Origin of the sequence: Streptomyces sp. NPDC058308, assembly GCF_042880275.1 — a bacterium.
Lineage (GTDB): Bacteria > Actinomycetota > Actinomycetes > Streptomycetales > Streptomycetaceae > Streptomyces.
This window is the reverse complement of record NZ_JBHVZA010000004.1, coordinates 248,789-298,561: the sequence shown is the minus strand read 5'-3', so window position 1 is coordinate 298,561 and position 49,773 is coordinate 248,789. Positions and strand designations below refer to the sequence as shown.

Genomic DNA, 49,773 nt, shown 5'->3' with positions numbered 1-49,773 from the left:
CGCGCGAGCGCGGGGTGGGGCTCGGCGTCAGGGGTCGCCCCGAGCTCCTCTCCTTCCACCCCCCCGCCCGGGGGCCGCCGCCCCACCCCTGGGGGGGCCCGCTGCCCTGGATGCTGTTCGGCGCCCTCGCGCTGCTGCTCTTCTCCCGGCTGCTCAAGGCGGTCCTTGAGCAGGGGCCCTTCACGGACGCCGTGGCTCAACGGCTCACCGGGCTCGGCTGGTTCGTCACGCTCGGGGCGCCGCTGGCCGGTCTCGTCGTCGGCTGGTCCCACTCCTGGCTCGTCAGCAGCATGGCGCCGATCGTGGGTGCCGGGCCTACGGTCTCCGGGTCGCTGGAGCTCGTATTCGCCGGCCTCGCCGCGGTGATCATGGGTAAGGTCATGCGCGAGGGTGTTCGTATGCGAGAGGACCTCGAAGGGACCATCTGATGCCCGAAGAGGAAGCCCACTCGATCCGGATCCACCTGGACCGGGTGCTCGCCGAACGCGGCATGACCCTGACCGAACTCTCCGCGCAGGTGGGCATCACCGTCGTCAACCTCTCCGTGCTCAAGAACGGGCGGGCCAAAGCCATCCGCTTCTCGACCCTTTCGAGGATCTGCGACGTCCTGCGGTGCCAGCCGGGAGACCTGATCACCCATGACCCCGCTGATCCGACCTGAGCAGGACGGTGTCCGTGTCCCAGTGACGGTCCCACTGGGCCGTTTCGGGACCTGAGGCCGGGGCCCGGAACGGCTCCCGCGGCTCGTGGCCTCGGTCCGGTGTCCGCCGCTCGGGCCTGCGCGGCCACCACAGCCCGCGGCCGAGGATCGCGGCCAGCGCGGGCACAAGGACGAGGGAGAGCACCAGCGAGGACAGCAGGATGCCCAGGCCGGTGGCGAAGCCGATCTCCTGGGTGGCGGGGCTCGCGGCCAGACTGGCGAAGGAACCGGCGAGCACGATGCCGGCCGTGGCGATGGCGGGCGCGGTGTGCCGCACCGCCTCGGCCACCGCGCGCCGGGCCGTCACCGGCTTCGCCATCTCCTCCCTGATCCGGTCGGTGATCAGGATGTTGTAGTCGGTACCGAGGGCGACGACGAAGAGGAAGAGCACCAGGGGCAGCGTGAAGGAGACGCCGGGGCGGTCGAGGCCGTGCTGGAAGACCAGGGTGCTCGCGCCGAGGGTGCCGAGGAATCCGAGCCCCACGGCGATCATCAGGACGACCGGTGCGAGCAGGGAGCGCAGCAGCAGGAAGAGGATCACCGCGATCAGCAGCGCCGCGACCGGGAAGACCAGGCGCAGATCCTTCTCCACGGCCGTCGAGATGTCGGCGAAGACCGCCGCCGTTCCCGTGACATGGGCCTCGGTACCCCGCGGGGCGGTCCGCGCCGCCGTCTCCCTGACGGGTCCCGAGACCAGGTCGCGCGCCTTCTGCGAGGCGGACTCGACGCTCAGGAACAGATCGACCCGCGCGGCGGTGCGGTCCTTGCTGAGCACCGGCCTGCCCACCTCTCCGACCCCTTCCGTCCTGCCGAGGGACCGGGTCATCCCGGTGAGCGAACTCGCCCTGATCTCACCGCCGTCGGTGCTGCGTACGTACACGGTGTGCGGGTCGGAGACGCCCGCCGGCAGGCTGCGGGAGATCTGCTCGGCCGTCCTGACCGCCGCGGTCTCGTGCAGGCCCTGCTGGTCGTAGCTCATCTTCAGGCCGAGCGCCCCCGCGCCCAGCGCACCGAGCAGCACCAGACTGCCGAGCGCGTACCGCAGCGGCCTGCTGCTCACCGCGTGGCCCAGGCGCGCGGCGAGCCCGCCGGTGCGCTCCTTCTTCCACGCGCGGGCCGGCCAGAACATGCCGCGGCCGAGCACGGCGAGGAGGGCGGGCATCAGCGTGAGGCTGGCCAGGAGCATCACGAGCACCGAGACCGCGATGGCGGGTCCGAGCACCCGGAACTGCCCGAAGCTCGCGAGGCCCAGGGTCGCGAAGGCGGCGACGATCGTCAGCGCGGCGGACGTGATCGCGCCGCCCACCCGCCCGGTCGTCTCGGCCGCCGCCGTCCTCGCGTCCTGCCCGGGGTGGTTCCGCAGCTGCTCGCGGAACCGGAACATCAGGAAGAGGAAGTAGTCGATGCCTATGCCGAGGAGTACGACGCCGATCAGTGAGGGAGTGGACGGGTCGAGGTCGACGCCGGAGAGCTTCGCCGCGCCGACCACGGCTCCCGAGGCGACACCGCCGATCAGCGCCACCGCGATCAGCGGTACGAGAGCGGCCGCCAGGCTGCGGAACACCAGCACGTTCAGGAGGACGATGAGGCCCATCGTCAGGCTGGAGACGACCTTCCCCGTGCTCGCCTCGGCGTCCGTGTCGTCCACGGTGGAGGCGATGCCGCCGGTGAACCCGACGCGCAGCCCGTCGTCCGCGAACTTCTCCTGCGCGGAGTGGCGGAACTTCTTGTAGACGTCCTGGAGACCGGTGTCCTGGGGATTTCCGGTGAGCGACACCGTCAGGAGCCGGAAGCTCCTGTCCGGGGCCACCGCCCCGGGCGACACCCGCGGGGTCTGGGAGTGGTCCTTCCGCAGCGGCTCGGGCTTCGGCGCGACGATCCGGTCCCGGCCGAGACCGGCCGCGGTGCCGGTGATCCGCCGCTGGTCGCCCGCGGTGAGTTTGCCGCCGTCGTCCCTGGCGACGAGCACGGTCAGGGCGTTGGGGTCGGGCTTGGTGCCGAACTTCTCCTCCGCCGTGCGCAGCGCCACCGCGGAGTCGTACTTCTTGGGCAGGAAGTCCCCGGCCTGGGAGTCGGTGACGTCGAACATCATCGCCTGCCCCACGAAGGACAGCGCCGCCCCGAGGACGGTCCAGACGAGGACCGTCAGCCATCGATGTCGGGTGGAGAACGAGGTCAGCTTGCGGATCATGATGTCTTTTCCCTGCGTTTCCCGGGCGGTGGCACGGCCCGCGAGGGGTTCCCGGGGCTCCCAACAGGCCATCACGCCGGGCCCCTTGCGGACGTCGGCCGCCGGAAGGGGACGCGGCCGGGACCCGGGTCCGGTACGGCGCCCCGGCCAGTACTCCGGTACTGGGTGCGACAACCGCCCCCGCGCCGATCCGGGCGCCCGGCGGCCGGGATCTAATGGTGCTCAGAGATCGGGACGCCAGGGCCCGGCCGACCGGCTCGACTTGGAGGCGCGCGGATGCGCCGCGACTTCTTCCCGCCCGCGCCGCCCACCGGCGGGCCGCGGCCGACGTGGGGCGACGCACTGCTCGCCGTCGTCGTGACGGGGCTCGACATCCTCGCCTACCTCGCCCCCGGCGAGGAGGGCATGCCAGGAACGCGCTTCACTGTGCTCGGTGTGCTGCTCGTCGTCGCCGCCGCGCCCCCGTTGCTCTTCCGGCGCCACCGCCCCCTGCCGGTGCTCTTCGCGGTCCTTGCCGTGCAGACGGCCGTCAACACCGGGCTCGCCGTCGACCCGGGCACCCCCATGTCGAACAGCTACGGCGGCGCCGTCACCGTGGCGCTCTACACCGTGGCCAGGTACAGCGGGCCGCGCACCGTGGCGCTCGCCGTCCTGGCCGCCCTGCCCGTCCAGCTCGTACGGGGCGTGCTGGGCGACCTGCCGGTGGCGAACATCGCCATCGACGTACTGGTCACCCCGGCCCTCGTCGTCGGCGCGGGGCTCGGGGTGCGGCAGTGGAAACGGCAGCTCGACATCAACCGCAGGCTCCTCGCCGACCGTGCGGTGGGCGAGGAGCGGCGCCGCATCGCGCGCGAGCTCCACGACATCGTGGCCCACCACATCACCACCATGTACCTGATGTCCGGCGGGGCCAGATCGACGCTGGAGCGCGACCCCGAGACCGCCCGCGAGGCGCTGGTGACCCTGGAGGAGTCCGGCCGTACGGCGCTGCGCGAGATGCGGCAGCTCCTCGGGGTGCTGCGCAGCACCGACTCCCCCGAGGAGACGCCGTCGGAGCCGCAGCCCGGCGTGGACGGCATCGAGCGGCTCGTCGCCGAGACGACCGCCGCGGGTCTGCCGGCCGAACTGCACGTCACCGGCCGGCCCCGCCCGCTGCCGGAGTCGGTCGGCCTCACCCTCTACCGCATCGTCCAGGAGGCGTTGACCAACGCCCGCAAGCACGCGGGTCCGGCCCGCGCCACGGTGCGGCTCGGCTACCTCCCGGACCGGGTCACCGTCACGGTGGCCGACGACGGGGCCGGTGACGGCAGGGCTCACGGCGGGGCCGTCCGGGGCGGCGGATACGGTCTGCTGGGCATGCGGGAACGGATCGCGCTGCACGACGGTTCGCTGCGCGTCGGCAGCCGTACGGAAGGCGGGTTCGAGGTGGCCGCGAGTGTGCCGCTGCCCGACGACGCGTACGAGAAGGAAGGCACCGCACGATGACCTCACCCACCGAACCCGATCCCGGGGCCGAGCCCGGGACCGATCCCGGGGCCGAGAACGCGTCCGGGGACGGGAGCGAGCCCGGACCCGGCGCCGGGTCCGGCCGGATCACCGTGCTCATCGCCGACGACCAGCCGCTGGTGCGCCGGGGGCTGTCCCTGATCCTGCTCTCGGACCCCGCCATCGAGGTCGTCGGCGAGGTGGGCGACGGCGAGCAGGCCGTCGCGGCCGCCCGCGAACTTCGCCCCGACGTGGTCCTGATGGACATCCGCATGCCGGTGCTCGACGGCGTCGGGGCCACCGGGCGTCTGACGGCCGAGCTGCCCGGGTGCCGGGTCCTCGCGCTGAGCACCTTCGACATGGACGAGCACGTGGTCGGCGCGCTGCGGGCGGGCGCGGCCGGTTTCCTGCCCAAGGACGTCTCCCCGGAGGAGCTGGTGGCGGCGCTGCGCACCGTGCACCGCGGCGAGGCCGTCGTGGCCCCGCGCCTCCTCACCCGCCTGCTCGCCACGTTCGTGACACCGGCCCCCGCCGCGCACCCGCCGGGCGAGGACCTTTCCGGCCTCACCCCGCGCGAGGTCGAGGTCCTGCGGCTGATCGCCGCCGGGCTCGACAACACCGAGATCGCGCAGAGGATGCGGATCGGCGTCCAGACCGTGAAGAACCACGCCACCGGCATCTTCGCCAAGCTCGGTGTGCGCGACCGCGCGCAGGCGGTGATCGTCGCGTACGAGTCGGGCCTTGTGCGGGCGGGCCGGGGCAACGGCGCCAGGAGCTGAGAGCCGGTCCGGCCCTCGGGGCGCAGGACCCGCTGGACCGCGTGCGGTGAGCCGCGTCGCCGGTCAGACGGCCGGGCTCGTCCGGGGCTCTCCCATGGGGGCGCTGGTGCGGCCGTGTTCGGAGTCGGCGAAGGCCTTGCGGACGAGCGGACGCGCGGCCTTCGACTGGAGTGCGCGCATCGCCAGCGCGTTGACCCGGATTCCCAGCGCGGACTTGGGGGCCATGGAGGCGACCCGGCCGGGCAGGAGTTGCTGCGCCGATGCGGCCCTGGGCCGCATGGCCCGCTCGAAGGCGGTCAGCGCGGCGGGCGTCCGCGAGGTGTCGCCGGGCGCGCCCGCGGCGCGCAGCGCGGCCGCCAACTCGGCGGCGCCGCGCAGGGCGAGGGCGGTGCCGAGGCCGCTGAGCGGGCTCGCGCACCAGGCGCTGTCGCCGAGCAGGACGATCCGGCCGACGCTCCAACACGGCACGTGCACCTGGTCGAAGGTGTCCAGAGCGAAGTCGTCGGCCTGCCGGGCCGCGGCCAGGAATTCGGCGGTGCGCCAGCCGACACCGGCGAACGTCCGCTCAAGCAGAGCGAGCTGGGCCTCGCGGGCGTGCCGCGGGGGCAGCGTGTCGGCGGCGAAGGTCAGGCCCACCTCCTGCTGCCCGGGGTGGCCGGGGCGGGCCTCGACGGCGCGGCGGCCAGGTGCGTTGTGGGTCAGGAACCAGCCGTCGACGGACGGCGTCCCGGGCCGCTCGGTGAGGGTGAACCAGGCGTGGGCCAGGCCGAGGGGCTTGCGATAGTTCTCCTCCGGTCCGAACCGCAGCGCGCGGACCCGTGAGTGCGCGCCGTCGGCGCCGACCACCAGGTCGAACGTCTCCTCCGCGCCGCTGCGGAAGCGGGCGAGCACTCCTGCCCCGGTGTCCTCCAGCGCCTCCACGGTCTCACCGAACCGGTGCGTCACGCCCGGCCCGGTCGCCTCGTGAATGATCCGGGCGAGGTCCGTGCGCAGCAACTCCTCACGGGACACGTAACCGCGCCCGTCGAACGCCTCCACCGGCATCTCGGCGAGACGCCGCTCCCGCGCGTCGACCCAGGCCGCGCCCCGCTGCGGCACCAGGCAGTCCAGCGCCTCCTTGAGCAGTCCGGCGCGCTCAAGGACCTCCCGGCTGTCGCCGCGCAGGTCGACGGTCTGGCCGCCGGTGCGCAGGGCCGGCGCGATCTCCGCGACGGTGACCGTCCAGCCGTCCCTCTCCATGAGCAGCGCGAGTGTGTCCCCCGCGATTCCAGCGCCGACGACGAGTACGTGAGCCACGGCATCCTCCGATTCCGACCCCTCATGCGAATCTTTCGCATTTAGAGTAGCCACACCGGTCGCCCTAATGCAAGAGTTTCGCGATAGAGTGAAGCGGTGACGCAAGCATCAGGGACAGCCCGCCCCGGCGGCCGTACCGCCCGGACCCGCGAGGCCGTGCGCGCGGCCACCCGTGAACTCCTTGCCGAATCGGCCGACGGCACCGTCGACATCACGGAGGTGTCGGCCCGCTCGGGCGTCCACCTCGCCACCGTCTACCGCCGCTGGCGCAGCGCCGACGGCCTGATCATCGACGCGGTGGTGGACGAGCTCGGCAGTCGTTCGCCGCTGCCCGCCACCGGCGACCTGCGGGCCGATCTGCACGCCTGGATCACCAACCTGCTCAGCGACCTGACCAGGCCGGGCCATCTGGCCTTCTTCCGGGCCCTGCTCCGGGCCGGCGGCGAGGGGCAGGACACGCGGAGCTTCGCCGAGCCTCGTATCCAGCAGATCCAGGCCACCCTGGACGCTGCCGGTGCCACCGTGCTGACCTGGGTGGACATCTTCGAACTGGTGCTGGCACCGGCCTATGTGCGTGCGCTGCTCACCCTGCCGATGGACCCGGCGACCGAGGCCGTGCGGCTGGTCGACAACGTGCTGGCGGTCCGGGCGGCGCGCGAGCGCGGAGCGGCGGAGTAGGTTGAGGGACAGGTCCTCAGCCGGGACAGGTTCTCAGCCTGGCGCCTGCTACCGCTGGTAGCGCGCCAGGACCAGATTGCCGTCCTTCACCAGCCGTTTCCGCAGCTCGTCGAGTCCGATCGCCCCGCTGTAGTACTCCTGGAGCGCGGGCGTCGCGACCTTGTCCTTCCACTCCGGATAGCCCCGCACCGACTGGGCGGGCGCCGGGCGCAGGCCCTCGGCGAGGGCGGTGCCCGTGGCCCAGTCGTCCTTCTTCGTGTGCAGGGCGGGGTCCTTGAGCGCCTCCTTGCCGGTCGGCAGCATCCAGTCGCCGCGCGCCAGCTTCACCATGTTCGGCGGCCGCAGGAAGAAGTCGATGAACGCGACGGCCTCCTTCTTGTGCGGGCTGTCCTCGGCGACGGAGAGCGTCTGCGGGCTGACGCCCTGCGCGCTGCCCTCCTTCCCCGCCGGCGCGGGCAGCACCTGCCAGTCGAAGCCTTCGGGGGCCTGCTGGACGATCTGCTGACGGTAGGAGAAGCCGAGCGGGACCATCGCGTACTTGCCGCCGAAGAAGCCGGGCAGCGTGTCGGATCCGCCCATGCCGAGCGTGGTGTCCGAGGCGCTCTTGTCGGTGTTGACCTGGTCGTGGACCGTACGCGGCATGATCTCGTCGGCCGCGTCGAAGCGGACGTCGACCCTGCCGTCGGCCCCGCGGTGGAACATCCGGCCCCCGGTCGACAGCGACAGGTTGAGCGTCGCGGAGACCGGCTCCTTGAGCGGCCAGGCGACGCCGTACTTGCCGTCGCTGCCGTCGCCGAGCTCCTTGGTGATCTTCCGGAACTCCGGCCAGCTCCACGGCTTCCGGGGGGTCGGGACGCGGACGCCCGACTCCTTCAGCCACCGGGAGTTGGCGATCAGGACGCGCGGCTCCTGCAGGAACGGCACTCCGTAGATCCCGTCGTCGAACGTCGTCGTCTGCCAGCTCCGCCGCGGGATGTCGGACCTCAGCCGCTCGGGGAGCAGCTCGCGCAGATCCGCGAGATACCCGCCGTACGCGAAGTCGGCGAGGTCGTCCGACGCGTCGTGGATGATGTCCGGCGCCTCGCCGCCCTCGAAGGAGGTGAGCAGCTGGTCGTGGACGCTGTCCCAACTGCCCTGGACGAGCTCGACCTTGACGTCGGGGTGGGTGGCGTTCCACTGTGCGACGAGCGCCTTGTTGGCGTCGACGGACTCCTTCTGCCAGGCGAGTGACTGGAACTGGAGGGTGATCTTCCCGTCGTCGTCGCCGGAGTCGCCGCCGCAGCCGGTGAGCAGCAGTGCGAGGGTCGCGGCCGCCGCGGTCAGGAGTCGTGGGGCGGTCCGCATCAGGCCTTCACCGCCCCGGCCAGCATGCCGCCGGCGATCCGCTTCTGGATGATCGCGAAGATGACCAGCGAGGGGATGGTGGCGAGGAACGCGGCCGCGGCGAGCGGCCCGAGGTCGGCGACGCCCTCCGTGCCGATGAAGCGGTTCAGGATGACCGGCAAGGTCTGCTTCTCCGGGGTCTTGAGCAGGACGAGGGCGAAGAAGAACTCGTTCCACGCGGTGATGAAGGCGAACATCGCCGTGGCGACGATGCCGGGCGCCAGCAGCGGGGCGACGACCGAGACGAACGTGCGCACCCGGCTCGCGCCATCCACCGCCGCGGCCTCCTCCAGCTCGGCGGGGACCGCGCGGACGTACCCGACGAGCATCCACAGCGCGAACGGCAGGGACCACACCACGTACACCAGGATCAGGCCGGGCAGGGAGTTGATCAGGTGCAGGTTCTTCAGGATCAGGAACAGCGGAATGATGATGAGCACGAACGGGAACGCCTGACTGATCACCACCCAGCCCGTCGCCGCCTTCGCAAGGCGGTTGCGGTGCCTGGCCATGACGTACGCCATGGGGGTCGCGATGACGACCGCGATCAGGGCCGCGCTCAGCGCCGCGATCAGGGAGTTGCCCGCGGCCCGCAGGAGCGGCTGTTCGTCGAAGGCCTGCCGGAAGTTCTCCAGCGTCGGGTCCTTGGGGATCCACGTGGGGTGCAGGCTGCCCAGTTCGCGGGTGGGCTTGAATGCCGTGGAGATCAGCCAGAGGAACGGGAAGGCGAGGAAGACGAGATAGGCGGCGAGCGCGGCGTACTGCGCGGCGCGCGTCGACTTCTTCGTACGCGTCATGTCTCGTCGTCTCCCTTCAGGCGGCCCACGAGGTAGACGGCGAGGATCACCGAGATCACCGCGACCATGATGCAGCCCATGGCCGCCGCGTATCCGAACTGGCCGTAGCGGAAGGCCTCTTCGTAGGCGAAGAGCATGGGCAGCCGGGTGCGGCCGCCGGGGCCGCCCTGGGTGAGGACATAGACCAGGGCGAACGAGTTGAAGTTCCAGATGAAGTTGAGCGCCGTGACGGCCAGGGCGACCGGTCTGATCGCGGGCCAGGTGACGGTGCGAAAGCGGCGCCAGGCACCGGCGCCGTCCATCGCGGCGGCCTCGTGCAGTTCGCGCGGGGTGTTCTGCAGCCCGGCGAGGAGCGCGACGGTGGTCTGCGGCATGCCGGCCCAGACCCCGACGACGATCACGGCGAAGAGGGCGGTGCCGGTGCCGGTCAGCCAGTCCTTGCCGTCCCCGAGGCCGAGGTCGGAGAGCGTCTCGTTGAGGACGCCCGCGTCCGGGTGGTAGACGAGCCGCCACATGATGCCGACGACCACCTCGGGCATCGCCCACGGGATGATCGCCAGCGCCCGTGCCAGCCAGCGCAGGCGCAGGTCCTGGTTGAGGAGCAGCGCGAGGCCGAGCGCGAGCAGGAACTGCGGCACGGTGACGCCGAACGCCCAGAGCAGGCCGATCCGGAAGGAGTCCCAGAAGAGCGTGTCGTGCCACAGGTCCTGGAAGTTGAGGGTGCCGATCCACTGCGTGGCCCGGGTACGGCCCGACTGGGAGTCGGTGAAGGCCAGCGCGATGCCGTAGAGGAGCGGGCCGACGCTGAGGACGAGGATCGGGATCAGCGCGGGCAGCACGAGGAACCACGCGCCGTGGTCGGCGGCCCCGCGTCCCTGCGTGCCTCTCGCTGACCGCTTCGTCGCGGTCGCCACTGTCACGGAATGGGCTCCTTCGGGCGGCTCGGCCGGTGTTCGGCCGCCCGCGCGGCCTGGCGTCATCGTGCTGACGCGACCCGCATCCGTCAACCGCCGGGTGGTCGATGCGAGACTGTCCGGCGAACAGGGCACGACGCAGGGGAGGCACGGGATGGACGAGGCACGGGCGCGGGCCGTACTGGACGCGGCGGAGCTGCCGGTTCCGGTGGGTGGGGCCCGGCTGCTCGCCCTCGGCGAGAACGCGGTGTTCGCCGTCGGCGAGCTGGTCGTCAAGGTCGGCCGTGCCGCGCCCGAACTCCTGGCCCGGGCGCGGCGGGAGCTGGCGGTCGCCGGGTGGCTGGAGAAGGTGGGCGTGCCCGCCGTGCGGCCTGCCGAAGCCGAGGCGCGTCTGGTGGACGGGCATCCGGTGACGCTCTGGCACCGGCTCCCCGAGGCCGTCCGGCCGACCGAGCCGCGCGACCTCGCCGCACTCCTGCGGCGCGTGCACGCCCTGGACTCCCCCTCCTTCGCGCTCCCGCGTCGCGAACTGCTCGGCGGCGTGGAGCGGTGGCTCCGGCTCGCGGGGGATGCGATCGATCCGGCCGACGCGGATTATCTGCGGACGCGCAGGGACGGTTTCGCGGCGGCCTCGGCCGTGCTGACCCCGCACCTCGCGCCGGGCCCCGTGCACGGCGACGCGCTGCCCCGCAACGTCCTGGTCGGTCCCGAAGGACCGGTCCTTGTGGACCTGGAGACGTTCTCCGCCGACCTGCGCGAGCACGATCTGGTCGTGATGGCGCTCTCCCGCGACCGGTACGGGCTCGCCCCGGAGGCGTACGACGGGTTCGTGTCTGTCTACGGGTGGGACGTGCGGGAATGGGAGGGGTGCTCGGTGCTGCGGGGCGCCCGTGAGACCGCCAGCTGTGCGTGGGTCGCGCAGCACGCGCCCGCCAACCCGAAGGCGCTGGCCGAGTTCCGGCGCCGGGTGTCGTCCTTGCGGGACGGCGACGCGGCCGTCCGCTGGTACCCCTTCTGAGCGCCTGACGCGCGGTCGGTCCTGACGCGCGGTCGGTCCTGACGCCGTGGCACTACCCCCGCAGCGGCCAGACCCCGTCCACCACGGCCTCCGCGTTCCCCTTCTTCCGCAGGAAATTCTGGAAGTCCGCCGCCCAGGCCGCGTACCACTCGATCTGGCGGCGGTGCAGTTCCGCCGGGCCGAGGGAGGCGACCTTCGGGTGGCGGTCGGCTATCGCGCCGGCGAGGCGGGCCGCCGCCTGGGCGTCGGCCGCGGCGTCGTGGGCGGACTCCAGGACCACGCCGTACTCCGTGCAGACCGCCTCCAGGTTCCGCTTGCCCCTGCGGTAGCGGTCCACGGAGCGGTCGATCGTGTACGGGTCGATCACCGGGCCCGGCTCGCTGCCGCCGAGCCGGCTCCGCAGGGACGGCAGGCCGTGCCTGCGGAGCTCCGCGGCGAGCAGGCTGAGGTCGAAGACCGCGTTGTACGCGACGACCGGGACGCCCGCCTGCCAGTACGAGGTGAGGACGTCCGCGAGGGCATCGGCCACCTCGGCGGCGGGCCTGCCCTCGGCCGCCGCCCGTTCGTTCGTGACGCCGTGCACGGCGACCGCCTCGGCCGGGATCGGGACGCCCGGGTCCGCCAGCCAGGTGCGGTGGCCCAGCGTCTCGCCGGCCTTGACCTCGATCACCGCGCCGGTGACGATGCGTGCCTCGCTCGGGTCCGTCCCCGTGGTCTCCAGGTCGAAACCGATCAGCAGCTCCCGGTGCCAGCCCATGGCCGCCCCCTTCTTCGTGGTGCTTTCCCCCAGTGACCACCACGATCGCATGCGCCACTGACAATCCGAGGATCGCATTCCGCTTCACCCGCCGACGAGGCCGTCCCACCCGCCCGGCCGTTCACGAGACCGGCCGCGAGTCGGCCCACGCCACCTCGAACTCCTCGCGATATGTCACGAAAAGCCCGCCCTCGCCCGGATCGCCCGACTTCACTACCCGGCCGCCGCCGCGCAGCACGAGGACCGGCGCCTCCATCCCGCGGGTCCTGCGCAGATACGACTGGACGATGGCGATGCCGTCCGCGCCGTCCCCGTCGACCAGGTACGCGGTGAAGCGCGGGGTCTCGTCGAAGACCTGGATCTCGAAGGCGCCCGGGTCGCGAAGGCGCGCCCTGACCCGGCGCATGTGCAAGATGTTCATCTCGACGGAACGGCTCAACTCGCCCTTCTTCAGGCCCAGTTCACGCTCCCGCCGCTTGACCGCACTGCTCGCCGGGTTGATGAAGAGCAGCCGCACCCGGCAGCCGGACTCCGCGAGCCGGACGAGACGGCGCCCGGAGAAGTTCTGCACGAGGAGGTTGAGGCCTATGCCGATGGCGTCGAGGCGGCGGGCACCGCCGAAGATGTCCTCGGCGGGGAACTGCCGCAGGAGCCGGACCCGGTCCGGGTGGACGCCGACGACGTCCGCGTACCGGTCACCGACCAGGTCCTCGACGGTGTCGACGGGCAGGCGCCGCGCGGAGGGCGTGTCGGTGCCCGCGCCGAGCATGTCAAGGAGCCTGGCCGAGGCCCGCTCGGCCTGGGCGAGGACCGCCTCCGAAAGGGCGCGGTTGCGGGAGACGACGTTCCGGGTGACCTCCAGCTCGTCCAGGGCCAGCTCGACGTCGCGCCGGTCGTCCAGGTACGGCTCGAAGCACGGCCAGTGCTGCACCATCAGCTCGCGCAGCTGCGGCAGCGTGAGGAAGCTGAGGACGTTGTCGTCGGCCGGGTCGAGCAGATAGCCCTTGCGGCGGCTCACCTCGCGTACGGCGACGGCCCGCTGGACCCACTCCTGCCCGGCGGGACCCGCCGCGGCGACCACCCAGTCGTCGGCGTGGACCGGTTCGTAGACGGGACGCAGAACAGCGGCCACGACCGCGCGCAGCCGCTGCTCCACCAGGTTCAGCCAGACGTAGGCCCGCCCGGCACGCTGTGCGCGCGTACGGACCTCGCGCCAGGCGTCGGCGTCCCAGTCCAGTTCGGGTCCGATCTGAGATCCCATCTCCATCGGCCGCGCCAGAGACACCGCTCCGGGGGGTACGTCCGCGGAGCTCCCCTCGTGACCCTCGTCACCAGGGGGCAGCTCCCGACCACCCGAGCTCACCCGCGCACCGCCTTCCGCCCCCGAACACTCCCCCGGTCAAAGATCAAGGAAGGGTACTCCGGGAGCGGTCGGCGGTGCAGCCCGATGGGCAGGGTGGATTCTCAACCACCCAGCGGCGGCTGGCCGTTCTGGTTCGCCAGGTCCTGCGGAGTGAGCGGGCTCATAGCCGTGACGTCGCGCGCGGCCAGCGAGAAGCCCTGCCAGTGGACCGGCATCGGCTGCTGGTCCTCGTCACGCGCGATGTGGTGGAAGCCGATGTGCACCCACGTGACGGGGTGGTCCATGGCCTGGCCGTTCACCCACTTGTCGACGCTGGTCGGCGTTCCGTTGGGGCAGCTCGGGTTGTTGCTCGCGTACTGCTCGCACGCCTTGTACTGGGTGAAGTACACGTCGTGCTTGGTGAATTCCCGGCCCGCGTGCTTGTTGCTGGGCCCCGGCACGATCTCGTACGACCGCGGGTGGCCGTCCTTGTTCTTGCCGGTGTTGCTGACCACACGCCACCAGCGCATGTCCTTGTGGTCGCCCGTGAGCTCCTTGGTGACCTTGGTGCGGGTGGTCTTCGTGGTGGGGCTGCCGTCGCCGGTGGGCGGGGTGACCTTGGAGTCGTACTGCTCGACCTTGGCCTTCGGGGAGCCGTCAAGACCGAAGTTGAGCCGCCAGAAGACGTTGTGCGCGTGGCTCTCGGCCTTGGCCTGGTCGCCCTTGCCGATGGGCCAGCCGCGGTCGTCGCCGCCGTCGTAGTCGTACGGCGAGAGGCTGCCGGTCGCGCCGACGTTGGACGTGATGGTGCCGTCCGAGGAGAACCGCCACTCGGTGATGTACTCGTACCAGGAGGCCTTGTTCACGGTGTAGACGAGCAGGTCCTTGCCCTGGCCCGTGTAGAGCTTTCCGTTGCCGCCGGTGCTCTGGTCGTCGTTCAGGCGGTACGCGTGCCCACGCGCGCGCGTGGTGGCGCACAGGCCCTTCACGTCGCCCCGGTGCGGGACCTTGACGGTCTTGATGGTGCCGCCGGGACACTCGCCGGGGTTGAGGTTCTGCAGGGCCTGGCCGAAGTCGGTGCCGGTGACGTCGTCGTACTCGGCCTTGCCGTCGTCGTAGGGCACGTGCACCTGGGCGAGGCGCGCGCTGGTCATGACGGGGATCGGCTTCGGCTCGCCCTTCGGCTGGTAGCTGATCTTGTCGAGGATCAGGCCGGAGAGCGTGTTGTAGTGCCAGCACATGCGCCAGGTCGTGCCGCCGTCGACGGTCTGCTCGATCTTGTAGGCGTCACTGCAGTCGGCCGCCGCGGCGGGCGCGGCGGGCGGCGCCTGAGGAGCGGCGGAGGCGGGTGCGGCGACGGATATGGCGCCGCCGAGGAGCGCGGAGACCGCGAGGGCCATGGTGACCCGTTTGCGGGCGCGCGGAACTCTGTTGACGTGCATTGCGGAGTGAACTCCCTCGTACGAGGAGAAGCGGGCGTGTGATGTCGTCGTGGGCGGCCGGATCAGCCGAGGCGGCCCACGGTGCGGGTGCTCAGGTCGACCACGAGGGCCCGGGTGTCGATCCACGGACCGTTCTTGACCTTGGTGACGACCTGCAGACACCGGTGCTTGCCGCACTCGGTGAGGTCGGACGGCACACGCTTCACGGTCTCCTTGCGGAAGACCATGCCGCTCAGCTGCAGCTGTCCCGGGCCGGCCAGCGCCTTGCCCGTGGCGTGCTGGAAGTCCTTCTTCAGGCCCTTGCCGAGCGGGTCGGCGATCAGCAGCCTGGCGCCCTCGGCGAGCTCCTCCTGGCTGGGCGGCGGCTGCACGTTCTGCGTGGTGGTCGTGTGGGCCACCGTGCCGGTCCGCAGATCCACCGTCTTGGTGATGACGGCGTCCTTCTTGTAGTCGTAGTAGACGACTTCGGCCCGCCGCGGCGGGGTCGCGCCGCTGTCGCTGGGCTCCGGCTCGCTGAGGTTGGTGGACAGCAGCTGCGGGCCGCGGTCCCCCTCGACGTCCCGGGCGCTGGAGCGCATCTGGCCCGAAACCGAGGCCTTCTCCGCGCGCTCGATCTCATCATCGGTCAGCGGGTCGCTGCCTATGCCCTTCTCGCCCTCCTGGGGCGCGGCCTCCACGACGCCGTCCTTCGCGATGGCGTCCTGCTCCGCCGCCGCCGCGTTGGCCTGGCGGTCCCCCGAGCCGCCTGCCTCCGAGCCGGGCAGATTGACGCCCACCAGCACGGCGGTCGCGGCCGCCAAGACCGCCGCGCCCGCCACCACCTTCCCCAGATGGCGTCTGACTGTTTCTCGCACTTACTCCCCCTACTCCCCTGGCGCCCCTTTGATGGGCATGCCGAGTATGTGGTCGGACGGTTAGACGGCTTCAACTCCGGGGTGGTTGCCCCACTTTCGGGCAGACTCTGGCCAAAGTGGCCCCAACTCGAGGGGGCGTTAGTGGAAGAGTCGTATACATGCAGGTCTGGCCTGGGCAGGCGTATCCCTTAGGTGCCACGTACGACGGAGCCGGCACGAATTTCGCGGTCTTCTCCGAGACCGCAGAGCGCGTGGAGCTGTGTCTGCTGCACGACGACGGCTCGGAGACAGCCATCGAGCTGCGCGAGTCCGACGCGTTTGTGCGGCACGCGTATCTGCCCGGCGTCATGCCGGGACAGCGCTACGGCTTCCGGGCGCACGGCCCCTACGCTCCGGAGCAGGGGCACCGCTGCAACTCCGCGAAACTGCTGCTCGATCCGTACGCGCGCGCGGTCAGCGGGCGCATCGACTGGGGGGAGGAGGTGTACGGCTACCACTTCGAGGAGCCCGGGACGCGCAACGACCTGGACTCGGCGCCGCAGATGATGACGTCGGTGGTGGTCAATCCATACTTCGACTGGGGCGACGACCGCCCGCCGCGCACGCCGTACCACCAGACGGTGATCTACGAGGCCCATGTGAAGGGCCTGACCATGCTCCACCCGGACCTCCCGGACGAACTCCGCGGCTCGTACGCGGCGCTCGGGCACCCGGCGGTCATCGAGCACCTCACCGGCCTCGGCGTGACGGCGCTGGAGCTGATGCCGGTCCACCAGTTCGTGAACGACCACCGGCTCGTGGACATGGGCCTCAACAACTACTGGGGCTACAACACCATCGGCTTCTTCGCCCCGCACAACGCGTACGCCTCCTGGGGCGACCGGGGCGAGCAGGTCCTGGAGTTCAAGCAGGCCGTGAAGGCGCTGCACGAGGCGGACATCGAGGTGATCCTCGACGTCGTCTACAACCACACGGCCGAGGGCAACCACCTGGGCCCGACACTCTCCTTCAAGGGCCTCGACAACGCCTCGTACTACCGCCTCATGGACGATCCCCGCTACTACATGGACACCACGGGGACCGGCAACTCCCTGCTGATGCGCTCGCCGCACGTGCTGCAGATGATCATGGATTCGCTGCGGCACTGGGTCACGGACATGCGCGTGGACGGGTTCCGCTTCGATCTCGCGGCGACGCTCGCGCGGCAGTTCCACGAGGTGGACCGGCTGTCGTCGTTCTTCGACCTCGTGCAGCAGGACCCGGTGGTCAGCCAGGTGAAGCTGATCGCCGAGCCCTGGGACGTCGGCGAGGGCGGCTATCAGGTGGGCAACTTCCCGCCGCTGTGGACCGAGTGGAACGGCATGTACCGCGACACGGTGCGCGATCTGTGGCGGGGTGAACCGCGCACCCTCGCGGAGTTCGCGTCCCGGCTCACCGGCTCCTCCGACCTCTACCAGGACGACGGCCGGCGCCCGCTGGCGTCGATCAACTTCACCACCTGCCACGACGGGTTCACGCTGCACGACCTCGTCTCGTACAACGAGAAGCACAACGAGGCCAACGGCGAGAACAACCAGGACGGCGAGAGCCACAACCGCTCCTGGAACTGCGGCGCCGAGGGCGAGACGGACGACGAGGCCGTCCTCGCGCTGCGGGCGCGCCAGATGCGGAACTTCATCGCCACGCTGATGCTCTCCCAGGGCGTGCCGATGCTCAGCCACGGCGACGAGTTCGCGCGCACGCAGGGCGGCAACAACAACGCCTACTGCCAGGACAACGAACTGGCGTGGGTGCGCTGGCCCGACGGCGAGAACTCGCTCCTCGCCTTCACCCGGACCATGGCGATGCTCCGGCGCGACCATCCGGTCTTCCGCAGGCGCCGGTTCTTCCACGGCCGTCCGGTCCAGGGCACGCGCGACGAACTGTCCGACATCGCCTGGTTCACGCCCGAGGGCGACGAGATGGAGCAGAGCGACTGGGACGCCTCGCACGCGCGGGCGCTGAGTGTGTTCATGAACGGCAACGCGATCTCGGAGCCGGATTCGCGGGGCGAGCGGATCTCCGACGACTCGTTCCTGCTGATGTTCAACGCGGCACCGGAGCCGACCGAGTTCGTGGTGCCGGTCAACCACGGGCGGCAGTGGCAGATCGTGATCGACACGGCGCTCGACGACGGGGTGCCGCCGGACGCCGGGCCGAAGGTGCAGGCAGGCGACCGGCTCACGCTGGCGGACCGGAGTCTCACGGTGCTGCGGCGTCCGGCGTGACGACGGCGCGGGGCGGCTGAGCGGAGGCTTCGGGGCGGGGCGGCTGAGCGGAGGCTTCGGGGCGGGGCGGTTCGTGGCGGGCGATCAGGGCGATCACGAACGCCACCGCCGCGGCCGCGCTGCCGAGGGCGAACGCCGCCCCCGCGCCGTGGGACTCCGCGAGCCGCCCGGCCACCGCGAGCGTCACCGCCTGCCCGCCGACGAAGGCGCTCGCCGCGAAGGTCATGCCCTCGGCGAGCCGCTCCCGCGGCACACCCCGCTCGGTGAGGGCGAAGCCCGTGATGAGGTTCGGTGCGTAGACCGCGCCGAAGAAAGTGACCACTACGTAGAGCCCCGCCAGACTGTCGGTCCACACCAGCGGCAGCGAGAGCAGCGCCGCGGCAGCCGTCGCCACGCGCCAGCGCGCGAGCAGCCCGAAGCGCTCGGGCACCGCGGCCATGGAGAGCCCGGCCACGGCGCTCATGACGCCCATCGCCGCGTACACGAGCCCGGCCTGCCCCGGCTGCCCCAACTCCTCGGTGAGCGCGGTGATCCCCGCCCCGCAGGCGCCCAGCAGCACCCCGAGGAAGAGCAGCCCGGCGCGCACCACGTACACCGAGCGCGGCAGCCGCGGACGCCCGCCCCGCGCGCGCGTGGGCCCCTCGGCGGCCGCCTTGGGCGTACGGCCTGTCGGGTGCAGCGCGAAGGCCGTGCCGCAGACGGCGACCAGGAGCGCCGCCGCCCCGAAGGCGTACGCCGGGCGGCCCGCCACAGACGCGAGGCCCACCAGGGCGGGGCCGAGCACGAAGGACAGCTCGTCCATCGTGCTCTCCAGGGAGAGCACGGTTCCGGCGAGCCGGTCGTCGCCGCCCGCGGCGCGCACCAGCGGGACCACGCGGGCGCGGGCGAGCGGGCCGATCCCGGGAATCGTGGCGCCCGCGAGGACGCCCAGGGCGACGAGGACGGGCGTCGGCAGACCGGCGACGGCGCCCAGGGTGTAGGCCGTGATCGCCGCGGCGTTGGCGAGCGAGAAGGCGAGCACCACGGGGCGCTGGCCCCGCCGGTCCGCGAGGCGGCCGACGAACGGCCCCAGGCCCACCTGGCCAAGGGCGAGCGCGCAGGCGACGATCCCGCCGGTGGCCAGCGACCCGCTGGTCTCGGTCACAAGCAGCACACTGCCGAACTGGATCATGGCCACGGGCAGCCTGCCGAAGAACGAGAGGACGGGCAGCAGGGCCCCTGTCGTCCGGAGCACCGTGCGGTACGCGTCCCGCGTGTTCTGAGCCATCGTCCGACGCTAACGACGCGGTCCGGCGGACACGCATGAGTCGATGACACGAAAGCCGCCGAGAGGGGTACGTACGTTCACATGACGCGCATGACGCCGGATCGCCCCGGGCCCGCGGTCCCGCCACCGCCCACCGCCACCTACCGGCTGCAGCTGCAGCCGGACTTCCCCTTCGCGGCCGCCGAGGCCGCCGTCCCCCATCTGGCCTCGCTCGGCGTCTCGCATCTGCACCTGTCACCGGTGCTCGAGGCCGTCCCCGGGTCGACGCACGGCTACGACGTCGTGGACCACGCGCGCGTGCGGGAGGAGCTGGGCGGCGAGGACGGGCTGCGGGCCCTGTCCCGCACCGCCCGCGCGGCCGGGCTCGGCCTGGTCGTGGACATCGTGCCGAACCACATGGCCGCGGTGCCGCGCCACAACCACGCGCTGTGGGAGGTGCTGCGCGAAGGCCCCGCGTCGCCGTACGCGCGCTGGTTCGACATCGACTGGGAGGCGGGCGGCGGGCGCGTCCTGCTGCCCTTCCTCGGGGGCCGCGTCGGGGACGAGCTCGGACACCTGCGGGTCGACGGGGACACACTCCGCTACCACGAACACGCGTTCCCTCTCCGGGAGGGCACCGCCACGCTGCCGCTTCCGGAACTCCTGGACGCCCAGTGGTACCGCCCGGCCTGGTGGCGGCTCGCCCGTACGGAGCTCAACTACCGGCGCTTCTTCACCATCTCGGACCTCATCGGAGTGCGCGTCGAGGACCCGGAGGTCTTCGAGGCGACCCACGGGAAGATCCTGTCGCTGCTCCGCGAGGGCGTCGTCGACGGCCTGCGGATCGACCACCCGGACGGCCTGGCGGACCCGGGCGCGTACCTCCAGAGGCTGCACGAGGCGACCGGCGGACGCTGGACCGTGGTGGAGAAGATCCTCGCCGACGGCGAACACCTGCCCGCCGCCTGGCCGGTGGCCGGCACCACCGGCTACGACGCGCTGCGCCACATCGACGGCGTCCTCACCGACCCGGCGGGCGCCGGTGAACTGCTCGGCCAGTACCGGCGCTTCGCCGCGCCGCCCGCGGACCGGGGCGGCGACTGGGACGCGACGGTGCGCCGCGCCGCGTACAAGGTCGTCACGCACGAACTGGCCGCCGAGGTCGGCCGCCTCACCCGGGTCGCCGCCGCGATCTGCGCGGCCGACCCCGCCCTGCGCGATTACGCCCCGTGGACACTGCGCACCGCGCTCAGGGAACTGCTCGTACGACTTCCCGTCTACCGGCCCTACGTCCGCGGAGGCGACGCCCCCGAGACGGTGCTCACCGAGCGCGCCGCCGAGGAGGCCAGGGCCGCCTTCGCCGTGCCCGAGGAGGCCGCGGCGGTCGACGTCGTACGGGACCTGGCGCTGGGGCGGTCGCGGGTCCCGGTGGCCAGGGAGGCGCTGGAGGAGTTCCGCGCACGGTTCGCCCAGACGTCGTCCGCGCTGCGCGCCAAGGCCGTGGAGGACACCGCGTTCTACCGGCACGCGCCGCTCCTCTCGGCGGCGGAGGTGGGCGGCGCGCCCGAGCGCCCGGCGGTGCCGGCCGAGGAGTTCCACGCGTACTGCGCGCGCGTGCAGCGCGACTGGCCGTACTCGGGCACGGTCCTGACGACCCACGACACCAAGCGCAGTGCCGACGTGCGGGCGGGCATCTCCGTCCTGGCGCAGTGCCCCGGCCGGTGGGCCGACCTCCTCGCCGAAGTGACCGAGCAGACCGCGCGCGTGGGCGGCACCTGCGCGCCCGACGCCCAACTGGCCTGGGCCGCCTGGCAGACCTCGGTCGGCTTCGGCTTCCCGTACGACACGCGGCTGCGGGACGCCCTCCTGAAGCACGTGCGCGAGGCGGGCCTGCACACCAGCTGGACCGAGCCCGACGAGGCGTACGAGAAGGCCGTGGAGGCGTTCGTGGAGGCGGGGCCGAGCGGGCCTCCGCTGTACGCGGTGGCCTCCTTCGCGCAGGGCCTTGACACCCATGTGCGGGCCACCGTCCTCGGGGCGGCGCTCCTGCATCTGACGATGCCCGGCGTGCCCGACGTCTACCAGGGCACGGAGAGCGAGTACCGCGCCCTGGTCGACCCGGACAACCGGCGGCCCGCACGCTTTCGTCCGCACGTCCTTGAACGGCTCGACGCCCGACCCGGGCGCGCGGGCCTCTCCGGCCTCGCGGGCCTCGCGGACCTCTCGGAGGAGAAGCTGGTGCTCACCGCGACGGCGCTGCGGCTCCGGCGTCGGCGGCCGGAGCTGTTCGGGGGCGCGGCGACGTACGAGCCACTGGCCGCCGATGGGCCTGGCGCGGCGCACTGCGTGGCGTTCGCCCGTTCCGGAGAGGTGGTGGCGGCGGCGACCCGGCTCTCCTTGCGCCTCGCGGACGCGGGCGGCTGGCGGGAGACGGAGCTGGCGCTCCCGGTGGGCCGGTGGTCCGATCTGCTCGCTCCGGGGCGCGAGTTCGAGGGGCACGCGCGCGTGGCGGAGCTTTTCGCCACGTCGCCGGTGGCGCTCCTGGAACGGGTCCCCGGGGGCGAGCGGCTCAGTCGGGACGCACGAGCAGCGTCCGCGGGCCCCGGGTCAGCAGCCCCCGGGAAGCCGGTCTGAAACCCGGCGCCCAGCGCATCGCCGGCATGGCGTCGAGCAGGGCGAGCAGCCCGTACTCCGCGACGCGGCCGGCGAGCTCGGCGCCGAGGCAGGAGTGGCGCCCCGCGCCGAACGCGAGGCCGCCCGGGTCCCTGCGCAGGATGTCGTAGCGGTCGGGATCGGCGAACCGTGCGGGATCGCGACCCGCCGCACCCACCAGGCAGGCCACGACCGCCCCTGCGGGCAGCGCGGTGCCCGCCACGACGACGGGGCGGACCGCGCGGCGCAGCACGACGGGCGCGGGCGGGTCGCGGCGCAGGGACTCCGCCCAGGCCGCCGGGATCAGCCCCGGCCGCTCGCGGACCGAGGCGAGGGTGTCCGGGTGGTCCAGGAGGTTGGCGAGGAACGAGCCGAGCGCGCGGGCGGTGGCGTCGCCCCCGCCGCCGAGCAGCGAGCCGACGAGCCCGGTCACGGTGCCGTCGGACAGCGGCCGTCCGTCGACCTCGGCGGTGCACAGCACGGAGAGCAGGTCGTCACCGGGACGCGCCCGGCGCCGCGCCAGGTGGGGGCGCAGCCGGGCGTCCAGGTCGTGATGGTGGCCTCCGAGGTGGGTGAGGCCGCCGTGGCACCACGCATGGACGCGTGCGGCGTCTTCGCAGGGCAGGCCCAGAGCGCTGACGACCGCGGCGGTCGGCAGCCACCGGCAGAACTCGGCGACGAGGTCGGCCTCCCGGCGGGCGGCGATGCGGCGGGCCAGGACGTGCGCGGTGCGCGAGACCCCACCGGCCAGCGCGGCCCCGGCCCGCCCGCGCACCCCCGGCTCGACGAGCGCCCGGTGCGCGAGGTGCGTGGCCCCCTCCAGATGCGCGAGGGTCCGCCCCGGCGGCAGAGCGACGAGCCACGGCCGCACGAGGGCCCGCCACACGTCCCCGTACCGGCTCACGAGCCAGGCCCCGAGAAGCTCGTCGCGCACCAGGGGGTGGCTCTCGCGCAACAGCCGGAAGACGGGGTACGGGTCCCTCGCGACACCGGGCGAGAGGAGGCTCGGTGGGTGTGTCCGCGCGGGGGCGGCGCGTGCGGGCGGCGCGGGCCGTGTGCCGGGAGCCGGGGGTGCGGTGGGTCCGCCGGTGGTGCGGGTCGGTGCGCCCGGGGCCGGCGGAGGTGTGGGGGCGCGCTCCTCGCGGGGCGCGGCGGAGGGGCCTGCGGCCGGTATCGGGCCGTCGGGCGGGACGGGTGGGCAGCGCACCGAGGGCTCCGACCTGTGCGTCGGCGCGGCGAACGGCCGCGCGGGTGTGTTCAAGACGACCACCGGGCGCCGCGCGGCGCAGGCTCCGTACCACCGTACGGGTGACATCGCGCGGGGCGCCGCTCCCCCCTGGGCGTTCTTGACACCCCTTCCGGGGCATGGGGTACTGCGATTGCCTCAGTGAGGGGCCGGACGGGGGGCCGACTGGCGGTGCACCACTATCCCAGTGTTCATGAACTCGTCGTTTCCGCACGTCAGTTGGCTGCCCACCGCACCGAACTGAGCGTTCTGCGCGAGGTCGGCACCTCGCGCGAGGGGCGGCCGCTGCACCTGCTCTCCGTCGGGAGCTCCGCCCGCGCGGTCCTCGTCGTCGCGGGCGCGCACGCCAACGAGCCGACCGGCGGTTCGACGCTCCTGCACCTCGCCGAGCGGACCCTGCGCGACCCCCGCCTGCGCGCCGACACGTCCTGGCACTTCCTGCTCTGCGCGGACCCGGACGGCGCGAGCCTGCACCGCACACCCGCGCCCCGCTCGCTCCTGGACTACCACCGGAACTTCTTCCGCCCCGCGGGACCCGAGCAGCCCGAGTGGTCGCCCTCCGTGCTGCCGCCCGACCGGCTGCCGCCGGAGACGCGCGCCCTGACCGCCGTCATCGACGAACTGCGCCCCTACTTGCAGGTGTCCCTGCACGGCACCGACCTGGGCGGCAGTTGGGTGCAGCTCACGAAGGACATCCCCGGCCTCGCGGAGCCGTTCGCCAAGTCGGCGGCGGAGTTGCACATTCCGGTCGAGATGGGGGCGTCGGACGCCGCGGGCTGGTGGGTCTCGGGGCCCGGCGTCCACGTGCTGCCCGGCCCCGGCGCGACAGCGGCGTACCCGAGCCTGCCCGAGGACGCCCGGCTCACCACCTGGCACCGCACCCACCACTACGGCGGGCGCACCGCGATCGTCGAGGTGCCGATGTGGGCGAGCGACCTGGTCGGCGACCCGGCGGCGCATCCGGCACCGGTGCGGGCGATGCGGGCGCTCGCGCGGCGGCTGCGGCGGGACGCGCGGCTCGTCGAGGAGATCCTCGGCGAGGCGCTGCCGCGGCTGCCCGGCGCGGAAGGGCCGATGCTGCGCGCGGCGCGCTGGGCGCTGGCCCTGGTGCCCGGGCTCGCCGACGACTGGCGGCGGCTGCCGCCCGCGGGCACCTCCATGGCGTACATCGGGAGCGTGGACGCCTTCGGCAGGCGGCTGCCGCTGCGGGCGGCCGCGATGCTGCTCCGGGTGCTCGACGAGGCGGGCGACCGGGCGGCGCCGCGCCTGGAGCGGCTCGTGACGCTGTGGAGCGAGGCGTTCGCCGAACGGTTCAGGGCCCGGTGGGTGCCGCTGGAGGACCAGGTCGAGCACCAGTCCCGCACGACGATGGCGGCCGCCTGGCACGCGCGCGCGGAGCTCGACCGGGATCGCACGCACGGGTGAGGGCAGGGGCCCGGAGCCGGTCGGCGGCGGCGTGCGTCAGCTCGTGGCGAGTGCGTCAGCTCGTGGCGAGGCGGAAGGCCATCCTGCCGAAGCTCACCAGGTCGCCGTCCTGGACGAGGGCGGCGCCGGTCACCCTGCGGCCGTTGACGGAGGTTCCGTTGGTGGAGCCGAGGTCGCGAAGGACCCACATGCCGCCCTGGCGCCGCAGTTCGGCGTGCACCCGGGAGACCGTGTCGTGGCTGAGCCGCAGGCCGTTGGCGGGGTCGCGGCCTATCCGCAGCGGGTGGAGGCTGTCGGGCGAGGGCAGCAGCAGCTTCGGCAGCCGCTCCGCCTGCCAGGCCCTGCGCAGCTTCATCGTGAACCCGGAGATCGCGCCGACGCCGCCGAGCACCCTGCGCGTCCAGCGTCCCTCGGTCCGCAGATCGGCGGTGAGCACGGCCAGTTCGTCGGGCCTGCGGGCGGACAGCACGAGCTCCATGCGCCGCAGGAAGGTGTCGTGGGACAGCCTGCCGACGGCCGCGCCCTCCCTGAGTGCGTCCAGCGCCCGGTCGCGCTCGGCGTCCGTCACCCGCGCGGGGTACGTGGAGAACTCGAAAGACGATGTCACCAGGGAATTGTCGGGCACCCGCGCCCCGGGTGTCCAGAACGCCGGGAAAGGCGGCCGATCAGCCGCTTGCCCCCACGGACGGGAGGTTTCTGACGCACCATGGGACACACCATGAACGCACGGTGTGACGGACAGCGGACAGCGGACGAAGGGGAACCGTCGGTGAGGTTCGAAGTGTGGGCGCCGGAGGCCGAGCGGGTCGAACTGGAGTGCGCGGGCAGCACCAGCGCGCTGGAGCGCGACGCGGACCGCGCGGGGTGGTGGTCGGGCGAGGCGGCGGCCGAGGACGGGGCGCGGTACGGCTTCTCGGTGGACGGGGGGCCGGTCCTGCCCGACCCGCGCTCGCGGCGCCAGCCGGACGGCCCCGACGGGCTCAGCGCGGTCGTCGACCACGACCGGTACGTGTGGCGGACGCCCTGGGCGGGGCGCGGCGTGCGGGACGCGGTCCTGTACGAGCTGCACGTGGGGACGTACACGCGCGAGGGCACCCTTGACGCGGCGGCGGGCCGGCTCGGGCACCTCGCCCGGCTCGGTGTCACGCATGTGGAGCTGATGCCGCTGTGCCCCTTCCCCGGCCGGCACGGCTGGGGGTACGAGGGGGTCTCGCTGTGGGCGGTGCACGAACCGTACGGCGGGCCCGAGGCGTTGAAGCGATTTGTCGACGCGGCCCACGCGCACGGGCTCGGCGTCGTCCTGGACGTCGTCCACAACCACCTCGGCCCCTCGGGCAACCACCTGCCCGCCTTCGGCCCCTACTTCACCGAGACGCACCAGACGCCCTGGGGCGCGGCGGTCAACCTGGACGCGCCCGGCTCGGACGAGGTCCGCGCGTACCTGATCGGCAGCGCGCGAGCCTGGCTGCGCGACTACCGCATCGACGGCCTGCGGCTCGACGCGGTGCACGCGCTGCGGGACACGCGCGCGCTGCACTTCCTGGAGGAACTCTCCACATCCGTCGACTCCTTGGCCGACGAGCTCGGCAGGCCGCTGTCCCTGATCGCCGAGTCCGACCTCGGCGACCCGCGGACGGTCACCCCGCGCGCGAGCGGCGGACTCGGCCTGCACGCGCAGTGGAACGACGACTTCCATCACGCGCTGCACACCGCGCTCACCGGCGAGTCCCAGGGCTATTACGAGGACTTCGCACGGGCCCCGCTGGCCGCGCTCGCCAAGACGCTGACCCGCGGGTTCTTCCACGACGGGACGTACTCGACCTTTCGCGGGCGCGCCCACGGCCGCCCGGTGGACCGCGCGCGGACGCCCGGGTACCGCTTCCTGGGCTACAGCCAGACCCACGACCAGGTCGGCAACCGAGCGCAGGGGGACCGCCTCTCGGCCGCCCTCTCCCCCGGCCTGCTCGCCTGCGCGGCCGCGCTCACCCTCATGAGCCCCTTCACGCCGATGCTGTTCATGGGCGAGGAGTGGGGCGCCGCCACGCCCTGGCAGTTCTTCACGGACCACACCGACCCCGAGCTCGCGGAGGCCGTACGGCGGGGCAGGCGGCGGGAGTTCGCGGCGCACGGGTGGGCCGAGGAGGACATCCCCGACCCGCAGGACCACGGCACCCGTGACCGCTCCTGCCTCGACTGGTCCGAACCCTCCGACGGACACCACGCGCGGCTCCTCGCCTGGTACCGCGAACTGATCGAACTGCGGCGCACCCGCGGCGACCTGACCGACCCCGATCTGGCCGCGGTGCGGGTGGTCTACGACGAAGGGGCCCGCTGGTTCGCGTTCCGCCGCGGGGACCTGCGGATCGCGGTGAACCTCGGCGAGGAGCCCGTCGTCGTACCGCTGGACGGCCGCCACGCGCGCGTGCTCGCCGCGTGGGAGCCGGTCGCCGCGCCCGGCCCGGACGGCGTGGTGCGCCTGCCCGCGGAGTCGTGCGTGATCCTGGCCACGGCGTAGGGGCCGGGTGGGGGCGGGGTCAGGCGACGATCGCCATCTCGCGGGCGGTGGCGTTCAGCCGCCTGCCGCCCTCCTCGGTGACCGTCACGATGTCCTCGATGCGCACTCCGAAGCGGCCCGGCAGGTAGATGCCGGGCTCCACTGAGAAGCACATGCCCGGCACCAGCGGCTGCTCCTCGCCCTCGATCATGTACGGCGGTTCGTGGGTGGTGACGCCGATGCCGTGGCCGGTGCGATGGATGAAGTACTCGCCGTAGCCGAACTCGGTGATCACGTCGCGGGCCGCGCGGTCGACGTCCTGGCAGGCGACGCCGGGGCGCACCGCCGCGCAGCCCGCCGCCTGCGCCTCGCGCACCACGTCGTGGACCCGCTGCTCCTCGGCGGTCGGCTCGCCGACATGCACGGTGCGGGAGGTGTCCGAGCCGTAGCCGTGCAGCAGGCCGCCGAAGTCGAGGACCACCATGTCGCCGTGGTCGATGACGCGGTCGCCGGCCTCGTGGTGCGGGTTGGCGCCGTTGGGGCCCGAGCCGACGACCGTGAAGTCGACCTGGGAGTGCCCGAACTGCCGCAGCAGGTCCGCGAGATCGGCGGCGACGTCCGTCTCCGTGCGGCCCGCGAAGGGGACCTTCTTGATCTCCTCGTACGTCGCGTCGGCCGCCGCGCCCGCCGCCGCGAGGCGCTCCAGCTCGGCGGCGTCCTTGACCGCGCGGAGCATCGGGAGCCCCTCGGTCAGGGACACGTACGACGTGCCGGGCAGCGCCTTCTGGAAGCCGAGCAGGTGCATCGCCCAGGAGTTGTCGCTCACGGCGAAGCGGCCGGAACCGTCGAGGAGCGGGGCGGTGACGGCGTACGGGTCCTTGCCGTCGGTCCAGTCCCGCAGGGTGAGCGCGGGCGCCCCCGCCGCGTGCGCGGCGTCCGGCGCCTCCAGGGTGGGCACCACCAGGACGGGGTCCTGCCCGGCCGCGAGCACCAGGACGGTCAGGCGCTCGGTCACCGCGGTCGGCCGGTAGCCGGTGAGCCACACGAGGTCGGGCCCCGGGGCGACGAGGACGCCCGCCAGGCCCGCTTCGGCGGCCGTGGCCGCGGCGCGCTCCATTCGGGCCTTGTAGTCGTCGGCGGTGAAAGGTGCGGGCGCTGTGCTCATGAAGACCTCCTGTTGGCTACGCCTGCATCTTGCCCGCCGCCACGGACGACCGCGAGCCCGTTATCCACGCGGCGTCATGTCACGACCCCCGGCCGCACCGACAGGACCTGTCGGCCACCTTGCCCGTGACGCACCGTCAGCGTCACCGGTCTGCCGGGGCGTGCCGCGCCGACCACCGAGGCGAGCTCGGCCGCCGAGTCGATGCGCGCCTTGCCGAACACGAGCAGGGTGTCCCCGCGCACCAGTCCGGCGGTGTACCCGGGGCCGGGGATGTGCACGCCGACCAGCAGCGCGCCCGCGCCCCTCGGGGCGTCGACGGCCTCGATGCCGAGGGTGGCGGTCCCGGGCAGGGCCGCGGGCGGACGCGCCTCCGGTTTCGGTGCGAGGGCGGGAGCGGGGGTGGGGGCAGGGAGGGGGACGGGGCCGAGCGCGGGGGCGCCGGGGGCGCCGGGTCCGGAGGTGGGAGCGCCGGGTCCGGCGGCAGGGGCGCCCCTGGGTCCCTGCGCCGCCTTCTGCATGTCCGCCAGCTTGCTCATGCCGATGACGGTGGCGCTCACCGTGCCGAGCCCGACGCCGCAGAGCACCAGGGCCACCGCGAACAGCAGCCCGGCGAGCAGGGGCACAAGGCGCCTGCCTCGGCGCCGGGCGGCATGCGGCCGGTGGCCCTTCCCGGGGTGCTTTCCGGGGTGCTTTCCGGGGGCCGGGCCCGGGTTCTGGCCGGGGTACTGGCCCGGCATCGGCTTGGGACGCAACGTGGTCTGATCCATGGCTCGCCTCCGGCCACAGCTCTACCCGGAGTGACCCGGCGGCGACGCCTCACGAACGGGTGACATCCAGCTGTGCGGCCAGTGCCGCCGCGGGCCCGCGCAGGGCGCCCGCGTGGAGCAGTTCGGTGCGGTGGGCGACGCGGGGCGCCGTCAGCGGCACGGCGACGGTCCCCCGCGCCTCGTCGGCCACCGCGCGCGGCAGCAGGGCGAGACCGTGGCCCGCGGCGACCAGCGCGGCGAGGGTGCGCAGATCCGTGCCGTCGTAGCGCAGCGCGGGCCGGAAGCCCGATGTGCCGTTCGCCGCGCGGAGTTGGGCCAGCGGAAGGCCGGCGCCGGGGGCGTCCAGCCAGCGGGCGTCGACGAGGTCGCCGAGGCGCAGGCCCGCGCGGCGGGCCAGCGGATGCCCCCCGGGGAGCAGTACGGCAACGGGCTCCTCGGCGACGCCGCGTGCGGTCAGCGGTGCGACGTCGGGCAGGCGCAGGGGGTCGCTCGGGGCGGCGAGCCCGTCGACGAGGCCGAGGTCGGCGGCGCCGGTCGCGACGGCCGCGGGTATCTCCTCGCGGGGCAGCACGGACAGGGTGACGCCCGCGGGAGGCAGCGCCTCGACCGTACGCCGGGACAGCGCGGTCGGCATGGCCGCGAGTGTCAGGCCCTGCTCGGGGGCGGCCGCCATGCGGACGACCTCGGCACGGGCCGCGTCGAGGCGCAGCAGCAGGGCGCCCGCGTGCTCCAGGAGGCGCGCGCCCGCGGGCGTGGGGGCCACGGGGCGGCGGGTCAGCAAGGCGGCACCGAGGTCCTGTTCCAGGGCGGCGATGTGCTGGGAGACGGCGGACTGGGTGTAGCCGAGCTCGCGGGCGGCCTCGGAGAACGAGGCGAGCCGGGCCACTGTCACGTACGTACGCAGGAGGTGCGGGTCCATTCCTCAAGGATCACCCAGCCCATCAGAATCACTTATGGCGGGTGCAGAATTCATCGTTGGACGTGAACGAAGGGGCGCGCTCAGGATGAACGGCATGACCTTCGATCCAGCACAGAACTCCCCCGCCGCCCGCACCTCCCCCGCCGTCCAGCACTCCCCCACGGCCCGCGTCGCGTTGATCGGCGACCGTTCACCGAACGTCGTCGCCCACACCCGCATCCCTCTTCTCCTCGAAGCCCTCGCCACGCAGGACCGCCTCGTCCTCGACGCGTACTGGATCCCCACCGCGGATGCCGCGGAGCCGGACGCGGTGCGCGGCTTCGACGCCGTGTGGGTGCTGCCGGGCAGCCCCTACCGCAGCGAGGCGGGAGCGCTGGCCGCGATCCGCACGGCTCGCGAGGACGGCGTGCCCTTCCTCGGCACCTGCGGCGGCTTCCAGCACACGCTCCTGGAGTACGCGCGCAACGTCTGCGGCCTGACCGGCGTCGCGCACGCCGAGAACGACCCCGACGCCGACGACCTGCTCATCGCGCCGCTCGCCTGCTCCCTCGTCGGCCACGAGGGCGCGGTGACGATCACTCCCGGCTCGCTCGCGGAGTCGGTGCTCGGCGCCACCCGGAGCGTCGAGCGCTACCACTGCTCCTACGGCCCGAGCGCCCACCTCGACACACTGCGCGCGCACGGGCTCCGCTTCACGGGCACGGACGAGGCGGGCCAGGTCCGGCTGGCCGAGCTCCCCGGTCACCCCTTCTTCCTGGCCTCCCTCTTCCAGCCCGAGCTGTCCGGCGACGGCTCGCAGCCGCACCCCATGGTGCGAGCGCTGGCCCGAGCCGCCGTGCGGCACGCCGGGGCGGCCGCCTAGGCTGCGTGGCCCCCGTGGCCCCCGTGGCCCCCGTGCCCCGCGCCGTGGTCGAACTTCAGGGCCTCCTTCGGCATCACGACGAAGGGTCGCATCATGCCCATGTCCTCGTGCTCCAGGAGGTGGCAGTGGTACATGAAGCGGCCGTACGCCCCGTCGAACTTGCCCATGACGCGCAGCAGTTGACCGCCGGGCACCCGGAAGACGTCCTTCCAGCCGCGCTCGTTCGGGGCCAGCGGGACCGGCCGTCGCGGGTCGGGGGCGACCGGTGCGCGGGTGCCGCCGATGGTGACGTCGAAGCCCGAGACGTCATACGTGTCCCGGCCGAGCAGCTGGAAGTCCGCCAGGTGGATGTGCATGGGGTGCAGCACCGGCGGATTCACGGCGAGGTTCAGGAAGCTCCACTGCTCGTAGCCGCCCTCGGCGATGGTGATGCCGAGGCCGTCGTTGAACGTGCGGGCGATCCGGCGGTAGGTCTTCACCTTGCCGTCCTCGCCGCGCAGTTGGATGATCCCCTCGGTCGGGACCTGGATGTCGCCCGGCTTCTCGACCTCGGCCATCTCCCAGATCTCCGGGTGCCCGCCGCCGCCCTTGGTGGCGGGCGGGGTCAGCACGATCAGGCGGTGGCCGTGCTCGATGTCGTGCGTGATCGGGCGGAACGAGCCCGAGAGGACCTCCGGCAGTTCGAAGGTGTCCGGCTCGGCGCACTCCCCCACCCGGAACTCCATGACCTGCGGATAGCGCACGTCGTTCGCGATGTCGGGCACGCCGGGCGCCTGGGCTCGGCCCTTGTTGACCAGGCGAAGGCGCTGACCGGCCAGCCCCCTGAAGTCGACGAGCAGGTCCATGCGCTCGGCCGGCGCGACGGTGAGTGTCGCCAGCGGCCCTTCGAAGTCGACCGGCACGGGGCGCGGCAGGAGCCCGCCGTCACTGCCGATCTGGTGGAGGACGCCCCGCACGGGGTTGTTGTCCCCGTCGACCAGGACCAGGTCGTAGACGCGGGCGTTCGACGCGTTGACCAGGCGGAAGCGGTACCAGGCCGCGTCCACGTCGGCGTACGGCCAGATGCGGCCGTTGACCGTGGTGTACGGGCCCGTGAAGGGCAGCGAGACCGGCTTGCCCGTCTCGGGGTTCTTCGGGTCGATGACGGTGACCTTGTGCAGCAGGCGGCCGTTCAGCCGGCCGTCGCCCTCGTCCGTGTCGAGGTTCCGGTCGGCGAGGAGCAGCGGGATCTCCCTTTCCCCGCAGGGAAGTTGGAGGGCGTCCTCCTCGTCGTCACGGACCAGGTAGGTGCCGTACAGGCCCGCCATCACGTTCCACCGGGTGATGTTCATGGCGTGGTCGTGGTACCACCACTGGACCGCCTGGTGGTCGTTCGGGTACTCGGAGAGCTGGGCGTCGCCGTACCCCACGGCGTTGTCCGCCCAGCCGTCGTTGCCGCCGCCCGTCTGTGCGCCGTGCAGATGGGTCACGGTCCAGGCGGGGAGCGCCGCCACGTCCTTGTCCGGCTCGACGCCCGCCCGGCCGGGCAGGGTGCTGGGCGGCGGGTCGGTCCGCGGGTCGCCGAGCGGGACCTCGACGGCCGTGACGGGGAACTCGCCCTCCGGAATGCGGTTGGTCCAGGCGATGCGGATCCGCTGCCCGCGCCGCACCTCGACGGTGGGGCCCGGCACGGAGCCGTCATACCCCCACATCAGGGTCGGCGGCAGTTGCGGGTGCAGCCGGACCCAGGTCGGCCGCAGCGCTATCTCCATCTCCTCGCGCACGTCCCCGGAGTCGGGCCTGAGCACCGGCGGGACGGTCAACGGCGCGACGAACGGCGCCAGTTCACCCGCCGAGCGCGGGCTCCCCGCCGCCCCCTCCGCTCCGGCATCGTCCACCAGCTGTTCCGCGATGCGCTCAATGATGTCGGTCATGATCGAACACCCCCGTGTCCTTCCCCCGTGTCGCGGCCGGTCAGAAGCCGCCTTCACTTCAAAGGACTCCTGGCGCCCCAGCGAAGTTCCGCGAACCCTGCATTCCGGATGAAACCACCCGAAGGAGGCCCTCCGGTATGCCGGGCGCGGTCAGTGGCCGGTATGCCGGGCGCGGTCAGTGCGGACCGGCGATCGAGGGCACCCTCGGCCTCAGGTCGGGCACGAAGCCGTGGGTCCGCCGCGCCAGGTCGTCGGCGCCGTAACGGTGGCATTCACGGTGCCAGTGCACGATGCCCGCCATCCAGTTCCGCAGATCGGCCACATAGCCGTCCATCGCCGCGCGCGCCTCCTGCGACAGGGCGAAGTCCTCGTACAGGACGGGGAATTCGGCCGCGACGACGTGCTCGAACTGGCGCATGCGCTGCGTCGTCAGGTCGTGGACGACACGCAGGGCGGCCGGATAATCGCAGCCGAAGAACGTCTGCACCACCAGGATGCCGTTGTGGATCTCGCCCTCGTACTCGATCTCCTTCTGGTACGAGAAGATGTCGTTCACGAGCATGGCGTAGTCGCTGGCCGCGTTCTCCAGGGAGCGGACGGGGCCGCTGCGGTAGATCTCCGGCGGCACGGAGGGGCCGTGGCCCATCCGGCACAGGCTCATGGTGAGGTCGGAGCCGAAGGTGGCCCGGCGCATCTCCAGGTAGTCGACGGGGTCGGGGACACGGTTGTGCAGCTGGTTGAAGACTTCCCACACCCAGCTCTCCATCATGACCACCACGGCGTGGCGCAACGTCCGCCGCTGCTCGTCGGTCATGTCGCGGGTGGTGCGCGCCCAGAGGTCGACGAGGCCGCGCTCCATGGCGTTCGCGGGCGTCTGGACCGGCTCGCCTCCCAGGGGCATGCACGCGGTGAGGCGCTCCGTGCAGAGCCTCGCCGCGGCGAGGTCGCGGCGGTGGCCGAAGACCAGGGGGTAGTAGTCGTCTCCGTAGGTGCCCCAGGCCAGCCACTGTGAGCTGAGGTCCAGGGCCTCCTGGGTACCGTCCGGATCGAGGCCCGCGGAGCACAGCGGAAGGTCGTTCGCGTCGAGCTTGTCCTCGTCCCAGACGCCCTCCGACAGCATTCCCGTGGCGTGGGCCCAGCCGGTGAGCTGCTGCCGCGCGGCGTCCAGGCCAGGATTGAGCCGCAGCGGAAACGGCATGTAGAGCTCGGGGATCCGCGAGGGCCCCACCTTCTGGAACGGCACATGCGTGAAGGCCCGCAGCCGCTCCGCCCCGACCGCCGACAGCAGGGCCCCCACGCCGGTCCCCGACGTCCCGAGGCCGGTGGGCCCGGCGAGCGGCGAGGCGTCGAGCGCGCCCTCGTTCATGTACCGGCTGGAGCGCAGGTGCCACTCGTGGCCGCCCGACTGCCAGTCCTGAAGGCCCCGCGCGTACGCGGCGATCGCCGCGACCTCCGGCGGGGTGAGACCTTTCTCCAGGGCCAGGGCGGGCACTTCGGTGGCCGCCGTGTGCTCGAACTGGTGCAGCCGTGACGTCAGGATGTCGTTGACGGTGTCGGCGGCCTCCTGGGTCGTGCAGTCGAAGAACGTCTCCAGGACCAGCACGCCATTGCTGAGCTCGCCCTCGTCCTGGACCTCGCGCTGGTACGAGAAGAGGTCGTTGCGCAGGTGGACGCCGTCCGCGAACGACTCCATGAGGACGCGCAGCGGCCTGGAACCGGCGACGGACGCGGCCACTTCGGCGGTCGCGTACTCGATGAGGCCCGCCGACCAGGGGGCGCCGCCCACCTTGCGCCGCATCTCGATGTACTCGACGGGGTTGGCGATCCGTCCCGCGTCGATGTTGGACAGCTCCCACATCGATTCGTTGAGCAGATGCTCGGTCGACTCCGCGAACCGGCGGCGCCAGCCCTCGGACATCGCGGGCACCGTACGCGCCCACAGGTCGGCGAGGCCCGCCTCGACGGGGTTCAGCGCCTCGGGCACGGGGGTCGAGAGGTCCATCGGCATGAAGAGCGGAAGGCGGTCGAGGTGCGTCTTGCCCGCCGCCCGGTCGTGGGTGCGTTTGTACTTGTCCAGGAAGTGGTCGTCGAAGAAGAAGACCCACACGTACCAGTCGGTGATCAGGGACAGCGCCGGGCCGTCGCAGTCGGGGTGGGTGTACGCGCACAGCAGGCCGTAGTCGTGCGCGTCGAGATCGCGCTGCTCCCAGATGCCGGAACCTTCCAGCATGCCCATGTCGCGCGCCCACCGCGTGGAGTGCGCCCGCGCCTCGTCCAGGTGCGGGTTGAGGCGCGCGGTGTACGGCATGTAGAAGTGCGGCAGTTCGAACGGTTGCGTCATGTGCCCGGCCCTACCCGGGACCGTCAACCGCCATCCTCGGCGGCGCACATGCTCGCACCATCGCGTGAATCGGAGGCGTGTGGGGAGGCGTCGGGGCGCGTGCGGGGGCGCACGGGGAAAGGAGCGGCGCCCCGGGTCGGCCCGCCCGGCACCGGTCCGGACGCGCGCCCCGGATCCCGCCCCACGGAATCACCGGTTTCCCCGCGTACGCACGACTCACGCCCCTAGGCTGCCGTCCACGCCCCCGGAAGGAAACGCCTCCATGACCGATGCGCCGCTGCGAGCGGAGCTGCTCCTGGACCGAGAGGTCCCCGACGACCTGCGCCGGGAGCTGGTCGCCGCGTTCGACGGGCTCGGCGCCCCACCGGTCCGGGTCCGCCGCACCGTCGACCACCGCGGGGCGGCCGACATCCCGTGGATCGTCCTCGCGTCGCTGCCCCTGCAGGCGTTCCTGAGCGGGCTCGGGGCGGAGGCGGTCAAGGACGCGTACGACACGTTCAAGGGGGTCGTACGGCGGACAGCGCGTCCGGCGTCCCCCGCCCCTGGCGCCCTGGACGACGCCGTCCGGGCGGCGCGGCCGATCGTGCTGCAGGACGCGGCCACCGGGCTCGACGTCGTCCTGGAGCCCGACCTGCCCGCCGAGGCGTACGCGCTGCTCGCCGCGCTGGACTTGACCGGGTTCACGAAGGGGCCGCTGCACTATGACCGCGCCCGGGGACGCTGGCGTTCCGTCCTGGACGAGGCCGCCGGCTGACCCGCCGGCCAAGGACGCGGCGGGCCGGCCGCCGCGGATCGGGGGCTGACTGTGACTGCGCAGACCGCGAGTACGGACCTGGCCCGCGCCGAACAGGCGTGCGCCGACGGGGAGTCGGCGTTGGCGCGGGGCGCGGCGTCGGTGGCGGAGCGGCACTTTTGCGCTGCGCTGGCGATGGTGGGGGGTGACGTCACGGGGCGTCTGGCTGCTGAGGTCGGCCCCCTGGAAGGCGCCGCCAGGGCGGGAAGCGGTGGCCCGGGTGCAGGAGGTGACCCCGCAGGGGGCCTCGCTGCGGAGGGCGCCCTTCTTGAAGGTGCCGCCAGGGCGGGAAGCGGCGGACTCGGTGGTCCGCGGGCGGAAGGTGCCGCGCGCGTCAGTGCGCGGGCGCTGACCGGCTCGGGGCGTGTCCGGCTCGCCCGTGGGGAGATGGACGGGGCCGTGGCCGAGTTCGAGCAGGCGCGCGCCCTGCGCCCCGGCGCGTCGGGGCCGTTGCACTGGCTGGGCTGCGCGGCCGCGCACCGCGGGGACCTCGCGGCGGCCGAGCAGCACCTGAGCGCGTCCCTCGCCTGCGCCGTCCCGCACAGCCGCAGCCTCGTGCAGCGCTCGTACGTGCGCGCCCGCGCGGGCGACCGGGAGGCCGCGCTGAGCGACTTGCGTGCCGCAGCCCTGATCGGCCCGCTGGACGACGAGGCTCACTGGGTACTGGCGGCTCTGTCGGGCCGCCCCGCGCGCGAGGTGGCGCTACGGCTCCGCAGAGCGGCCGTCTCCGCCCTGTCGGCCTCGGCCGAACCAGCCGACGACCGGCAGCCAGGGCAGCGGGCCGCCGAGGGGTGGCAGCGGGCAGGGGAGCTGATCGAAGCGGCTCGGGGGGTCGAAGGCGGGCAGGGGATCGAAGGCGGGGACGGCGGTGACGCCACACGCGAGGACGCCCCCGCACAGGACAACTACACCGCACCGCAACCTGGCCCCCAGCAGCCGTACGACGCCACCCGGGCAGCCCGACCCTCCCCCGGAGCCGACAACGCGCCACCGGTCGAAGTCACCCGGAAGGCAGCCGTCCCCTCCTCCGGAGCCAGCACGGCGCCACCGGTCGGAGTCACCCGGAAAGCAGACCGCCCCTCCCCAGGAGCCAACACGGCACCACCGGTCGAAGTCCCCCGGAAAGACCACCCGCAAGCCTGGGCCTTCGCCCCCCTCTACGCCGTCGCCCTGCTGCGCAGCGGGCGGCGCGCGGTTGCCGTTTCGTTGCTCGGGGACGCCGTGCGGCACGACCCCTCCGATCACCGGGTCACCCACACCCTCGCCCTCGCGCTGCTCAACTCCCCCGCGGAGCAGCGCGGTTCAGGGTGGGAGCGATGCGTTGCCGCCTGGGCCGCCCTGCTGCACGACGCCCGCTTCTGGGGGCGCGTGCTCGGCTCCGCCGCCCGGCGGTACGACGTCGCCGTGGAGCCGGCCCTCGCACCCGCCCTGCGCGCCGGACTGCGCGAGGTTCTCGAACGCCGTATGCCCGGCGACGACGACGCCGGGACGCGCGTCGCGCCGGGGCCCCTGCTCCAGCGCGAGGCCGACGCCGCGAAACTGCTCGCGGCGGTCGGCGGCTTTCCGTCCGCCGGGGGCGGCGGGGCCCCGCTGGTATGCGGGCCGCTGCGCGTCGCCGAGCTCGGCAGGACCGCGGAGTTCGGCGCCTTCGCCGCCGTGCAGGACGCGGCGTCCTCGTACCCCTCCCTCACGTACGCCTTCTCCGAACTCGGCTTTGCCCAGATCCTGTTGGGGCAGGACAAGGCCGCCGACGCCCTCGCCGCCCTCAGCGAGCTGCGCTGCTCCGACTGCCGGGCGCGCGGCGGCCCCGGCACGGGGGCCGTCTGCGAGCCGGGATGCGCGCGCTTCGACGAGCTGAACCCCGGTTACGCCGGGCTCCCCGACAAGCACCGCAGGCTCGCCCTCGATGCCCGCGGCCTGGCCCTGGAGGCGCGGCTCAGCATGGGGCGCAACGAAATGACCGCCGTGCGGCCCGACTACAGGGCAGCCGGCGCGTACTGGCGCCGCGCGCTGGTGCACAGCAGGGAGCTCGACCGGTACCGCGAGACGCAGGCCGCCATCGTCGACATGGCGCTCGGCGCGGCGCGTGCGGCGCACCGCGAGGGGCGGCTGAGTCTCGCGGTCGCCACGCTCGACGCGACGCGCTCCGTGATCGGGGCCAATGAACGGGGGCGTCTCGAAGGGCAGTTGGCCCGGGTACTCGCCGACCGCGGGATCTCCGTGGCCAACGACAAGGAGACGCCGCTCGACCAGCCCGCCGCCGATCTGCGCCGCTCCGTCGCCTTCAATCCCCACCTGCTGCGGACCCAGGTCAGCCTCGGCATCGTGTTGCGCGGCCTCGCGGCCGCGCGCTGGAGCTCGGGCAGCCTGTCGGGCGCGCGGGCGACCCTGCGCGAGGCGATCGACCAACTCACCGCCGCACTCGCGCACTTCCCGGACGACCCCGACCTGGAGGAACAGCGGGAAGCCGCGGTCGCCGACCTCGACCACGTGATGTGGCAGTCCGACGAGAGCGAGCAGTGACGGCCGTGCTCACCTACGAGGAACTGCGCATCCGGGTCCGCCACGTCGGCGCGACCCGTTATCTGCTGACCGCCAACGGCCCGGCGTGCGCGGCCGAGGTGATCGCGGTCGGCGGGGAGCCGGCGGCGTTCCGCGAGCAGTGGGACCGGCTCATCACGGCGGAGCTCGGGCACGGACCGATGGGCGAGCAGCACGCGGTGCCCCAGTTGCGGGCGCTGGGGCGTGGCGTGTTCCGGCTGCTCTTCGGTGATGGGGGGCCGGTGGCGGAAGGGGGTGCCGAGGCGTCGTGCGGCGGGGACGGGGCCGGAGCCCGCGTAGGCGCCCAGGCAGGCGCATACGCCGGTATGCGCGTCGACACCCACGTCGGCGCATGCGTCGAATCCGCCTTCGACCGCGCTCAGCGGATGCGTCCGTCGCGCGGGCTGCGCATCCGCTTCGACCTGCCGCCCGAGCTGCGCGACCTCCCCCTGGAGTCGCTGTGCGCGCCGCCCGGCAGCCCGCAGCAGACCCTCGCCCTCAACCACGGTTACTCACTGGTCCGTTCACTGCCGGGCGGCCCCTTGGGGCAGCGGCTTCCCGAACCCGCGGACGAGCCCAGCGTGATCCGCCTCCTGGTGGCCTGCGCGTCACCCCGGGGGCTCGCCGCGCTGCGGGCAGCCGAGGAAGTGGCCGCGCTCCGCCAGGAGCTTCCCGAAGTGGCCGTACAGCTCACGGTGTTGGAGCGGACGACGCGCGCGAGCCTCGACGCGGCGCTCGGCGCGCACCCCGAACTGCCCACGGCCGTGCTGTTGATCGCGCACGGAGCGTACGACGAGGAGCTCGGCAAGGGCGTGGTGGCCCTGGAGACGGAGAGCGGCGGCACCGACCGGGTGCCCGCGGACCTGCTCAGCGCGACCCTGCTGAACGCGCGGCGACTGCGCCTCGTAGCGCTCAACCTCTGTTCCGGAGCCGACAGTTCACACCATGAGCCCTTCTCCGGGCTCGCGCAGGCCCTGATCGGTGGCGGAGTGCCCGCCGTGGTGGCGATGCGGGGGCGGGTCAGCGATGTGGCGGCGGGCACGTTCGGCCCCGAGCTGCTGAAGGGCATCGCGGCCAACAAGACCGTCGACGAGGCCGTGGCCGCGGCGCGGCTGCGCATCTACCACCAGCCGGAGCACACGGCCGTGGAGTGGGCGACCCCCGCGTTGTTCCTGCACGAGGAGTGCCGGCAGGGTTGGCTGTTCAAGGCGCGCGAGGTGCGGGACGACGACTTCGGCGCCGGTGCGGTGGCGGATCCGTTGCGTGAAGGCGCGGACGCGCTGCGGACCTTCCACAGCCCCGTCGGGCACGTCGGCTCGGCCGTGCTGATCGGCGCGGCCCGCTTCCAGCGCGACCTGGGGCACTGGGAGCAGGTACAGCGGATCCTCAGTGCGCCGACCCAGAGCTACGCCGACGAGCAGCGGCGGATGCGGGCCGAGGCGGCCTTCGAACAGGCCTGGCCCGAGCTGGAGAAACTGTGCGGTCTGCTCGCCGCGGAGCGCGACGCGGTGGGCGCAGAGGCACAGCTCGCCGTGGTGCGGGAGCGGCTTGCGGGCGCGGTGCCCGGCGCGCTCGAGGCGGAGGTGGACGAGCTGGGGCGGCTCGCCGCGCTCGTCGGGCAGGCGCGTGCCGCGGAGGCGACGGCCGACTGGACCACGGCGATCGACCGCTACGAAGAGGCCCTCGCGGCCCGGCCCGACGGGCTGCGGGACGTCACCGAACGGCTCGCGGCGGCGCGTGACGAGCTGCATGTGGCTCTGACCTGCGAGGCCGCGGAGCGGGCGCGGCAGGCGGGCGAATGGGACGCGGCGGCTCACGCGTACACCGCCGTCCTGGCACTGCGCCCGGGCCATGGGACGGCCACGGCGTGGCTCTCCTACGTGGCCGGGCGGACCGCCGAGACGAGCGAGGACTGGCAGGCCGCGGAGTCCGCGTACGCCGCGTGCGCGGAGCTCGACGACGCGGGGTCACGGGCGGCGTACGCGCGGGGCCGGGCGGCCGCGGAGGCAGGGGACTGGGCCGCGGCGCGCGACGCCTTCGCGCAGGCGGGTCCCGACTGCCGCCCCTGGAGCGGCTACTCGGCGGGGCGAGCGGCTGACATGGCGGGACTGTGGAGCGCGGCGGCGGAGGGGTATGCGGCGGCCGACGGCTTCCTGGACAGCGCGGTGCGCCTTTTGTACGTACGGGGCCGTGGCGCGGCGGACGCGGGCCGCTTCGCGGAGGCGCTGACGGACCTGTCGGCGGCGGCCGCGCGGGACTGGGACACCGAACCGCACCTCGGTGACCTGCGCCGCCGCGTGTACGAGGCGGCACTGACCGCAATGGAAGCCGGCCGCTGGCCGACTGCCCTCTCCCATCTGACCCCGCTTCCCGACGAATACCGCGCCGCGCGGGCCCTGCGGCGGTACGTGGAGGGCCGGCTGGCGGCGGTGGCGAGTGACTGGGGCGCGGCGGCGGAGGCGTTCGGGGAGTGCGCGGAGGCGAGCGGGGACGGCGAGCCGGACGGTGCCGGGCCTGCGGCCGTGGCCCACGAGGAGGACGGCCCCCGGGCCGGGGGCGAGCAGCAGGCCGAGGGCGTCGGCGGAGCGGACACACCGAACGGCACCCGTCGACCCGCCGGGCCCGCGAGTTCGCCGGGCGGCCTCCCGGACCGCGTACCCGCCGACGCGCGCGACCTCTGTGCGTACGCGCGTGGGCGGCTGTGCCAGACGCGGGAGCTGTGGGACGAGGCGCTCGCGTTGTTCGTGGGGCTGCCGTCCGAGTTGTCCGACGTCCCCGACCGGGTGCTGTACTCGCGCGGGCGGGCCGCCGACGCGCGCGGGCAGTGGAACGGCGTCATCGACGGGTTCGGCCGGCTGCCCGACACGTACGCGGACGGCGAGGTGGGCGTCCGGCGCCTGTACGCACGCGCACGCGTGGCCGCCGATCTGCGGGGCGACTGGGCGGCGGTCCTCAGCCTCCTCACCGGCGTACCGGACGAGGCCCGCGAGGGTGCGGTGGCCGCCCTCCGCCGCAAGGCCGAGGGCCGTCGGGCGGAGGAGAACGGTGACTGGGCGGCGGCCTGCGAGATCCATGGGCGCGCCTTCCCCGACGGCGCCCCGCAACCGCCCGCGCAGCCGCCCCACGCCCCGCCCGGACCGGCACCCGGCACCCCACCCCCGGACGCGCCCGGCACCCCACCCCCCGACCACGAACCCCTCCACCTCTACCGATACGCCCTCGCCCGTACCCACGAGCTGGCCGGGCGGTGGGCGCAAGCGCTGGGCGTGTACCGGCAGATGGACCGCGACTGGGCCGATGCCGGGGTCCGGGAGCGCTACGTGCGGGCGCGTCTCGGCGAGGAGGCGGCCGGGGACGCCGAGGCGTGGCAGCGGGTCGCCGAGGCCTACGCGGCGCTGGAGTCGGAGGACGGGTGCGGCGCGGACGCCGCCGTGCGGGGGCGGTACGCGCGCGTGCGGGCCGCCGAGGCCGAGGCGGACTGGGCCGCGTCGGCCGCCGAGGCCGACGCCCTGGGGCCGCACCGCGACGCGCCCGCCGTCGCCGCCTACGCCCGCGGCCGCCTCGCCGACGCCCACCAGGAGTGGCAGCGGGCCGCGGACGCCTTCCGGCAGTGTCCTGGGTACCGGGACGCGGACGCCCATCTGGACTACGCCGAGGGGCGGTTGCTGGAGTCGTCCGGGTGGTGGAGCGCCGCCGTCGCCGCGTACGAGAGGGCGGGCGGCGCACTGGACCGGGCCGACGTGCGGTGCCGCAGGCTCCGGCGGCTCATCGGGCTGCTCCCCTGGGCGGACGGGCTGACCGGCGCTCCCCTGGTCGCCGACCCCTTCGCCGTACGGGACCAGGCGTTCCCCTATCTCGCCCTCCGGGACGCGGGCGTCGACCCCGGCGCCTCCATGGACGTGGTGAAGAACGCCTCGTACACCCTTCTGGAGCGCGGCACCATGTCGTGGCACGAGCGCGTCGCCCTGGAACGGCTGCGGCTGCCCGGACGGCGTCTCCAGCTCGACGCGCTGCTCTACCGCTGGCACTCCCCCGACACTCTGCGCGCCGCCCTCGCCCGGCTCTCGCCGGACGAGGGGCCCGGCCTCCTGGACGCCCTGTGCGAGCGCTCGCCGCGGGACGCCCCGCTGCTGCTGCTCCTGGCCCGGGGGCGCGAGGCGGCCGCCGCCGAGTGGGAGCGGCGGCTGAAGGAGGCGCCCGGCGACATGGCCGTGGTGCACGGGCTCGCCGCCGCCCGGCTGTGGCAGGCGCAGGAGCTGGAGCAGAGCGGGGCGTGGGAGCACGCGGTGCACGCCTGGGAGGCGGCGCTCGCGTACTGGGCGACGCTGCTCAGCGACGACGAGTACTGGGACGGCTGGCGCGCCGAGCGTGCCACCGCCTACCGGCGCGACCTGACGCACGACGACATGGCGTCGCTGCGCTGGGAGCTCAGCCAGCACCTCTTCGGGCAGCTGTCGGCCTACGAGCAGCGGCACACCGAGCAGGAGCGGCCCCAACAGGCCGCCGCCTACCAGGCATTGGCGGCCCTGCTGGAGTCCGAGCTGGGCGGCGCGCGCGTCCTCAGGGATGTGGGCGGTCTGCCGTCCGTGCCGGGTGCGGGTGCCACGCTGGCCTGCGGGCCGCGCTATCTGCGCCTCCTCGGGCTCCAGGAGCCGCTCGCCGAGCTCGTCGCCGCTCTCGACGCGGCCGCCCAGCAGGGCAAGGACCCCGGCGAGTACGCGGTGCGCGAACTGCGGTGGGCCTTCTCGGAGTTGGCGCAGAGCTTCGCGCTCTGTGAGGTGCGCAAGTTCGGGGCCGCGCTGCGCTCGCTGCCGGTCTTCCGCACGCTGATCACCCTGCCGGACGACTGCGCGGGGCCCGCATCGGAGGCGGAACACACCGAGGCGTGCGAGCGCTGTCAGGACTTCCTGGCGCGCAACCCCGCCTACGTCCGCCTCCCGCGCCGCCACGCGCGCCTCCTCCAGGACGGCGTCGAACTCGCCGTGCACGTCCGCCTCGCGCTCGCCAGGACCGCCCTCACGCGCGGCCACGGCGGGCTCGACGAGGCGCTGACGCACTGGGACGAGCTGGTGAAGGTCTCCCGCAACGCGGGGATGCAGGCCCGCTCCAAGAAGGCCGTGGTCCGTACCGTGCTCGGCCGGGTCGAGGCGCTCACCGACGAGGAAGGCGTCCAGCTCGGCGGCTGTCTGGACGAGGCGGTCGCGCTCGTCGAGTCGGCCATCGGCGTGCTGTATCCGCTCGACCGCGAGCTCCTGAGCCAACTGCACGCGAAACTCTCGGCGTTGCTGTCGATGCGCGGCGTGTGGCGCGGTTACACCCGCACCAAGCACGGCATGCGCTCCGACATGCCCGGCGCCGAGGCCGACCTGCGCCGGGCGCTCGCCCTCAACCCCGAGTCCAGCCACGCCCGCGACAATCTCGCGCGCGCCCTGGTCTTCACCCTGGACGAGCGGACGTACGAGGTGCCCGCGCGCCTGGGACTGCTCCACGAGGCACTCGGCCTCCTCGACGTGGGCCTGGGGCAGGCGCTGACGCACCGCTACCGCGAGACGCTCGGCGAGGCCCTCGACGAGATGGAGAAGCTGATCACCCGGCACCTCGGCGTCGAGGGCATGGGCGACCTGATCCGCAGCGACGGCCAGGAGACCCCGCCCGACGACGACGATCTGCCTTCCTGGGCGGCCGAGTTGACCGGCAGGGCGGAGCGGGCCCTGCTCGGCGGCGACATCCTGTGGGCCCTGCACCATCTGATCCGCGCCACCCGCGCGGAGCCCACCGACAGCCGGATCAGACGGGCCCTGCTCGGCGCGGCCCGGCGCTGGCTCGCCGAACTCGCCCCCGAGAGCCGCGAAGCTCCCGGGGCCGGGCCACGCGGGGACCAGGCGGCCCACAGCCAGGCGCCCCACAGCCAGGCAGCTCACAGCAAGGCGGCCCACAGCGAGGCGGCCCAGAGCCAGGCAACCCGGCACCAGGTACTCGGGAACGAAGAAGGAGGCAGCGTCGCGTGATCGAGGACCCTTCCCCGGACGGGGGCGGACCGTCCCCCTACGACGTGCTCGCCCCGGCGGGTGTCACCCCCTGGACGACCCATAGGGACATGCAGGACGTCTCCTTCGAGCTGCTGGCCAGGCACCTGATGACGCCCGCCACCCAGCAGGCGTGGGACGAGGTGCGCGGCGTGCGCCGCAGACTGCTCGTCGACCTGCTCCTGTACGACGTGGATCTGCCGGCCGAACTCCCCCTGGCCGCCGCGGACATCGACCGGGAGCTGGCGGCCGCAGGCACCGGGCGGGTCCCCCCGGGCGACCCCCTCCCGGAGGAGGCCCTCGCGCGCCTCCTCGACGACCTGATCCGGTTCGATGTCTGACCCGGCGGCCCGCCTCGCCTACGAGCGGTACGAGCACGCCCGCGCGCTGGCCGCCCGCGACGCCGCCCACCGGGCGCTCACCGAACGGCTGTTGCTGCGCTGTGCCGACGTCATCGACTCCTTCGACCGGCTCCTCGCCGACGGCGCGGCGAGCGATGTGGAGACGTACCGAGCGAGCCTGGCGCTGATAGCCGGGCAGCTGGAGCGGGACCTGACGGAGGAAGGACTCGAACGCGTCGGGCGCGTCGGCGAGCGGGCCGAACCGGCCACGCACCACATCGCCGAGGTGCGGGCCGCGCCGCCCGGAACGGACGGCGACGAGGTCCTTGAGATTGTGCAGCGCGGATATCGCTACCGGGGGCAAGTGCTGCGCGCCGCCCGGGTGGTCGTCGCCGTCGAGGGCGGCACGGAGCAAGGGACGGATCGGGAATGAAGGCCATCGGCATCGACCTGGGCACCACCAACAGCGCGGTCGCCGCCCACGATCCGCACCGCGCGGACATCGCGGTGCTGACCAACAGCAAGGGCGAGCGGCTCACGCCGTCCGTCGTCGGCCTCGTGCACCGCGAAGGCAAGGACCAGCCGCTGGTCGGCGAGGACGCGCTGAACTGGGCGATCAGGCAGCCCAAGGAGACCATCGTCTCCGTGAAGCGCCTGATGGGCCGGGACTTCGCCGATACGCCGGTGGTCACGGCGCGGGACCGGATGAGCTACGACATCGTGGCGGGCCCCGACGAGGACCCGCGCGCGTACGTGCTGCTCGGCGGGCGCGCCCGGACCCCCGCGGAGATCTCCAGCGTGATCCTGGACAAGCTGGTCAGGGACGCCTCGCGGGTCCTCGGCGAGCCCGTGACGCACGCCGTGATCACCGTGCCCGCCTACTTCAGGGACGCGCAGCGCGCCGCCACGCGCGAGGCCGCCGAGAAGGCCGGCCTGGTGGTGAAGAAGATCGTCGACGAGCCGACGGCGGCCGCGGTCGCCTTCGGCCTGCACAAGCCGGGCGGTGCGCGCAGCCGGGTGCTCGTCTACGACCTGGGCGGCGGCACCTTCGACATCTCGATCCTGAACACGGTCAAGGACAAGGGGGGCAGGCGCCAGTTCCAGGTGCTGCGGGCGGCCGGCGACATCTGGCTGGGCGGCGACGACTTCGACCTGGCGATCGTGGAGCGGATCATCACGTGGATGCGCGAGGAGCACCACGTCGATCCGGCCCGCGACAAGGCGTTCCTGTTCCAGGCGAAGAAGGCGGCCGAGCGTGCCAAGCGGGAGCTGAACGACCTGCCCGAGACGTACATCGTGATCCCGGCCGCGTACCGCAGCGAGAACGGCGTCCTCGATGTCGAGATGAAGCTGACGCGCGGCGAGTTCCAGGCGATGATCGCTCCGCTGGTGGCCCGGACCATGAGCCTGGTGCAGGAGTCCCTGGCCCGCTACGAACTCTCCACGGACGACATCTCCGACGTGCTCCTGGTGGGCGGCGGCACCCTCACGCGGCCGGTGTACGAGGCCGTCGAGGCCTTCTTCGGCGCGGACAAGGTCCGCCGGAACATCAACCCCATGGAGTGCGTCGCCTTCGGCGCGGGCGTGCTCGCCGAGACGCTGCGCGGCGTCGAGTGCTCGGACCCGGAGTGCGCCAAGGTCAACGACTACGGATCGGACCTCTGCACGGCGTGCGGCCGCAGCCTGGCCGACGGGCGCTCCAAGGGCGACACGGGCCTGTACGAGTCGACGCCGATGGCGATGGGCATCGCCGCGATCAAGGGCGGCCAGCGCGACGTGTTCGTGGAGATCATCGAGGCGGGTTCGCCCTATCCGCTCTCCGAGCCGCGCCAGCGCACCTTCCACGCGACGGACAGCCGCCGCATCCGGGTGCCGGTCTACGAGGGCGACAGCAAGGTGGCGAGCGAGAACCACGAGCAGGGCGTGGTCGAGTTCGAGCTGCCGCAGGAGATCGAGGTCAACCGCCAGGTGGACGTCTCCTTCAACTACTCGCGGGACCGCATCATCACGGTGCGGATCAGCGTGCGCGGCACGGACATGACGCTGGAGGCCACGCCCAACAGGGAGAAGCCGCGCACCCCGCCGCCCGAGCCCGTCGAGGAGCTGGACAGCGCGGTCCTGCGCGAGCAGCTGGGCTTCGCCGAGCGGGAGGCCGACCACTTCCTGAAACGGTACGGGCCCTACATCGAGCCGGTGCAGGCGATGAAGGTGCGCCGCGACATCGAGCAGGCGCAGCGGGCGGCGGCGATGGGCGACAGCGGCGAGTACAAGCGGCTGACCGAGCTGCTGCTCGACGACATGTACCGGCAGTGCGGCCTGGCGAGCCAGTTCCGGCAGGCGGAGCTCGCCTCGGAGGGCGCGCCGCCGGACACGGTCCGGCAGATCAACGAAGCCGTCGAGTACGTCAAGCAGGCCCACCGGCAGGGCAACCGGGTGCAGACCGCCCAGCAGGCGCGCAACCTCGTCAACCTGGTGGCGGTGGCCCAGTCCGAACGGGCCGTGCCGACCCTGCCCGACAAGCCGGACTACGAGGGCATCCTGCGGTTCGCCGACGAGACGGCGGGCGGATGACGCGGACGCGCCCGGCGGCCGGGCCCGCGACGGGCGCGGCGCCCGTCAGCCTCGGCATCGACTTCGGCGCCACGGGCATCCGCGCGCTCTACGCGCCGACGGGCCGGCCGGGACGGCGCCTGGCCCCGGAGTGGGGCGACGGGCCGTGGCTGCTGTGCGAGGCGGCCGAGGTGGGCGAGCTGCCGGTGACGTTCCCCAGTCTCAAGAGCCGTCTGGGCAGCGGCCGTCCTGTCCACCTCGGCGGGAGGCCGGTCGACGCGGACCGGATCGTGGCACGTCTGCTGCGGTCGGTGCGCGAGCGCGTGGAGGCGGCGGCACCGGGGCGCGTGACCCAGACCGTGATCAGTGTGCCCGCGCACTTCGGCTCGGCGCAGCGGGCGGCGCTGCGGGACGCGGCGCGCGAGGCGGGCCTCGAACCCATCCGGCTCGTCAGCGATTCCATGGCCGCGGTGATCGGCCACATGACGGACGGGGACAGCGGCACGTGCCTGGTCTACGGCATGGGGTACGAGGGGTTCGAGCTCGGTCTCATCCGCAGTGTGCGCGGCCACTTCCGCTCGCTCGGCTACGAGGGCGGGTCGACATCGGGGGGGCGCGCGTTCGACGCGGAGACGCTGTCGTCGGCGGTACGGCTGCTGCGCAGGCACCGGGGCGCCGGGTCCGTCACCGAGGTCGACGCGGCGGTGTGGCAGGACCTCCGCGCGCGGGGGCAGGAGGCGCGGGAGGCGCTCGGCGCGCCGGACGGCCCCGCGGCGGCGGTCCTCGACCTGGAGCCCGGCGCAGGGCCCGCCCTGTGGGTACGGTTCGCGCGGCCGGACCTCGACATCTATCTGGAGCGCCACGTGGGGCGCACCCTGGACCGGGCCCGGGCGCTGCTCGACCAGTCCGGGATGACGCCGGCGAACGTCGACACGCTGCTGCTCGTGGGCGGCAACACGCTGATGGAGCAGGTGCGTTCGCGGGTGGCCGGGCTCGGCGGGCAGAGCGTGCAGGGGCCGCCCGAGCTCCTGGCCCTCGGCGCGCTGAAGCACGCGGTGCGGCTTGCGGGCGGCGCGGCCTCGTCCGGCCCCGCCGCCCTGGAGGAGGGCCCGTTGGAGCCGGACGCGTCGGCCCACGACACCCTCTCCGACGCCCCGCCGCTCGCGGCGACGCTGGTGGTGGGCGCGGCGGAAGGGGAGCCGGGGGACGCAAGGGGCGTAGGGGGCCAGGGTGACGTGCGGGTGCACGGTGCTCCGGAGAGCGGCGTACGGATGCACGGCTCTCCGGAGAGCGGCGTACGGGAAACCGGCGCAGGCGAAAGCACCATACGGCGAGGAGGGGGCGCCGGAGATCCGCGGGACGTCCGCGACGCGGGCCCCGTACCCGACGCGGGCCCCGTACCCGATCCGCGCCCCGCATCCGATCCGCGCCTCGCCCCCGACGGCGGCGGGTCACCCGATCTGATGCGGGCGCGACTGCTGCTCCGGCAGGGCAGGACGGGAGAGGCGGCCACGCTGCTGCGGGAGATCATCGCCGAGGCGCAGGAGCTGCTCGACGCCCTGGACCGCCCCCTGCCCCCGCCCGGCCGTGCCGTGTCCCACCGCCCCGCGCCCGACCGCACCCCGCCCGCCCCCGCGGCCATCCCGTCCCCGGCGCCCGACCACGCCCCCGTCCCGGTCCTCGACCTCGCGTCGCGGCGCCAGCTCGACCGCGCCAAGAACCTGTTGTCGCTCGGCAGATACGACCACGCCGTGCAGGCCGCGCACATCGCCTGGCAGGACGCGGCGACCCGGCCGACCGGCGCCGACGTCCTTGACGCGATGATCGACGTGCACTGCGCGGCGGCGATGGCCGACATGGCGCCCGAGCACTTCGCCGCCGCCGAGCAGTGGCTCAACTGCGCGTACAACCACGACCCGACCAATGTGCGCGTGCGCGGCCTGCTCGCCGAACGGACCTACCGGCACGCCGTGGAACTCGACCGGCGCGGGGAGCGGGATGAGGCGATCGAGGCCCTGGGGAAGTGCCTGACATGGGACCCTGAACACCTCGACGCGGATGCGCTGTTGCGGCGATTGAACCGTGGCGGCAGGAACCGGCGCGGCAGGGGGGACGTCCTCGGGCAGAGGCCCCTGGACCCGCCTCCGTGAAGCACCCCGCAAGCCAGGGAGGGACCCGCTTGACACCCGCACAACTGCTCGACAAGGCCTTGATCGTCAAGGAGCTGAGGCGACTCGCGGACCTGCCCGCGCTCGCGCCCCGGTCCGCCGAACTGACCGTGCTCCACAAGGACTTGGCGGCATCGAACCAGCTCGACCGGTGGGCGGAGATCGACCTCGTGCGGGCCTACGTACGCCCCGAGAGCGTCCGGGCGTCCCCCGGCCGGGCACCGGGGCGGCACGACCGCCTCCTGGAGGGAGCCCTCGGAGTCCTGGTCTTCGTACCGCTCCTGATCACGTGGTTCGGCCTGCGCGAGGCCGTGCGCGCCTACGGGGAGCTCGCCGAGGACGACCCCGAGGAGAGCGTGCGCCCCTTCCTGCAGCTGTGGCAGTCGGGCTTCGGCGGGCATCTGGGCGCGCTCGGGCGCTT

General features: G+C 73.4%; 36 protein-coding genes (1 of these 36 running past the window's edge). 19 read left to right on the top strand and 17 right to left on the bottom strand.

Annotated features, from left to right (window positions below; all coding sequences use genetic code 11):
- Positions 1-428: DUF2975 domain-containing protein (locus tag ACFVYL_RS08560; RefSeq protein ID WP_389713838.1), on the top strand; the 428-nt coding region annotated here is incomplete at its 5' end.
- The gene (locus ACFVYL_RS08555) at positions 428-661 is read left to right on the top strand and encodes a helix-turn-helix domain-containing protein (protein ID WP_389713836.1); all 234 of its coding nucleotides are present in this window, start codon (positions 428-430) and stop codon (positions 659-661) included. The genes ACFVYL_RS08560 and ACFVYL_RS08555, both read left to right, overlap by 1 nt.
- Here ACFVYL_RS08555 and ACFVYL_RS08550 read toward each other — a convergent pair.
- Positions 633-2,891 (bottom strand): MMPL family transporter, encoded by a 2,259-nt coding sequence (locus ACFVYL_RS08550; RefSeq protein WP_389713835.1) that lies wholly within the window; start codon positions 2,889-2,891, stop codon positions 633-635. The two genes, ACFVYL_RS08555 and ACFVYL_RS08550, sit on opposite strands and share 29 nt — an antisense overlap.
- A gap of 276 nt (positions 2,892-3,167) precedes the next feature.
- Between ACFVYL_RS08550 and ACFVYL_RS08545 the strand changes: the two genes are divergently transcribed.
- Both ACFVYL_RS08545 and ACFVYL_RS08540 read left to right on the top strand, forming a co-directional pair.
- Positions 3,168-4,376 carry a sensor histidine kinase gene (locus tag ACFVYL_RS08545; protein WP_389713833.1) on the top strand — a complete coding sequence of 403 codons (1,209 nt, stop codon included), beginning with the start codon at positions 3,168-3,170 and terminating at the stop codon, positions 4,374-4,376.
- Entirely contained in the window at positions 4,373-5,155 is a 783-nt protein-coding gene (locus ACFVYL_RS08540; protein ID WP_389713832.1) for a response regulator, read from the top strand. The genes ACFVYL_RS08545 and ACFVYL_RS08540 overlap by 4 nt, the downstream gene beginning before the upstream one ends.
- 63 nt (positions 5,156-5,218) lie before the next feature.
- Here the strand turns inward: ACFVYL_RS08540 and ACFVYL_RS08535 are convergent, their stop codons facing one another.
- On the bottom strand, positions 5,219-6,451 hold the full coding sequence (locus tag ACFVYL_RS08535; protein WP_389713831.1) for an FAD-dependent monooxygenase: 1,233 nt from the start codon (positions 6,449-6,451) through the stop codon (positions 5,219-5,221).
- 96 nt (positions 6,452-6,547) lie between these two features.
- Here ACFVYL_RS08535 and ACFVYL_RS08530 point away from each other — a divergent pair, with 96 nt between their 5' ends.
- Positions 6,548-7,129 carry a TetR/AcrR family transcriptional regulator gene (locus ACFVYL_RS08530; RefSeq protein ID WP_389713829.1) on the top strand — a complete coding sequence of 194 codons (582 nt, stop codon included), beginning with the start codon at positions 6,548-6,550 and terminating at the stop codon, positions 7,127-7,129.
- A 48-nt stretch (positions 7,130-7,177) separates the two neighbouring features.
- Here ACFVYL_RS08530 and ACFVYL_RS08525 read toward each other — a convergent pair whose 3' ends face one another.
- Genes ACFVYL_RS08525 through ACFVYL_RS08515 form a run of 3 tightly spaced genes read right to left on the bottom strand, consistent with a single transcriptional unit; the run spans position 7,178 to position 10,229 of the window.
- Positions 7,178-8,473, bottom strand: coding sequence for an ABC transporter substrate-binding protein (locus ACFVYL_RS08525; RefSeq protein WP_389713828.1), 1,296 nt, complete (start codon positions 8,471-8,473; stop codon positions 7,178-7,180).
- Positions 8,473-9,309: a carbohydrate ABC transporter permease gene (locus ACFVYL_RS08520; RefSeq protein ID WP_389713827.1), complete on the bottom strand. Its 837-nt coding sequence runs from the start codon at positions 9,307-9,309 to the stop codon at positions 8,473-8,475. Before ACFVYL_RS08520 ends, ACFVYL_RS08525 begins: the two co-directional genes overlap by 1 nt.
- On the bottom strand, positions 9,306-10,229 hold the full coding sequence (locus ACFVYL_RS08515) for a carbohydrate ABC transporter permease (protein ID WP_389713825.1): 924 nt from the start codon (positions 10,227-10,229) through the stop codon (positions 9,306-9,308). The genes ACFVYL_RS08520 and ACFVYL_RS08515 overlap by 4 nt, the downstream gene beginning before the upstream one ends.
- A 148-nt stretch (positions 10,230-10,377) precedes the next feature.
- Here ACFVYL_RS08515 and ACFVYL_RS08510 point away from each other — a divergent pair, with 148 nt between their 5' ends.
- The gene (locus tag ACFVYL_RS08510; RefSeq protein WP_389713824.1) at positions 10,378-11,241 is read left to right on the top strand and encodes a phosphotransferase enzyme family protein; all 864 of its coding nucleotides are present in this window, start codon (positions 10,378-10,380) and stop codon (positions 11,239-11,241) included.
- A gap of 52 nt (positions 11,242-11,293) precedes the next feature.
- Here ACFVYL_RS08510 and ACFVYL_RS08505 read toward each other — a convergent pair whose 3' ends face one another.
- The 4 genes from ACFVYL_RS08505 to ACFVYL_RS08490 all read right to left on the bottom strand — a co-directional run bounded on the left by ACFVYL_RS08505 (position 11,294) and on the right by ACFVYL_RS08490 (position 15,636).
- The gene (locus ACFVYL_RS08505) at positions 11,294-11,998 is read right to left on the bottom strand and encodes a 3'-5' exonuclease (RefSeq protein ID WP_389713822.1); all 705 of its coding nucleotides are present in this window, start codon (positions 11,996-11,998) and stop codon (positions 11,294-11,296) included.
- A 121-nt stretch (positions 11,999-12,119) separates the two neighbouring features.
- Complete coding sequence (locus ACFVYL_RS08500; protein WP_389713820.1) at positions 12,120-13,361, bottom strand: SAV2148 family HEPN domain-containing protein; 1,242 nt, start codon at positions 13,359-13,361, stop codon at positions 12,120-12,122.
- Positions 13,362-13,462: 101 nt separating this feature from the next.
- On the bottom strand, positions 13,463-14,782 hold the full coding sequence (locus ACFVYL_RS08495) for a copper amine oxidase (protein ID WP_389713819.1): 1,320 nt from the start codon (positions 14,780-14,782) through the stop codon (positions 13,463-13,465).
- Positions 14,783-14,844: 62 nt separating this feature from the next.
- Positions 14,845-15,636, bottom strand: a complete 792-nt coding sequence (locus ACFVYL_RS08490; protein WP_389713817.1) for a Tat pathway signal sequence domain protein — start codon at positions 15,634-15,636, stop codon at positions 14,845-14,847.
- Between the two features lie 158 nt (positions 15,637-15,794).
- Between ACFVYL_RS08490 and glgX the strand changes: the two genes are divergently transcribed.
- Positions 15,795-17,903, top strand: a complete 2,109-nt coding sequence (gene glgX / locus ACFVYL_RS08485; RefSeq protein WP_389713815.1) for a glycogen debranching protein GlgX — start codon at positions 15,795-15,797, stop codon at positions 17,901-17,903.
- On the opposite strand, the gene ACFVYL_RS08480 is transcribed toward glgX, so the two are convergent.
- Positions 17,878-19,170, bottom strand: a complete 1,293-nt coding sequence (locus ACFVYL_RS08480) for an MFS transporter (protein WP_389713814.1) — start codon at positions 19,168-19,170, stop codon at positions 17,878-17,880. The genes glgX and ACFVYL_RS08480 overlap by 26 nt on opposite strands.
- A 90-nt stretch (positions 19,171-19,260) precedes the next feature.
- Between ACFVYL_RS08480 and treY the strand changes: the two genes are divergently transcribed.
- A complete protein-coding gene (gene treY / locus ACFVYL_RS08475) occupies positions 19,261-21,783 on the top strand; it encodes a malto-oligosyltrehalose synthase (RefSeq protein ID WP_389713960.1) in 2,523 nt (840 codons plus the stop codon).
- Here treY and ACFVYL_RS08470 read toward each other — a convergent pair.
- Positions 21,719-23,062, bottom strand: a complete 1,344-nt coding sequence (locus tag ACFVYL_RS08470; RefSeq protein ID WP_389713812.1) for a cytochrome P450 — start codon at positions 23,060-23,062, stop codon at positions 21,719-21,721. The two genes, treY and ACFVYL_RS08470, sit on opposite strands and share 65 nt — an antisense overlap.
- Before the next feature lie 204 nt (positions 23,063-23,266).
- Between ACFVYL_RS08470 and ACFVYL_RS08465 the strand changes: the two genes are divergently transcribed.
- Entirely contained in the window at positions 23,267-24,472 is a 1,206-nt protein-coding gene (locus ACFVYL_RS08465) for a M14 family zinc carboxypeptidase (protein WP_389713811.1), read from the top strand.
- A 55-nt stretch (positions 24,473-24,527) separates the two neighbouring features.
- On the opposite strand, the gene ACFVYL_RS08460 is transcribed toward ACFVYL_RS08465, so the two are convergent.
- Positions 24,528-25,079 (bottom strand): FHA domain-containing protein, encoded by a 552-nt coding sequence (locus ACFVYL_RS08460; protein ID WP_389713810.1) that lies wholly within the window; start codon positions 25,077-25,079, stop codon positions 24,528-24,530.
- A 162-nt stretch (positions 25,080-25,241) separates the two neighbouring features.
- Between ACFVYL_RS08460 and treZ the strand changes: the two genes are divergently transcribed.
- Positions 25,242-26,987: a malto-oligosyltrehalose trehalohydrolase gene (gene treZ / locus ACFVYL_RS08455; protein WP_389713808.1), complete on the top strand. Its 1,746-nt coding sequence runs from the start codon at positions 25,242-25,244 to the stop codon at positions 26,985-26,987.
- Between the two features lie 19 nt (positions 26,988-27,006).
- On the opposite strand, the gene ACFVYL_RS08450 is transcribed toward treZ, so the two are convergent.
- From ACFVYL_RS08450 to ACFVYL_RS08440, 3 genes are all read right to left on the bottom strand, one after another.
- Positions 27,007-28,131 carry a M24 family metallopeptidase gene (locus ACFVYL_RS08450; protein WP_389713807.1) on the bottom strand — a complete coding sequence of 375 codons (1,125 nt, stop codon included), beginning with the start codon at positions 28,129-28,131 and terminating at the stop codon, positions 27,007-27,009.
- A 74-nt stretch (positions 28,132-28,205) separates the two neighbouring features.
- Complete coding sequence (locus ACFVYL_RS08445) at positions 28,206-28,898, bottom strand: PDZ domain-containing protein (RefSeq protein WP_389713805.1); 693 nt, start codon at positions 28,896-28,898, stop codon at positions 28,206-28,208.
- 49 nt (positions 28,899-28,947) lie between these two features.
- Positions 28,948-29,817, bottom strand: coding sequence for a LysR family transcriptional regulator (locus ACFVYL_RS08440; protein ID WP_389713804.1), 870 nt, complete (start codon positions 29,815-29,817; stop codon positions 28,948-28,950).
- A 94-nt stretch (positions 29,818-29,911) separates the two neighbouring features.
- Here ACFVYL_RS08440 and ACFVYL_RS08435 point away from each other — a divergent pair, with 94 nt between their 5' ends.
- The gene (locus tag ACFVYL_RS08435; RefSeq protein WP_389713802.1) at positions 29,912-30,679 is read left to right on the top strand and encodes a hypothetical protein; all 768 of its coding nucleotides are present in this window, start codon (positions 29,912-29,914) and stop codon (positions 30,677-30,679) included.
- Here the strand turns inward: ACFVYL_RS08435 and phsA are convergent.
- Both phsA and cyc2 read right to left on the bottom strand, forming a co-directional pair.
- The gene (phsA, locus tag ACFVYL_RS08430; protein WP_389713801.1) at positions 30,676-32,592 is read right to left on the bottom strand and encodes an O-aminophenol oxidase PhsA; all 1,917 of its coding nucleotides are present in this window, start codon (positions 32,590-32,592) and stop codon (positions 30,676-30,678) included. The two genes, ACFVYL_RS08435 and phsA, sit on opposite strands and share 4 nt — an antisense overlap.
- A gap of 175 nt (positions 32,593-32,767) precedes the next feature.
- Positions 32,768-34,933 (bottom strand): germacradienol/geosmin synthase Cyc2, encoded by a 2,166-nt coding sequence (gene cyc2 / locus ACFVYL_RS08425; RefSeq protein ID WP_389713800.1) that lies wholly within the window; start codon positions 34,931-34,933, stop codon positions 32,768-32,770.
- Positions 34,934-35,195: 262 nt separating this feature from the next.
- Between cyc2 and ACFVYL_RS08420 the strand changes: the two genes are divergently transcribed.
- The 8 genes from ACFVYL_RS08420 to ACFVYL_RS08385 all read left to right on the top strand — a co-directional run.
- The gene (locus ACFVYL_RS08420; protein WP_389713798.1) at positions 35,196-35,687 is read left to right on the top strand and encodes a hypothetical protein; all 492 of its coding nucleotides are present in this window, start codon (positions 35,196-35,198) and stop codon (positions 35,685-35,687) included.
- Positions 35,688-36,125: 438 nt separating this feature from the next.
- Positions 36,126-38,249, top strand: coding sequence for a hypothetical protein (locus ACFVYL_RS08415; RefSeq protein ID WP_389713796.1), 2,124 nt, complete (start codon positions 36,126-36,128; stop codon positions 38,247-38,249).
- Positions 38,246-44,275, top strand: coding sequence for a CHAT domain-containing protein (locus ACFVYL_RS08410; protein WP_389713795.1), 6,030 nt, complete (start codon positions 38,246-38,248; stop codon positions 44,273-44,275). The genes ACFVYL_RS08415 and ACFVYL_RS08410 overlap by 4 nt, the downstream gene beginning before the upstream one ends.
- Entirely contained in the window at positions 44,272-44,634 is a 363-nt protein-coding gene (locus ACFVYL_RS08405; RefSeq protein ID WP_389713793.1) for a hypothetical protein, read from the top strand. Before ACFVYL_RS08410 ends, ACFVYL_RS08405 begins: the two co-directional genes overlap by 4 nt.
- Positions 44,627-45,067 (top strand): nucleotide exchange factor GrpE, encoded by a 441-nt coding sequence (locus ACFVYL_RS08400; RefSeq protein ID WP_389713792.1) that lies wholly within the window; start codon positions 44,627-44,629, stop codon positions 45,065-45,067. Before ACFVYL_RS08405 ends, ACFVYL_RS08400 begins: the two co-directional genes overlap by 8 nt.
- Positions 45,064-47,205 (top strand): Hsp70 family protein, encoded by a 2,142-nt coding sequence (locus tag ACFVYL_RS08395; RefSeq protein ID WP_389713791.1) that lies wholly within the window; start codon positions 45,064-45,066, stop codon positions 47,203-47,205. Before ACFVYL_RS08400 ends, ACFVYL_RS08395 begins: the two co-directional genes overlap by 4 nt.
- On the top strand, positions 47,202-49,334 hold the full coding sequence (locus tag ACFVYL_RS08390; RefSeq protein ID WP_389713789.1) for an Hsp70 family protein: 2,133 nt from the start codon (positions 47,202-47,204) through the stop codon (positions 49,332-49,334). Before ACFVYL_RS08395 ends, ACFVYL_RS08390 begins: the two co-directional genes overlap by 4 nt.
- Positions 49,335-49,363: 29 nt before the next feature.
- A protein-coding gene (locus ACFVYL_RS08385) for a hypothetical protein (RefSeq protein ID WP_389713787.1) crosses the window boundary here: on the top strand, positions 49,364-49,773 show its beginning. The gene runs 1,015 nt beyond the window's last position; the window shows 410 of its 1,425 coding nt (coding positions 1-410); the start codon lies at positions 49,364-49,366; the stop codon falls past the right edge of the window.

Excerpts from the sequence above, each read along its gene's own strand:
- ACFVYL_RS08400 (WP_389713792.1), top strand. The coding sequence starts at position 44,627 with ATGTCTGACCCGGCGGCCCGCCTCGCCTACGAGCGGTACGAGCACGCC.
- cyc2 (WP_389713800.1), bottom strand. The coding sequence starts at position 34,933 with ATGACGCAACCGTTCGAACTGCCGCACTTCTACATGCCGTACACCGCG.
- ACFVYL_RS08480 (WP_389713814.1), bottom strand. The coding sequence starts at position 19,170 with ATGGCTCAGAACACGCGGGACGCGTACCGCACGGTGCTCCGGACGACA.
- phsA (WP_389713801.1), bottom strand. The coding sequence starts at position 32,592 with ATGACCGACATCATTGAGCGCATCGCGGAACAGCTGGTGGACGATGCC.
- ACFVYL_RS08525 (WP_389713828.1), bottom strand. The coding sequence starts at position 8,473 with ATGCGGACCGCCCCACGACTCCTGACCGCGGCGGCCGCGACCCTCGCA.
- ACFVYL_RS08450 (WP_389713807.1), bottom strand. The coding sequence starts at position 28,131 with ATGAGCACAGCGCCCGCACCTTTCACCGCCGACGACTACAAGGCCCGA.
- ACFVYL_RS08545 (WP_389713833.1), top strand. The coding sequence starts at position 3,168 with ATGCGCCGCGACTTCTTCCCGCCCGCGCCGCCCACCGGCGGGCCGCGG.
- ACFVYL_RS08550 (WP_389713835.1), bottom strand. The coding sequence starts at position 2,891 with ATGATCCGCAAGCTGACCTCGTTCTCCACCCGACATCGATGGCTGACG.
- ACFVYL_RS08510 (WP_389713824.1), top strand. The coding sequence starts at position 10,378 with ATGGACGAGGCACGGGCGCGGGCCGTACTGGACGCGGCGGAGCTGCCG.
- ACFVYL_RS08440 (WP_389713804.1), bottom strand. The coding sequence starts at position 29,817 with ATGGACCCGCACCTCCTGCGTACGTACGTGACAGTGGCCCGGCTCGCC.
- ACFVYL_RS08445 (WP_389713805.1), bottom strand. The coding sequence starts at position 28,898 with ATGGATCAGACCACGTTGCGTCCCAAGCCGATGCCGGGCCAGTACCCC.
- ACFVYL_RS08390 (WP_389713789.1), top strand. The coding sequence starts at position 47,202 with ATGACGCGGACGCGCCCGGCGGCCGGGCCCGCGACGGGCGCGGCGCCC.
- treY (WP_389713960.1), top strand. The coding sequence starts at position 19,261 with ATGACGCCGGATCGCCCCGGGCCCGCGGTCCCGCCACCGCCCACCGCC.
- ACFVYL_RS08395 (WP_389713791.1), top strand. The coding sequence starts at position 45,064 with ATGAAGGCCATCGGCATCGACCTGGGCACCACCAACAGCGCGGTCGCC.
- ACFVYL_RS08435 (WP_389713802.1), top strand. The coding sequence starts at position 29,912 with ATGACCTTCGATCCAGCACAGAACTCCCCCGCCGCCCGCACCTCCCCC.
- ACFVYL_RS08540 (WP_389713832.1), top strand. The coding sequence starts at position 4,373 with ATGACCTCACCCACCGAACCCGATCCCGGGGCCGAGCCCGGGACCGAT.
- glgX (WP_389713815.1), top strand. The coding sequence starts at position 15,795 with ATGCAGGTCTGGCCTGGGCAGGCGTATCCCTTAGGTGCCACGTACGAC.
- ACFVYL_RS08555 (WP_389713836.1), top strand. The coding sequence starts at position 428 with ATGCCCGAAGAGGAAGCCCACTCGATCCGGATCCACCTGGACCGGGTG.
- ACFVYL_RS08520 (WP_389713827.1), bottom strand. The coding sequence starts at position 9,309 with ATGACGCGTACGAAGAAGTCGACGCGCGCCGCGCAGTACGCCGCGCTC.
- ACFVYL_RS08420 (WP_389713798.1), top strand. The coding sequence starts at position 35,196 with ATGACCGATGCGCCGCTGCGAGCGGAGCTGCTCCTGGACCGAGAGGTC.
- ACFVYL_RS08505 (WP_389713822.1), bottom strand. The coding sequence starts at position 11,998 with ATGGGCTGGCACCGGGAGCTGCTGATCGGTTTCGACCTGGAGACCACG.
- ACFVYL_RS08495 (WP_389713819.1), bottom strand. The coding sequence starts at position 14,782 with ATGCACGTCAACAGAGTTCCGCGCGCCCGCAAACGGGTCACCATGGCC.